The organism is Pseudomonas sp. 3MAES_34.3B, assembly GCF_058145875.1.
On the sequence record NZ_CM176960.1, the window covers coordinates 2,277,156 to 2,334,188 of the forward strand.

The following is a 57,033-nucleotide window of genomic DNA, read 5'->3' on the forward strand; positions in this document are numbered from 1 at the left end:
GAGGTAAACACTCTGCCTCGCGTACGGGTGTAACTCAGTTGAGCATCGAACAGGCTCCGTTCGGCATCCAGTACCTCGATATAGCTGGTGTAACCGTTGTCGTAGCGTAAGCGGGCGTATCGGGCGTAGGTGCTCAACGCTTCAACCTGACGAGCCTGGGATGCCATCTGCTCGCGGGATTTGCTGGAAGAGACAAGCGCGTTTTCCACATCGCTGAAAGAGGACTGAACCGCCTTCTGGTAGCTGAGCAGGGCTTGTTGCTGAACGGCTTCGGCTTGTTGGACCTGCCCGGCGATCCCGCCAGCCGTGAAGATCGGCAGGCTCGCGCCAACGCCATAGGACCACGTGGCAGCCGGCCCGGTGAACAGGTTGGAGAGCTGGCTACTCACCGAGCCCAGCACGCCGGTAAGGGAAATCGTTGGAAAGTACTGAGCCTTGGCCGCGCCGATCTGGGCATTCGCCGAGATCAGGTTCAATTCGGCCTGGCGCAGGTCCGGGCGCCGTTGCAGCAGGTCCGATGGTAAACCGGCAGGCACTGAAGGCAGCGTCAGTTGCGCTAGGTCCCGTCCTCGCAGCACGGGGCCTGGATTGCGCCCAAGCAGTAATGCCAGGGCGTTTTCCTGTTGTGCGACCAGAGGCTCGAGCTGGGCCACGGAAGCCTGGGTGCGCTCGTATTCGGACTGATTTTGCGCCAGTTCCATTTCTGAAATGGTCCCGGCGCCAAAGCGCAGTTTGAAAATTTCGTAGGAGTCGCGCCGCACGTTTGCGGTGGTACGGGCAATATCGAGTTCCCTATCGAGGTCGCGAAGGTTCACGTAACTGGAGGCCACCGACGACACCAGGCTAAGTATCACGCTACGGCGTCCTTCCTCCGATGCCAGCAAGTCAGCACGGGCGGATTCGTTCAAGCGCCTCAGGCGGCCCCAGATGTCGAGCTCCCAGTTCACGCTGAGAACGGCCTGGTAGTTTTTGTAAACCGGGTCTATGGAGGCGTCCAAGGGTACCGGGCCATTGCTTCTGGGGGCTCGGCTGCGCTGAGCCAGCCCGTCGAAGCCGGCCTGGGGAAACAGCAGCGAGCGAACCTCGCCATAGCGGCCCTGAAATTCTTCTACCCGTGCAGCAGCTATCTTGACGTCTTTGTTTTCCAGCAACGCGCTGCGAATCAGGTCGTTCAAGACAGGGTCCTGGAACTGCTCCCACCATTGCGTGTTGGATAAATCCTTTGCTTCGTATTCGGCATAACGGTAGCTCGCCGGGATTTCAATAGCCGGGTGCTGGTAGTCGGGGCCCACCGCACACCCGGGCAGGATCACACATAGCAGCAGGGCCGAAGGTTGGCGCATGTCACTCCTCCCTCGGCCGGTTCTCTACTGCCCCGTGAGGGAGCGGTGCAAAGCCGGTGCTCCGCTCCGACTGATCCGCCGTAGGCGCAACGTCTTTTTTCCCGAACATCCGCTCGGCCAGGTAGTAGAACATCGGGATGAAAAAGATCGCGATCGCCGTGGCGGCGAGCATCCCGCCGATAACCCCTGTGCCTATGGAGTGGCGGCTGTTCTCGGATGCCCCCACGGCGATGGCCAGCGGCACGCAGCCAAGGATGAACGCCAGGGACGTCATCACGATGGGCCGCAAGCGTTCCTTGGCCGCGACCATTGCAGCGTCATAGGCCGACATGCCGTTTTCCCTGTTGAGTACTGCAAACTCGAAGATCAAAATCGCGTTCTTCGCGGCCAGGGCTACCAGCATGGTCAAGCCGATCTGGAAGTAAACGTCATTGCTCAGGCCGCGGATAAGCACAGCGAGCAGCGCGCCAAACAATGCAAAGGGCACGGCGAGCAGCACGCCGACGGGGAGCGACCATTTTTCGTACTGCGCGGCCAGGATAAGGAACACCATCACCAGCCCAAAGAGAAAGACTTGGGAGGAAGCGCCTCCGCTCTTCTTCTCTTCGAACGCTTCGCCGCTCAACGCCAGTGAATAATCGTTGGTCATGATTTCAGCGCTGATTTCCTCCAGTGCCGCAAGCGCCTGGCCAGAACTGTAGCCAGGTGCGGGGTTGGCGGTGAGTTTCACGGCGGGGAAGTTATTGAAACGCGTAAGGAGGTCGGGGCCGGTAACGTAGCGGGTCGTCAGCAGCGCCTTGAGCGGCACCATCCCAAGGTTGGTGCTGCGCACGTAAATTTGCTGCAGGTCCTCAGCCTTGAGCCGATAGGCCGGCTCGGCCTGGAGAATAACCTGCCACAGCCGGCTGAACTTGTTGAACTGCGAAACATACAGGGACCCGAACATGGTCTGCATCGTGCTGTAGACCTCTTCCACCGGTACGCCAAGGCTTTCGGCTTTTTCCTTGTCTACATCGACCATCAGCTGGCGGGAGAAAACATTGAACGTTGAGGTTATCGCCCCAAGCTCCGGCCTTTCCTTGGCCTTCGCGATCAGCGTTTCCACCACTTCGGCCAGTTGATTGATGCCTGCGTCGCCCTTGCCTTGCACCCATACTTCCATGCCGCCCGTGGTACCCAAGCCAGGAATAGACGGGGGATTGACCGGCACGATCACGCCTTCTTGTACACTCGAGAACGCATGGCGCGCTTTTTCCATGACTGCGGGGGCGCTTTGCTGCGCAATAGTGTCCGAATCCTTGTAGCGCCCTTCGAAATCCTTGAATCCCACAAAAAACGCCGCCGCGTTGTTCTTGTTCTGGCCGTCGAGCAGGCTATAGCCATTGACGATGGCAACACCTTCGACAGCGGCGTCGTTCATGAAAAAGTCACTGGCAACCTTCCCGACCTGGCCAGTGCGATCAAGGCTTGCGGCATCAGGCATGATCACCGCGCCCAGCAGGTAGCCTTGGTCTTCGGGAGGCAGAAAAGCACTGGGTATGCGCTGGCCTATCAGCAGGATCAGCACAACCATCGCCGCAAACAGCAGAAGGGCCAGCACGAAACGCTTGATCATGAACGCCACGGCGCGGGAGTAGCCCTCGGTGAGGCGTTCGAAACTGCGTTCGAACCAACGAAAGAAAGTGTTCTTCTTGCCGTGCTGGGGCTTGAGCAACAGGGCAGCCAACGCCGGTGACAAGGTCAGGGCCACCAGCCCGGAGATGACCACCGAGATCGCGATGGTGATCGCGAACTGCTTGTAGAGCTGGCCGGTGATACCCCCCATGAATGCCACCGGGATGAACACCGCGCACAACACCAGCACAATCGCCACGACCGGGCCGGCCACCTCATCCATCGCGCGTTTGGCGGCGTCCTTTGGCGACATCTTGTGAACTTGCATGTTGCGCTCGACGTTCTCGACCACCACGATTGCGTCGTCCACTACGATGCCGATCGCCAGCACCATGCCAAACAGTGTCAGCATGTTCACCGAGAACCCTAACGCCGACATGCCTATAAACGTACCGACAATCGATACCGGCACCGCGATAACCGGAATCAGCGTGGCGCGCAGGCTCTGCAGGAACAGAAACACTACGATCACCACCAGCACCAACGCCTCGAAGAAGGTATGGATAACCTCGGAAATCGACGCGCGAGTGAACGCGGTCGTGTCCATCACCACCTTGTATTCGATGCCCTGGGGAAAGGTTGCCTTCATGTCCGCCAGGGTTTTCGTCACTGCAGCCGAGACGTCGAGGGCATTTGCACCTGGCTGCTGATACACCGCGATCAGCGTTGCCGGTTTGCCTTGATAGGTGCTGCGCAGCGAATAGTCTTTCTGCCCGAGCTCGGCACGGCCGACGTCCTTGAGCCGAACGAGGGCAACGCCATCGCTGCTGGCACGCAAGATAATGTTCTCGAATTCGGCAGGCTCGGTGAGCCGTCCTTTGGTAGTGACTGCGAATGACTGCTCGACGGCGGCGCCGGTGGGGGACTGCCCGACACGGCCGACCGCAAACTGCTGGTTCTGATTGGCCACTGCCTTTTGCACGTCAGCGGCGGTGATGCCCAACTGCGCCATGCGATCAGGCTTGAGCCAGATTCGCATCGCATAATCGGGCGTGCCGAAAATGCTGGCCTGATTGGCGCCAGGGATGCGCTTGATCGCGTCGAGAATGTAAAGGTTGGCGTAGTTTGCCACGTAGGTGCTGTCGTATCGGTCCCCGGCGGAATAGACCGCCAGCACCATCATGAACGCCGAGGATTTTTTCTGTACTTGAATGCCTTGGCTTTGGACAGCCGAGGGTAGTTGCGGCAAGGCCAGGTTCACGCGGTTCTGCACGTCCACCTGAGCCAGCGAAGGGTCGGTGCCTATCTCGAAGAACACATTGAGGGTCATGTTCCCTGTCGCCGAGCTCGACGAGTTCATGTAGATCATGTTGTCCGCGCCATTGACCTGCTGTTCGATCGGCGCTGCGACGTTATTGGCCACCACCTGCGCGTCGGCGCCTGGGTAGGTGGCGGCCACGGTAATCTGCGGCGGCGTGATGTCCGGGTATTGGGCAACCGGCAACTGGAGCATCGCCACCGCGCCCGCCAGCGTGATCACGATAGAAATAACCGAGGCAAATATCGGCCGCTCGATGCAGTAGTGGGAGATGCTCATTGGCGGCTTCCGCGGGCGACACCTGATGAATCGGCCTCCGCTGTCTGCGCAGGGGAAGTGGATGCAGCACCTGCGCCAGGTGCCTCGACGATATGGATCGGGCCTCCTGCGCTAACCCTCAGGGCACCGTCCACCACAATGCGTTCACCGGTTCGCAGGCCGTTACTGATAAACCAGTTATCACCCTGCCATTCGCCAACCTCCACAATCCGCTGCTCAGCCTTCCCCTGACCGTCAACGATCCACACAAAATGGCTTTTCGCGCCCTCCAGCACTGCCTTCTGCGGGACCAGAATGGCGTTCGGTCGGACGGCACCCTTGGCCAGCGCACGCACGAACTGGCCGGGCCGCAGCAGTCCCGCCGGATTGGCGAGCACCACCCTGACCATGAACGTGCCGGTTTCCTGGCTGAAGGAAGGCGCAAGGAAGTTAACCTTGCCTTTCTCAGGCGCCACCGTGCCGTCCGCGAGCACAACCTCTACGACAAAATCACTGCGGGCCGGGAATACCAGGCGTCCGGCTGCGATTTCATCGCGGTACTTGAGCGTTTCGTTTTCTGACAGGCTGAAATTGACGTAAATGGGGTCCATCTGTGAAACAGACGTCAGTAGCCCTGACTCCCCTGGCGTGACGTAACTGCCTTCCTGTTTTTTTGCATCGCTTGAGCGGCCACTGAGGGGGGAGGTGATGGTGGTGTAGCTGAGGTTGAGCTGTGCGCTTCGCACGGCGCCTTCGGCGGCAAGCACCGCGGCACGGGTCTCGCGTTCCGAGCCAACGGCATTGTCCAGGTCCATCTTGCTGACCGCGTTTTGCGCTGCCAGCGGACGTATGCGGGCAAGGGTAGCCTTGGCAACTTCATAGCGAGCCTGCTGCTGCGCCATTTGCCCTTGGGCCGAGGTCAAAGCGGCTTCGAAGGGCTTGCGGTCCATCTGGAACAGCGTCTGCCCAGCCTTTACAACGTCCCCCTCGGTGTATAGGCGACGGTCCAGAAAACCGGCAACGCGCGCGCGGATCTCCACCTCACGGGAACTCTGGGTCTGGGCAACGAATTCGAACGTTACCGGCGTATCGCGGGCGGTAACCGTCATCACGGTCACGTCGGGGGCGAGGCGGGTTGGGGGAGCGGGCTCCTTGCCACATCCGGCAAGAAGCGTCGATATTCCTATCAACAGGGCTAACGGCATGCCCGGATGAGCTCTGACAACGTTAGCCATCGAGTGAACCTCTACTGTCCGTAGATGTCATGCAGGACAGCGTAGTTACGATTCAGGCCAAGCACCTACCGTTAATCAGGTGTGTACAAATGCGGTGCCTTGTGCCGGGTCTATCACATTGTTCTGCCTATCTGGCAATCACCCCTTAAAGGGTTTCGGTACCGGCCCGAATAACAGACCCATGACTTGGTCCCTGCCCATGACGCGAACAAGCTCACGCATCAAGCAGTACATCAGAATCAAAATCAAAAGCAGAATTTGAATGGCCCAAAAATGCGGCCACACGATCTCTGAAAGCAGTTGATCGTTCGCTACGATCAAACCGCTAGCCGTTCGCCAGAAATCAAACAGACGCTCCAGGTAATGGAAACACGTCGCTAGCAGCGCATAGATCATCGTTTTCCACGCAACATTGTAAATCAGTGGTTTTTCCGGGTACCGGTTAATGAATGGCAGCAGATCGGCAACCAGCACCGCCTTGCCCAAAATCAGTGCCGACAGGGCTACTGACGCAGTCGTTTCCAGGGTAATGCCAGTGTTCTTGAGCATCAGCACACGAATGAAAGCGATGATATGCAGGGCGATAAAGAAAAAGACCGTAGGGGGAAGTATTGCTGCAATCTCTTCTTTGACTTTCGCGGATAATTGACTCATGACGTTCCCGTTGGTCCAGTTCCAAAATCATGATAACGCCCCCGTTACTGCTAACGAACAGAGGCCGAAGGCGGCGATTGTTGTGGCATTGCGAGGTGCAAACAGGCCGATTCGGTGGCTGGACGCCCCCAGCCTATCCGGCACGGCGCTGTATCGTCTGATCGGTTCAAGCTCATTGCCGGTGCCCTTCAGTTTTCGGATGGGAGAGGGCAACTGCCTTGGTTGAACTCGCTGATCATCGCCGCGATGTCTTGCACATTAGCCTGCTGCGCCGTGACCAGGTCATCGACCGATTCGCCGGCAGGCGATTGCACAATGCCTTGGCAGTTGAGCTCCGTGGTTGCGCCGTCAGCCAACCGCCTCGTGCGCAGGCGCCACTTCACGTCGAGCAACGCGTAACGGCCTGGCACCAGATCGAAACGTTGGACATCAACCCGCAGGGAGGTCTTGCTAGCCGGCGCGGGGTGTCGGTTAAGCTGGCCTACCAGCGCGCCTTGGAGCTCGTCGGCGAGGCTTGCACCCCACCAGTCGGTTTCCAGGATGGCCAGGCCATGAACACCCTGACGGACCACGATTTGGGTGCGATCGACCTGCGCGGGCACCGTCACACGTTCGATCAGCAGATTGCCGGTGGGCTGCACCGTCCGTAGAGGCCCCGACAGCAATGGCGTCAACGTGTGATAGTGCACCGGCGCGCTGCGACACCCTGCAAGGAGGAGGAGCGATGTGAACAACGCCACCAGGGAAGTGCGCATGCGGTCTCGCTCCATTGAACGTCAAGGCTGCTGATTTTCGAAAGGCGCGTTTTTCGCTCGGCCACGGATTGGCGACTCGGGGTGCCGGTTCAGGTATTCGGACAGTTCGCGTAGCGACCGGGAAGTGCGCCCCAATTCGTTGATTGCTTCGGTGAGCTGCTCACGCTGTGGTGAATCTTCGGAAAGCGCCGAGTTGGCGGTTTTCAACGTGTTACTGACGTCGGCCAAGGAGGTCTGCACCGCCGGCAAGGTTTTACCGCTGAACTGGTTGAGAACCCCGCTTAACCCGCTCAGGCTGCTATCGAGGTTGGCGGCGATGCGGTCCAGCGGCAGGCGAGCAATTTTCTCTACCACCGCCTGCACCTGCGCTTGCAACTGATCCAGGCTGCCCGCAATGGTGGGTAGCACCACAGGCCGGGCATTGATATCAAACGCTACTTTCTGGGCGTTCGGATAGAAATCCAGCGAGATGTAGAGTTGGCCGGTCAGCAGGTTGCCTGTACGTGCCTGGGCACGCAAGCCGTGCTCCACGAAGCTGCGGATGATATCAATGGACCCGCGTTCATCCGCGGGGTCATGGTTGAGCACCTGTAACATGCGGCTATGCGCCCGGCCCAGGCTTTGCGGGTAGATGGCGATGCCTACCATGATCGGAAACTTGTCGTTGCCTGGCTCGAAGTCGAGGTCTATTGAAACCACTTTACCAATCTGCAGCCCCTGGAACTCTACCGGCGCATTGATCTTCAGGCCTCGCAGTGCCTGGGTGAAGCGCAAACTCATGTATTGCGCCTTGCCCAGAGGCGGGGCCAAGGCGGTTTGCTCGTCTGCCAGCAGGTCGAAACGGGTCTGCTCCCCGGCCATGGGGCTTTGGCCGCCATAGTCCGGCGCGCGAAACGCAATGCCGCCTACCAACACGGAAGACAACGATTCGGTTTTCAGTGTGAAACCGTTGGCGCCCACCCCGATGTCGATGCCGCTGGCGTTCCAGAAGCGTGTGTTTTCAGTGACGTAGGCGTCGTTGGGCGCGTTGATGAATACGTCGATTTCCACGCCGTCACCGTCCTTGGCCAATGCATACGCCACCACCTGCCCTACAGGGATCTTGCGGTAGTACACCGGCGAGCCGATATCCAGCGAGCCCAGGTCTTTGGTACGCAACGTGAAACGCTTGCCGGGTTCGCCGTAGGTGAGCGGCGGCGGAACTTCAAGGCCTGTGAAATGTTTGACGCGGCGGTCGCCCGTGCCGACGTCGGCACCGATGAAATCACCAGAAAGCAACGTGTCGATGCCGGAAACGCCTCCGGCGCCAATACGTGGCCGGACCACCCAGAATCGTGAATCTTCCCGGGTGAAGTTCTCTGCGCGCTTGGCCAGCTTCACGGTGGCGATGACAGTCTTTTGGTCTTCGCTGAGCTCGACCTCCGACACGTGACCGATCACCACATTGCGGTATTTGACCTCGGTTTTTTCCGCCGTCAGGCCTTGCCCTGTCTTGAAGGTAAGGGTGATGACCGGCCCGGCTTGCAGGTGGTTGTGGACGAGCAGCGAAATACCTACCAGCAAGGCGATGATCGGTACGATCCACACCAGTGACACGCTCCAGCCCTTGGAGGTCTTGATCTCTCCGGGCGGGAGTGGGCCGGCGCCCTCACGCTTCATCGCTAGCCCCTCGGGCGTGGTATGCCTGCCAGATCAAGCGAGGGTCGAAGCTCATGGCTGCCAGCATGGTGAGTACCACCACCATGCCAAAGAATAAAATGCCTGCGCGCGGCTCGATAGTTCCCAAGGCCTGGAACTTGACCAGCGCCGCGACCAGAGCCACCACTACAACATCGAGCATGGACCAATAGCCCACCATTTCTACGAACCGGAACAATTTAGAGCGCTGGCGACACGCCCATTGGCTTCCTCGCTGAGCTGTTAAAAGAAGTAAGGTCAGCGCGCCGAACTTGATCCCTGGCACCCCAATACTTGCGATAAAGATGATCAGCGCAATATCCCAGGCGCCGGCCTCCCAGAACTCCAGCACTCCGCTGATGATGGTGCTGTCCGTGCCCTTGCCAAGCATGCTGGTGTTCATTACGGGCAGAAGATTGGCAGGAACGTAGAGCACTAGTGCGGCGATGAGATACGCCCAGGTGCGGTTCAACGAACGGGGTTTAAGACGGTGCAAGGGCGCGCCGCAGCGATTGCAACGGATAGGCTCGTTCCGCATGTCGCAGGCATGTCCACAACCATGGCACAGGCATAGTTGAAGGTCACTGGCTGTGGGCCGGGCGCTCACAAGGTTGCCCAAAGAACGCGCACGTCTTTTCCCGCGATCTTGATCATCAGCACGCTCAATGCGGCCAACGCCAGCAGGCCGATGCCAGGGATTACGTCCAGCAACCCCGCAAGCTTGACCACTGCAACCAAAGCACCAAGCAGGCAGACTTCCAGCATGCTCCAGGGCCTGAGTGATTCCAACGCGCGCATGCAGAGCTGGAATGCAGGTGACCGCCTGCCGGCGAGGGCAAAGGTTATAACCCATATCAACAACAGCACCTGGATCACCGGCGCCACAATGATCGCAATGGCGGCGATCAGCGCGATGAACGTGATCGGCCCGTCGCTAAGTGCCAGCACCGAATCCCACAACGTGGCGGCGTTGTGCAAACCTTTCAGATTGATGCTGATTATCGGGAAGAAATTGGCAAGCGCGAGCAATATGCCTGCGGTCAGGCATAGCGCGAGGCGTTGTTCCAGCGTGATGCGGACGGGCCGCTGAATGACCGCGCCACAACACTGGCATATGGCTTTCTGATGCTTTTTGAGCCGTGCGCTGCCATAGACCGAGTCGCAGTATTCGCAAATGATCAGCGGGTAAAAATCCGTCATGGGATTCACCTTGTGAGCAAAGGAACCTTGCCTGAGCTGCCTGTGAATATAGGAGTGCTGGCAAATTAGGCAAGGTGTTCTCGGTTCGGAACGTAAATCTGGGCAAATTTCTTAAACAGGTTAATTTCTTGCCAATTTCACGGCGTCAAGCTATTCGTGGGAAAGTGGTGGCACTTTGGTAAAGAGTCGGGTATGCCTTGAGCATGTCTCTGTAATCAATTAACCGTTACACTGACTGAGATCGCCCACTCCATGAATTGCCAATCTTAACTTGACTCTTTTTTTTATCGAAAGTAGTTGGCGTACCACTAACAACAAGGGAAGTAAGGGCGCGATACCAACGGAAGTTACAAACATTCCGCTGAAGCTGTTCAGGCCGTATGCAAGTTCATCCGCACGGTTTATCGCAGCCGGCCTTGACTTGCTGCCTGTGATTATGCTTTTTACCTATCTTATCTGCCCTCTACCATGTGTACTAAGAATGAAAACCGATGACATCGATGCCTTTGTCGCCGTGGTGCGTTGCCAGTCCATCAGCCAGGCCGCCGATTCCCTCGCGCTTACCCAGCCGGCGATCACCCGTCGGGTGCAAAACCTTGAACACGCCCTGGGCGTGGAGCTGTTCGACCGCAACACCAAGCCGCTGAAGCCCACCGCCATTGGCGTGCAGGTGTACCAGAAGTGCCTGGCCATCCTGCGTGAAATGGACGGCCTGCGCGACCTGGTCGCTCTGGATACACCCCCCAGCGGTGTACTGCGCCTGGGTGTGCCGCAAACCATCGGCGACATCGTGCTGCTCAATGCGCTCAAGCACCTGCGCGGGCAGTTCCCGGACCTGCGCGCACAAGTGGTCACCGGCTGGGGCGGGAACCTGGTGAGCAAGATCGAGCGCGGCGAGCTGGACGCTGCTGCCGCGCTGTTCCCGGCGGGCAAGGTATTTCCGGAAAACATCGTCGGCGAATCCATCGGCAAGCTGGAACTGGTAGGTGTGTGCGCCAAGGCGGACCTTCCGAAAAAGCCGATCAAGCTTGCCGATTGCTACGAGCGCGGCTGGGTGTTGAACCCCGACGGCTGCGGCTTCCGCGCCGGGCTGCAACGCACCCTGGCCGACCAGGGCCTTAGCCTGAAGGTGAACCTGGAAACCTTCGGCACCGAGCTGCAGCTGGGGCTTGTGGCCGATGGTATGGGCCTGGGCCTGGTACCGCGACCACTGCTCGAACGCAGCGCGCATTACGAAAACCTGGCGGTATTGCCGTTGAAGGACTTCAAGCCAGTAATGGATTTGTGGCTGATCTACCCGCGGTTCCTCGGTAACTTGCAAGCGGCGGTTAATGCCTTCGGGGAATGGGTGGCCCAGTCGTTGAAGCAGGAGCGGGATGCGGCGTAGGGGTTAACGCAGCTCCACAACTGTGGGCGGTGGGCACTGGAGTAGCCCGAGAAAATTCCGGTTTCCACCCGGCCCCACAGGGTGATCTGGGCCGCCATCCGTTATGGGGCCAGGCGATAGCTTGGGAATGGACTAGGGGTTCACGCCACCTTGACCGCCTCACCGTCCCGCTTCGCAATCAACTCCCGAGTCAACGGGATCAATCGCTTGCCGTACTCGATGGCGTCGTCCAACGGGTCGAACCCGCGAATCAGGAAGGTGGTAATCCCCAGGTCGTAGTAGTCCAGCAGCGCCTCGGCAACTTGCTCGGCAGTACCTACCAACGCGGTTGAATTTCCTTTCGCCCCTAGCAGCCCTGCGATGCCGGTCCACAGGCGTTTATCCAGGCGAGCCCCTTGCGCGGCGGCAGCCAGCAAGCGGCGGGAGCCTTCGTTGGCCGGCGCCTGGCGCACGAAACCCTTGGCTTCGGCCACGGCCTTGGCCTGCTTCAGAATACGCTCGGCCCGTGCCCAGGCTTTGTCTTCGGTTTCCGCCAAAATCGGCCTCAGCGACAAGCTGAAGCGCACCGTGCGGCCATGCTTCGCGGCTTCGGCGCGCACCTGCTGCACCACCTCCCGCACCTGCTCATAGGTTTCGCCCCACAGGGCATACACGTCCGCATGCTTGCCGGCCACCGCGATCGCCGCCGCTGAGGAGCCGCCGAAGTACAACGGGATGTGCGGCTGCTGTGGGGACTTCGCCTCGGAAAATGCCCCTTCGTAGCGGTAGTATTCGCCGTGATGGTCGAAGGGTTTTTCGCTGGTCCATTCCTGGCGCAGCACGCTCAGGTACTCATCCGTTCGAGCGTAGCGCGCATCCTTGTCGATAAAGCTGCCGTCCGCGCGCAATTCCTGGTCATCGCCGCCAGTGATGATATGCACCGCAGTACGTCCACCGTTGAACGTGTCCAACGTGATGAACTGCCGCGCCGCAACAGTAGGCTGAATAAACCCGGGGCGGTGAGCGACCAGGAACTTCAGCTTTTTTGTCACACTCGCTGCGTGCGCTGCGACAAAGGCGCTGTCCGGGCTGTTGGAATGGTAGGCAATCAGAGCCCGGTCAAAGCCCGCCGTTTCATGGGCCTTGGTAACCTTTTCTACATATTCCGGCTGGATGGCCGGGCCGCTGCGCGGATGAATTTCCGAAGCATGCTGGGTGCCAATATAGCCGATGAATTCAACGCTCATGTACCGCTCCTTCCTGGGTAGAGGCGCGTCAGGCGCCGGGCGAGAAGCGAACCTTAGGGGAGGGCAGTGGAGGGTGGGAAATACCCATTGGTGCTGAGGTTATTATAAAAAGAGCGCATGTATGTGCACGTCTAATATTCACGTTTACTGAGGGGTGGTTCGCAAACTTTTTCGATGCGGCATACTCGCGCTACTTTCCATGCTCTTCATGAATGCAACCGATGCCCGACACAAGCGCGCCCCAGACCCAAGCCATCGTTTTGGCCTATCACCTTGCCTGGAAACACCGCGACCTGGAGGCGATCCTTGCGCTGTACCATCCGGCCATTCAGTACAACGACTTCTTCCAGAACCGCACCTTGTCGTTGCAGGACCTGCGCGACTACGTTACCCAAACCCTCCCACGCCACCCCGACGAGTACCTGGAGCACATCGACCGTATTCGGGTGGATGGCGACACGGCGTTCATTCAGTACCAGACCGCGCTCCAGGGCGGCGGCCAGCGTGTGGTGTTCCACTCCAGCGAGGCCATCACCGTGCGCGATGGGCTGATCTGGCGCATCAACGAATACGCCTCCCTCGTGCGTGAAGCGCCGGCGGCGAGCCAAGCCAGCCGCGCACCGGCGATCAGCAAGCTGGGGCTTTCGGCGCGGCAGCTGAGCTACATGGCGCGGGACCTGGATGACTATTTCCAACGCCAGCAGCCGTTCCTCGACCCGGAGCTGGACCTGCACGCTGTGGCGACCGCTACCGGGTACAGCCGCAACCAGATGTCTTACCTGCTCAATCAGGTGCTGGGCCAGAGCTTTTACCGCTATGTGAACCAGGCTCGGCTGGCGTATTTGCTGCGGCGGTTGGCCGAGGAAGGTGAGGGCGCCGCAGTGGATGAGCTCGCCGCCAGTGCGGGTTTCAACTCCACCTCGGCCTTCTACAAGACCTTCCGCGCCCATACCGGCTGCACGCCCAAGGCCTGGCTCAAGGAAAATTGCACGCGTACCCGCAGATAAGACAGGCAGCGAAGCGGCTGTTTACACTCGTCGCCGAACCAATAAGTGAGGTGCGGGATGAACGGGTGGCGCGGGGTGAGTTTGTGGATGGACCAGTTGGAGGAGCCGCTGCAACCCAGGGCCGCCCTGGCTGAAGATCTGCAGGCGGATGTGGTGATCATCGGCGCCGGGTTCACGGGCCTGTGGACGGCGTATTACCTCAAGCGCCAGGCCCCCTCATTGAATATCGTTATCCTCGAAGCGCAGATCGCCGGGTTCGGCGCCTCGGGCCGTAACGGCGGCTGGCTGATGGGCAACCTGCTGGGCGAGGACCGCCTGTTAGGTGGCCTGCCGCCCGCAGCCCGTGCCGAAAGCTTCCAGCTACTGCACGGCATCCCGGACGAAGTGGCCAGGGTGTGCACGGATGAAGGCATCGACTGCAACCTGCGCAAGGGCGGCGTGCTGTACGCGGCGGCCCGCTATCCCGAGCAGGAGCGCCGCTTGCGCGAGGCATTGGACGACTACCGCAAGCAGGGCCTGGGCGAGGGTGACTACGCCTGGCTTACCCCTCAGGCCTTGCGCGAGCAGCTTAACGTCGCCAACGCGTACGGCGGCCTGTATTCCCCGCATTGCGCGACCATCCAGCCAGCGAAACTGGTGCGCGGCCTGGCGCGTGTGGTGGAAAGCCTGGGCGTGCGCATTTTCGAGCAAAGCCCGGTGCTGCATTGGCAGGCAGGGGAGGCGACCACCGCCAACGCACGGGTAAAGGCTGATTGGGTGGTGCCGGCGGTAGAGGGCTACTCCAGTGAGCTGCCGCCTCTGAGCAATCATTTGGTGGCGGCGCAAAGCCTGATCGTGGCGACCGAGCCTTTGACAGCAGACGTGTGGGCACAGATCGGCCTGAGCCATGGCCAGGCCTTCAGCGAAAACAGCCGGCAAGTCACTTACGGCCAGCGCACCCATGACAACCGCCTGGTGTTTGGCGCCCGCGGCGGATACCGCTTCGGTGGGCGGCTGCGACAGGATTTCAACCTCACGGCCAGCGAGCGCGCGTTGCGTCAGCAGCTGTTCGGCGACCTGTTCCCGGTGCTGCGCAACGTGCGCTTGACCCATGCCTGGGGCGGAAACCTGGGCGTTGCGCGGCGCTTCCAGCCGCACATGCTGGCCGACCGTCGCCAGCAGGTCGCGCTTGCCGGCGGATACGGCGGGGAGGGCGTGGGCGCCAGCAATTTGGGTGGGCGCACGCTGGCTGACCTGATTCTCGGCCGCGACACGCAGCTTACCCGCCAGCCTTGGGCCTTCCCGGACCGCACTATCGCGTCGTTGCCGCGCTGGGAGCCCGAGCCTCTACGCTGGCTGGGCTACAACGCGATCATTCGCAGCTTTGTACTGGAGGACCGCGTGCTTGCCAACCCGAACACCCCACCCTGGCGTCGCCACCTGGCCGAGCGGCTGGCCGGCGCGATGGAAGGCCTGATGCACACCAAGGAGCCCTTTGCATGACGATCGAACATTTGCGCAACACCGCTACCTTCGCGCTTGGCGAAGCCAGCCCTGTAGGCCTGCCATTGGGTGAGCCTGTGGCAAAGGTGGCGAGCCATGGCGTGGAGCGCAGCGACGGCGTGGAGGCGGGGGTATGGGAGTGCTCTCCTGGCCGCTGGCGTCGGCAGATTACCCAACAGGAGTTTTGCCACTTCATTCAGGGCCGCTGCACCTTCACGCCAGATGAAGGCGCGCCCATCGAGATCCAGGCCGGCGACGCGTTGATGTTCCCTGCGAACACAACGGGCATCTGGGACGTACAAGAGACCGTTCGCAAGAGTTACGTGCTGATTTTCTGACTGCCCCTTCCATAACGCTTAGAACAAAGGTTGAGGTATTTGCATGTTGAAGTTGATCGCCCCCTTGTTGCTCGTGAGCGCTGCCGCCCAGGCGGCTGACACGGTGAAGATTTACAACTGGAGCAGCTACATCGCGCCAAACACCTTGCAGGCTTTCACCGCCACCACGGGCCACCCCACCCAGTACGACCTCTACGACAGCAACGAAATGCTCGACGCCAAGCTGATGGCGGGCCATTCGGGTTATGACGTAGTGTTCCCGTCCAACCACTTCATGGCACACCAGATCACCGCCAATGCACTCAAGCCCTTGGACCGGAGCAAATTGCCGAACTGGAAGAACCTCAACCCCACACTGATGAAGGCACTGGAAGCCAACGACCCTGGCAACCGCTACGGCTTCCCGTACCTGTGGGGCAGCACCGGGATCGGTTACAACATCGACAAGGTGAAAGCGGTACTTGGCGATGTGCCGGTAGATTCCTGGGACCTGGTATTCAAACCGGAAAATATGCAAAAGCTGGCGCAGTGCGGCGTGGCCTTCCTGGACAACGGCCCCGAGATTCTGCCGATCGCGCTCAACTACCTCGGCCTGCCGCACCACAGCGAGAAAAAGGCCGACTACGACAAGGCCCAGGCCCTGCTGATGAAAGTGCGGCCCTATATCAGCTACTTCCACAGTTCCAAGTACACCGCCGACCTGGCCAATGGCGACGTGTGCATGGTGGTCGGCTTCTCCGGCGACGTGATGCAGGCTGCGTCCCGCGCCCAGGAGGCGGGCAACGGCCAGCACATCGCCTATGTGATCCCCAAGGAAGGCTCACCCATGTGGTTCGACATGGTGGCCATGCCCGCCGACGCGCCGGATGAAGCAGCCGGGTATGCATTCATGAACTACCTGTTGCAGCCCGAGGTGATGGCCGACATCAGCAACCATGTGCAGTACGCCAACGGCAACGCCGCCGCAGAGCCGCTGGTGAATTCGGACATCCGCAACAACCCCATGGTGTACCCGCCGCAAAGCGTGATGCAGAAGCTGTTCGTGCTGCAGTCCATGCCCATGCAAACCGACCGCCTGCGCACCCGGGTGTGGAGCGCGGTGAAGAACGGGGGGTAGGGGGAAGAATGCCGAGGGCAGGCAGATAAGCCTATGGGACTGGCCTTGCCTGTGAGACAGAGCCCAGTTCTTGGCCGGACTGCACCGGCCAGTGTGGGAGCTGGGCGGAGCCGCAGGCGCAGCTCGCGAATGGGCTAAGCCGTTATCAAGCCAGTCGAGCGGTTACCAATCCCGCACCCGGCTACCGGCCATGCACTCGCGCACATCGTCATCGATAAGGTTGCCGGGCTTGATGCAGGCTTGCATGGTTTGGCGGGTGCCGCGGTTGACGGCCGTATCTGTCTTTGCCTGGGTGTCCAGGTTGTGCTGGGCACCTTTTCCCAACAGGCCACCCGACCCGGCAAGAAACTCCATGACGGTGGTGTTGATACCTTTGCCAAGTGGCTGCAGAGCTTCGGCCGCTTGGGTGGCCAGCGGTTTGTCTTCAGCGCTGGCGGTAGTGCCCAAACAAATGATGAACGCCGCAGTTGCGATCCGCCCCAGGCCCGTCATTTCCGCGCCTTCAAGTGCGCCACATGGGCCCGGCTGGTCGCCCAGGTGGCGGGCAGGCGGTTGCGTTGCAATGCGCGGCTCACGGCCTCGACTTCCGCCTGGCTGAATACCGGCTCGCGGAAGCTTTTGATGTACCGCACAAATGCGCGCCCCCGGCATACGTTCGCAGGCATGGGCGTTTTGAACGTGGCGTTGCCATTGAATACGACCACCGAATGCACATGCTCCGCCGCAATGCCCAGGGTGGCTTCCAAGGCCTTCGCATGCTTGTAGTTCTGCCGCAGCGGGTTCTGGAATCGCCACGTCTTGCCGTACAGCTTCTGGGTCCACTGCGCCTGCCGCTCGCCGCCGAAAATCCAGCCGCGCATGTGTTTGGTTTCCACCACGAACACCCCATAGGGCGACACGAACACGTGATCGATCTGGGTAGTGCCGCCCGGTGTGCGCAAGGTCACGTTATGCAGGCGTTGGTAAACGGCCTCGGGCAAGCCGAGCCGCGCCTGTGATCGCACCAACAGCTCGCCGCGATAGCCGCGTGCCCACGGCGTTTTAAACAGTTTGATCAGAGATAAAGCTGCAACACCCCAGGCGACGGGCTTGAACATGAGCAACAAGGCAGGGGTAATCAAGACCACAGCGGCAGGCACCAGAGAAACGGATCCGGTTGATATCATATCGCCGGTTTTTCGGCAAATCCCGCAGCGCAGGCGTCTGTTGCGCCTGTCCCTGAAGTTTTCTTCCTGCAATCCAAACGAACACCTGCCGCTGCCGCCGGTCGACTTCAGGGTGCCCGGAACGCTTGAGAGGAAGTACCTATGACGTCATTCCCCCGCGCGACCACGCTCGCGGTGTCCATCACGCTGGCGGCGATCTACGGATGTTCCACCGCCGAGCAACAGCCGGTAACGCCTCAATGGACCTGGCAGGCGGTATCGGCCAGCCGAGAAATTCCGCCGGATCAAACCTATCCCGAGCTGTTCCTGGCAGTGCAGCAAAGCAACCTGTTCACCGACCAGAAGCATTTCGTGGACGCCTTGCCTCGCAAGGCTCCAGCGGATATTCGCGCGGCGTACCTGGCCCAGAAGGACCAGCCCGGTTTCGACGTCAAGGCCTTTGTAACCGCCAATTTCGAAGAATCCGGTACTGCAGATGTGCAGCCACCCAAGCCGGGCGCCGACCTGCCTACCCATATCAATGACTTGTGGCCTGTACTTACCCGCAACTACCAGCAGGTGCCGGCCTATAGCAGCCTGTTGCCTTTGCCGCGTTCGTTCGTGGTGCCGGGCGGGCGTTTCCGTGAGATGTATTACTGGGATTCCTACTTCACCATGCTGGGCCTGGCCGAAAGCGGCCGTACCGCCCAGGTGCGCGACATGGTGGACAACTTCGCCTACCTGATCGACACCTACGGGCACATCCCCAACGGCAACCGCACCTACTACCTCAGCCGTTCGCAGCCGCCGTTCTTTGCGTACATGGTGGACTTGCTGGCCCGGCTGGAAGGCGACAGCGCCTACCAGCGCTACTTGCCGCAACTGCAGAAGGAATACGCCTATTGGATGGAGGGCGCGCAAACCCTCAAACCGGGCGAGGCCACCGCCCACGTGGTGAAGCTGGCCGACGGCAGCGTGCTCAATCGCTACTGGGATGCCAGCGATGCACCACGGCAGGAATCCTGGGCCGAGGATCGCGCCACCGCCGCGCAAGCGCCCGACCGGCCGGCCGCCGAGGTGTACCGCGACTTGCGTGCGGGCGCCGAGAGTGGCTGGGATTATTCGTCCCGCTGGCTGGGTGACGGAAAGTCCATGGCCACCATTCGTACCACAGCCATCGTGCCGGTGGACCTCAACAGCCTGATGTTCCACTTGGAGCAGACCATCGCCAAGGCCTGCCAGCAGAGCAGCCAGCCCACCTGTACCGCGCGCTATACCCAATGGGCGCAGGCACGACAGAAGGCGGTGGAACAGCACCTGTGGAATCCGGCGGGCTTCTATGCCGACTACGACTGGCAAAAGCAGGCCCTGAGCGACCGCATCAGCGCCGCCAGCCTGTACCCGTTGTATGCCGGCCTTGCGACCCAGGCCCACGCCGAGCAAACCGCCGCCAGCGTTAACCAGCAGCTGCTGCGCCCCGGTGGCCTGGCCACCACTACCCGGAACAGCGGCCAGCAATGGGACGCCCCCAACGGCTGGGCACCCTTGCAGCTCATCGCCGTGCAAGGCCTGCGCGGCTATGGCCAGGATGCGCTGGCCGAGACCATCGGCCGCCGGTTCCTGGAACAAGTGCAGAACCTGTATGGCCGCGAGGCCAAGCTGGTCGAGAAATACGACATCGAAGGCGGGCAGGGCGGCGGCGGCGGCGAGTACGCCCTGCAGGATGGCTTCGGCTGGACCAATGGCGTGACGCTGGAGTTGTTGAAGCTGTATGGGAAGCCTGCGCAGTAGTGCTCGAGCCCCTGCCGGGCCCTAATTAACGATAGGGCCCGCCGCTGCGTTGTCGTAAACTCTGCCCCTTGACAGGGGCTGAGGAACGTACTGGCTATATGCGCATTCTGCTGATCTGCAAGGATATGGGCGGTTATATCCGCAAGCTGTCCGAACATCTCATCCGCCAAGGCCATGAGGTGTTGTTCGTCGACACCTCCCGTTCCAGCCCGCGTTTGAAGTTTCTTTCCGGCAAGCTCAGGTCGATCGTGCGGCATCACCTGGGCTTGTGGCTGGTCGCCCGCAGGATTGCGAAGTTTGGGCACGCAGACGTGATGCTCGTCGTTAACCCGGGCCAGATCGAGCCGAGCGTCATCGAGCGCGCAATGGCCAGCTCCCGGGTGAAGAAAGCCTACCTCTATGACAGCCTGGCGCGGTCACCGGTGAGCGAGGCCTGGCTGGGCCGCTATGACGAAGTGTTCACTTTCGAAGCCGAGGATGCGCAGCGGCACGGGCTTCGCAAGCTGCACAATTTCATGTACGAGCCGCAGGATTCCTGGCAAAGCGATAAGAAGCCGCGCTACAAGGCCTTTCTGGTGATGGCAGGGCTGGATCGCCTGCCCTTGCTGGACGCCCTCGCCAGCCGCCTGGAACAGGCCGGGTACCCGGACTACAAGTTCATGGTGCAGTACAAAAGGCCAGGCACGGTGAACAGCAAGATCACCTTCTTCCGGGAGCGGCTGTCGCTGGAGGACTCGGCACACTACATTCGTGACTCCGAAATCCTGGTTGACCTGATACGGCCGCGGCAACACGGCCTGAGTTTTCGCCTGTTCGAAGGCATGATGTACGGCAAGAAGGTGATTACCAACAACGCCTCCGTTCGGCAGTACGACTTCTTCGACCCGGCCAACATCCTTGTGATTGATGACGAGTCGCCGGAGATTCCTGCAGCCTTTCTCGAAGGTGAATACCGCCCCGTTGCCGATCACATCCGCCGCCGCTATACCCTGGACGGCTGGTGTGAAACGGTGTTTGGGGCTGGCACGGCGCTTGCGCCGTAGCAGCCCCGCCAGCCAGTTCCTTCACACCCCCGCCCGCACCGCATCCCCACCTGCAACGATCGGCGCCTTGGCCTGCGGCTCCTTGAGCAGGGCGAAGTAGGCCAGGGCCGAGCACGCCGCCACGACCGCGCTGATCACGAAGGCCGATGAGAACGAACCGCTTTGTTGCACGCTGAAGCCGGTCAGGATGGGCGCGATGGAGCCGGCCAGGTAACCACCGAAGTTCTGGATCGAACCGAACGAGGCCACGCGTTCGGAGGGCACGATGGTGTTCACGATCATCCAGGCGGTGGCGCTGGAGATGCTGATGAAGAACATGGTGAGGCACAGCAGCACCACGCAGGCCACCACGTTGGTGGTGAAGGCCACGATCAGCGTGAACAACGCACCGCCGACCAGCCCGAGAATCACCATCAGCTTGCGGCTGGCCAGCACTTTCATACCCTTGGCTACCAGCCGGTCGCAGGCCTTGCCCGCCACGATGGTGCCTACCGCGCCGCAGAGGTAGGCCAGGGACACCACCCAGGCGGTGCGGTAAAGGTCCAGGCCGTGCTCGCGCTCGAAGTAGCCGGGCAGCCAGGTGAGGTTGAGCCAGATCATGTAGATCACGCCCATGAAGCCCAGGAACGCGCCCCAGGTATTGCGCTCCTTGAACATCGCTGCCCAGCGCAGCCGCGGGGTGGCGCTGCGTTGCGCGGGGATGGGCTCGGCGCGGCCGGTCTCGGCCATGTACTGCGCCTTGCTCTTGTAGAACGCGAACCAGCAGGCGGCGAGCACCAGGCCAATTGCCCCGGTAAGGATGAACATGCCTCGCCAGCCCAGGTGCACCATGAACACCGTGAGCAGCGGGGGGGCCAGGCAGGGGCCGATGCAAGTGGACGACCATACCCAGCCCGTAGCGGTGCCGCGCTCCTGGGTATCGAACCATTCGGAAAGGGCCTTGGCGGCCGACGGGAACACCGGCGCCTCGCCGATACCCAGCAGCACCCGCAACGCCACCAGGTGGGTGAAACCGCTGAAAAGACCGAACGCGGCTTGTGCGATCGACCAGACGATCAGCGAGCCGCCCAACGCCAACTTGCTGCCCAGCTTGTCGATCAGCGCCCCCAGCGGCAGCTGCGAGAAAGCATAGGCAATAGAAAACGCGGACAGCATCACGCCCATTTCCACCGGGCTGATGGCCAGGTCTTTCTGGATGGAGGTGTTGGCGATGGACAGCGCACTGCGGTCCAGATAGTTGACTACGCCGATCAGGAACAGGAACCCGATGGTCAGGGCCTTGTAGCTCTTTATTGTTTTCATGCACGCCTCTGCTGAGCGGTGGCGCTCGGCAGCGCGAGCGTGACAGGCAGGCTAGCTGCCGATCGCAGCGGCGCCAAATGACAGCTTTCAATCATTCGATAACCTGTGGTTATCGAGCGCTCTATTGCGCCGCCCTTGGGGCTTCGGCACCGCTTAGCAGTTCTTCGATAAACGCCTGTGCCGACCAGCCAGGTAACTCGTTACGCCGTGTGATGATGCCGTAGTCGGCCAATACCAGCGGAAATGGCAGCTCCAATCGGGTCAGCCGGCCGGCTTGGATATCGGGCTCCACCATGGATTCTCCCAGCATGGCCACCATCGGCGAGGTCTGCAGCAGTTGCAGGGTGGTCTGCATGGAGATCGTTTCCACAGTGTTGGTTGGGGTTTGCATGCCAGCCTCGGCGAAGGCCCGCTCCAGCCGCGCGCGCATGGGCGTGCCGGTGGGATAAACGATCCAAGGCCAGGTTCCCAGCTCTGCCAGAGGCAGCTCGCGCGCACCGGCCAGCGGATGCTGGCTGCCGGTGACCAGGCACAACGGCTCGGGCGCCAACGGCTGGAAGTCGAACAATTGGCGGTGCCGGTCGAGGGTAAAACGGGCGATTACCAGATCGAGCTGCTTGTGTTCCAGCCGTTCGAGCAGGTTGGCGCTGGTGCCTTCGAGCACTTCGAGCGTGAGCAACGGCCAGCGCTGCTTGATGCCCACAATGGCGGCGGGCAGCGCCACGGCGGTAGGCGCAAAGATAGTTCCGACCTTGAGCAGGCCGTGCCCGCCGTGGCGCAGGTGATTCACCTGGCCGACGAAATGCTGCGCGTCGTTGAGCGCGATCTGCGCGTAACGTGCCACATGGCTCCCCAGGTCGGTGAGGCACATGGACCGTGGCAGGCGCTGGAACAGGGCAAAGCCCAGTTGATGCTCCACCTCGCGCAGCATCTTGCTTACGGCCGGCTGGCTGATGCTCATTTCCTGCGCAGCGGTGTGCATGTTCTGCGTGCGCGCCAGCGTGTCGATCAGCACCAGGTGCCGAAAGCGCAGCCAATTACACAGCTGGGTAAACCCGACATCGGCCATTCGATAACCTCCTGTTATTGAGGCTTGAGATTATCTCATTGGCGATTATCGGCAATGCGTTCTACGGTTTCTGACGCGGCTAACGCACGCCGCTGCGTTCAAGAATAAAAAAAGGACAGTGCCCATGACCCTTGCGATTTTTTCCGGCTCTTCTTTTGGGAGCCTGCTATGCGCATCCTGATCACCGGTGGTACCGGCTTCATTGGCAAGCAATTGGCCGAGCGCTTGCTCGCGCTGCATAGCCTGGCGTTGGATGGCCAGCCCCCGCAAGCGATCGAGCGGATCGTACTATTCGATGCCTTCCCCGGCGAAAGCGTGCCCGTTGACGGGCGCATCGAACTGGTCACCGGCGACATTGCCGACCCCAAGGTGTTGGCACGGGTAACCGACGGCGTGGACCTGGTATGGCACCTGGCAGCCGTGGTGAGTTCGGCGGCCGAAGCCGACTTCGACCTGGGCATGCAGGTGAACTTGCATGGCCTGATGAGCCTGCTGGAAACCCTGCGCCGGCAAGGCAACCAGCCTCGGCTGGTGTATGCAAGCGGGTTTGCGGTGTTCGGCGGCACGTTGCCTGAGGTGGTGAATGACGATACCGCCCTCACGCCCCAGTCCTCTTATGGCATGCAAAAGGCAGTAGGTGAACTGCTGGTGGCCGATTACGCCCGCAAAGGCTTTGTGGATGGCCGCGTACTGCGCCTGCCTACCGTGGCGGTGCGCCCCGGCAAGCCGAACAAGGCGGCGTCTACCTTCTTCAGTTCGATCATTCGCGAGCCGTTGGCAGGGTTGCCGGCAGTGTGCCCGGTGCGCCCGGACACCGCTGTGTACCTCACTTCGCCACGCCGGGTGGTGGAAGCGATGCTGCGCGCGATGACCCTGTCGCCGGGCACCCTTGGTAGCCAGCGTGTGATCCCGCTGCCCGGGGTGAGCACTACGGTGGCCGAGATGGTCGTGGCGCTCCAGCGCGTAGCCGGCGCGGAGGTTACGAAGCTGATTCGCTGGGAACCCGACGCGACCATCCAGCGCATCGTTGAAAGCTGGCCCACCAAGGTCGACGCGCCACGTGCCCGCGCCCTGGGCTTTACCGCAGACCCCGACTTCGACGCCATCGTGCGCGCGCACATGGAGGATTGCCCCACCTGAGACTGCGTTACCTGCCATCACAGCCCTTTCCAACAATAAAAAATGCGAGGCCGTGCGTCATGATCACTCCACACCCGGACATTTCCGACATCGAAAGGCAAACCATCAAACGCGTTACCCAGCGCTTGATTCCGTTCCTCGTGCTGCTGTTCGTGGTGGCGTTCCTGGACCGCAACAACGTCGGCTTCGCCGCGCTGCGCATGAACGATGACATCGGCATCAGCCAGACCATCTATGGCCTGGGCGCAGGCATTTTCTTCCTTGGCTATTTCATCTTTGAGGTGCCCAGCAACGTGTTGCTGCACCGCTTCGGCGCTCGCGTGTGGCTTGCGCGGATCATGGTCACCTGGGGCATCATCGCCGGGGCCATGGGCTTCCTGCAGACGGCCGGGCACTTCATTACCTTGCGGGTACTGCTGGGGATCGCCGAGGCGGGCTTCTTCCCGGGCGTGATCTACCTGCTGTCGCTGTGGTTCCCGGCGCGCTATCGCGCTCGCATGATTGCCACTTTCTATCTTGGCGTACCGATCGCCCAGGTGGTCGGCGCACCGCTGTCGGTGGGGCTTATTTCACTCGGTGACAGCATTGGTGTGGTGGGCTGGCGCCTGATGTACATCGCCGAGGCTGTGCCAGCGATCATTCTCGGGGTGGTGTGCTACTTCTACCTCACCGACCGCCCGGCGGACGCCAAATGGCTGACCAACGAGCAACGCGCCTGGTTGATGAATACCCTGGACCAGGAAGAGCGGGCCAAGCCGTTGGTAGTTGGCGTGCAGCCTACCAAAGGCCAGATGATTCGCAGCGCCCTGGCCAGCCGGCAGGTGTGGATGCTGGCGCTGGTGTACTTCGGCATTACCTCCGGCTCCAACGCCATGAACTTCTTCCTGCCCACCGTGCTGGCGTCGTTCCGTGCCTCGTTCGGGCTGGACATCGGCCTGATGCAAAATGGCTTTATCACGGCCATTCCTTACGCTGTGGCCGCGGTGGCGATGATCGCCTGGAGCCGTCGCTCCGATCGGCTGCAAGAGCGCCACTGGCACGCGGGCGGGGCCGCCATACTGGCTGCGGTGTCTATCGCGCTGGCGCTGCTGATCAACCAACCGTGGATCATCGTGATCGGCTTTGTACTGTTGGCCATCGGCGTGTACAGCGCGATCAACGTGTTCTGGGCAGTGCCGGGGCAAGTACTCACCGGTGTGGGCGCTGCGGCCGGTATCGGCCTGATCAACTCCATCGGCAACCTCAGCGGCTTCACCGGCCCGTACCTCACCGGCTTTTTGTTCAACGCTACTGGCAGCTACACGCCGGGGTTCCTCATCATTGCGGCGCTAGTGGGCGCCGGTGGCCTGGGCATGGTGCTGATGCCGCGAAACCCGGTGCCTTTGGCGGGCAACCCGGGTACCCCTGTTGATGTATTGGGAGGCAAGGCATGAGTGGTACAAACGTGGCCTTCATCGGCACGGGCATCATGGGCACGCCTATGGCCCGCAACCTGCTGAAGGCCGGTTTTGCGGTGCGGGCATGGAATCGCTCGAAGGAAAAGGCTGCACCGCTGGCGCAGGATGGCGCCCAGGTGTGCGACACAGCTATCCAGGCGACCGAAGGGGCAGGGGTGCTGGTATGCATGCTCAGCGACGGGCCCACGTGCGATGCGGTGGTATTCGGTGAGCATGGTGCCGCGCGAGCCCTGGCCCCAGGCGCGCTGGTGATCGTGATGAGTTCTATCCCCGTTGAAACTGCCGCAGCCCAAGCCCGCTGGTGCGCCGGGCACGGCCTGGCTTACCTGGACGCGCCGGTGTCTGGCGGCGAGCGCGGCGCACACGCCGGCACGCTGGCAATCATGGCCGGTGGCGAACCGGCTGCCTTCGCGCAGGGCCGCGAGGTGCTGGCGGCCATGGGCACGCCGGTGCACGTGGGGCCGGCCGGGACTGGCGAGCTGGCCAAACTGGTGAACCAATTGATCGTGGCCAGCACCATCGCCACCGTGAGCGAGGGCCTGCTGCTGGCCGAGCGTGGTGGCGCCGACCCCGCCAAGGTACACCAGGCCCTGTTGGGTGGGTTTGTGGATTCGCCCATTTGGCGCCAGCACGGGCAACGCATGCTCACCGAGGATTTCACCCCCGGTGGCATGGCCAAGTGGCAACTCAAGGATACCCATACCGCGCTGGCGTATGCACACAGCCTGGGCCTGCGGTTGCCGGTCGCCAGCCTGGTGGATGGCTTGTTTCAGGCCATGGTCGATGCCGGTGACGGCGGGCTTGACCACGCCGGGTTGATCCGCCAGTTGCGCCGCCACAACGAGCTTGCCCCTACTTCTGCCGGAGCCTCACATGACTGACACCACACCCCGCCGCCTGCGCAGCCAGGATTGGTTCGATGACCCGAGCCATGCCGACCTCACTGCGCTGTACGTCGAGCGTTATATGAACCAGGGCCTTACCCGGGCCGAGCTGCAATCCGGGCGCCCGATCATTGGCATAGCCCAGACCGGCAGCGACCTCACCCCGTGCAACCGCCATCACCTGGAGTTGGCCAAACGGGTACGTGACGGCATCCGCGACGCCGGCGGCATTCCCATGGAATTCCCGGTGCACCCGATCGCTGAACAGTCCCGCCGCCCCACCGCCGCACTGGACCGCAACCTGGCCTACCTCGGGTTGGTGGAAGTGCTGCACGGCTACCCCCTGGACGGCGTAGTACTAACGACTGGCTGCGACAAAACCACGCCTGCGTGCCTGATGGCCGCGGCCACCACCGACCTGCCGTCGATCGTGTTGTCTGGCGGGCCGATGCTCGATGGCTGGCACAAGGGCCAGCGGATCGGCTCGGGCACGGTGCTGTGGCACGCGCGCAATTTGCTGAGCGCTGGAGAGATCGACTACGAAGGCTTCATGACCCTCACCACGGCAGCGTCGCCATCGGTGGGCCACTGCAACACCATGGGCACGGCCCTGTCGATGAATGCCCTGGCCGAGGCGCTGGGCATGTCGCTACCGGGCTGCGCCAGCATTCCCGCGCCTTACCGTGAACGCGGGCAGATGGCCTACGCCACCGGTGTGCGCATCGTTGACCTGGTGCGCGAGGACATTCGCCCGTCGCAGATCATGACCCACGCTGCGTTCGAGAACGCCATTGCCGTGGCCTCGGCCCTTGGCGCCTCCACCAACTGCCCGCCGCATCTGATCGCCATCGCGCGCCATAGCGGGATCGACCTGTCACTCGAGGACTGGCAACGGGTGGGCGAAGACGTGCCGTTGCTAGTGAACTGCATGCCGGCAGGCGAATACCTGGGGGAAAGCTTCCACCGCGCCGGCGGCGTGCCAGCGGTGATGCACGAGCTGGACAAGGCAGGGCGCCTGCATCGCGATTGCCGCTCGGTCAGCGGGCGCAGCATGGGCGAGATCGTGAACGATGCCATGACCCAGGACCGCGACGTCATCCGCAGCTGTGAGGATCCGCTCAAGCACCGCGCCGGCTTTATCGTGCTCAGCGGCAACTTCTTCGATAGCGCGATCATGAAAATGTCGGTGGTGGGCGAAGCCTTTCGCAGTACCTACCTCAGCGACCCGGCCCAGCCCAATTGCTTCGAAGCGCGCGCCATCGTGTTCGAAGGCCCGGAGGATTACCAGGCCCGCATCAACGACCCCTCGCTGGACATCGATGAGCGTTGCATTCTTGTGATCCGCGGCTGCGGCACGGTGGGTTACCCCGGGAGCGCGGAAGTGGTGAACATGGCGCCGCCGTCGGCCTTGATCAAGGCGGGGATCGATTCGCTGCCTTGCATGGGCGACGGGCGCCAAAGTGGCACTTCGGCCAGCCCGTCGATCCTGAACATGTCACCGGAATCTGCCGTGGGCGGTGGTCTGTCGCTGCTGCGCACGGGGGACCGGTTACGGGTAGACCTCAACGCACGGAGCGTGAACCTGCTGGTGGATGAGGCCGAACTGGCCGCCCGCCGTCAGGAGCCTGTACCGGCGCTCGCCCCCGCGCAGACGCCCTGGCAGGAACTGTATCGGCAGCTGGTGGGCCAGCTGTCTACCGGCGGCTGCCTGGAGCCCGCCACGCTGTATTGGCGAGTGATCGCTGAAAACGGGCCACCGCGCCACTCTCATTGATTTGTTCACGGGTAGGTAATGACGTTATGTATGCGCTGCGACTGACTATCGAGAACACCCTGCCAACGGATTGGCAGCGGGCAACCCTGATTGGCCGTGTGTGGCTGCCGGCGGCGCAAGGGCCGGCGGTGGTTGTGGTGCGCGATGGCGAGGTGATTGACTGCACCGCGCAGTTCGCCACCCTCAGCCAGCTGTTGAACAGTGACTCGCCACTTCAGGCGGTACGCGATGCAAGCGGGCCCTCACTGGGGCGGATCGAGGCGTTGCTGGAAAATAGCGGGGAAGGGCAGGACACCCGCCAGCCCAGCCTGCTGGCGCCTATCGACCTGCAGGTGATCAAGGCTGCCGGGGTTACCTTCGCCGCCAGCATGATCGAGCGGGTGATCGAAGAGAAGGCCGGTGGCGACGCCCAGCGCGCAGAGGCCATTCGAAGCCTGGTGCAGGACGTGATCGGCGATAACCTGCGCGACCTGCGGCCCGGTTCAGCCGAGGCCATGCGCTTGAAAGCGCTGTTGATCGAGCAGCAGATGTGGTCCCAGTACCTGGAGGTGGGCATCGGGCCCGACGCCGAGATCTTCACCAAGGCCCCGGTGTTGTCGGCGGTTGGCACGGGCGCGGCCATTGGCGTGCACCCGGCGTCGCACTGGAACAATCCGGAGCCGGAAGTGGTGCTGGCCGTGGACAGCCAGGGGCGTATTCACGGCGCGGCATTGGGTAATGACGTGAACCTGCGCGATGTGGAAGGCCGTAGCGCGCTGCTGCTGGGCAAAGCCAAGGACAATAACGCGTCCTGCGCCCTGGGGCCGTTCATTCGACTGTTCGACGAACATTTTACCCTGGACGACGTGCGCCGCTGCGACGTGACCTTGCGGGTGGAGGGCCAGGAGGGTTACGTGCTGGAAGGCACCAGCGCCATGAGCCAGATCAGCCGAGACCCGGCCGACCTGGTGCAGCAAACGTTGAATGCCAATCACCAGTACCCGGACGGTTTCGTGTTGTTCCTCGGCACGCTGTTCGCCCCCACCGACGACCGCGACCAGCCAGGCCAAGGGTTCACTCACAAGGCCGGCGACCTGGTGAGCATCGCCTCGCCGACACTGGGCGGGCTGCACAACCGCGTCACCGGCAGCGATCAGGCATCGCCGTGGGTGTTCGGGGTAGGGGCTTTGATGCGCAACCTGGCGGGGAGGGGGGTGCTGGGTTGATCGTCGGGTGGTGCCTGTTCGCGAGCTCCGCCTGCGGCTACGCCCGTCTTGTATGGTAGTACTTGAAGGGAGGAGGAGGGACAACGCCCGATTCTGACTGTTAGCCGCAGTACAGACCGTGGGAGATATCGCCCCTCCTCCTTTCACCCAAGCGCCGATAGAGAATGCTTTGGCTCGACCAACGATAGGAACAAGCTTGCGCCTCTGGGTGGCCCTTCAAGTGCTTCAGACCATATCCCGGAGATAAGCTCATGGCAATGCGCGCTTGCGTCTTACAACCGATCGTGGGCGTCGATGTCGCCAAGGCCGAACTGGTGATCTATCACGCTGCCGAAGAACAGCTCGTCACCATCCCCAATACCAAGGCCGCCATCAAGAAATGGCTCAAGGCGTTGCCAGCCAATGTGGCAGTCGCCATTGAAGCCACCAACATTTACCACCTTGAATTCTGCGACCTGGCACACGAATCGGGCTGCACTATTTACATGGTCGGCGGGTATGAACTCAGCCATTACCGTAAAGGGGTGGGTGTCCGTGCCAAAACCGACCCGCTGGACGCTCGGCTGTTGGCGCGCTACCTCAAGAACGAGGGCGATGACCTGCATCCCTGGGTGCCACCTACGCCGCTTTACCGCAGGCTGCTCAGCCTGTTTCGCCGGCGCGCCGCGTTGGTTGCCGCGCGAGTCGCCCTGGTACAGAGCTGGTCGAACGAGCCCCTGCTGAAAGCCGCGTTCGCAAGCCATGTGAAAGCGATGTTGAAGCTCGAAGCGCTGGTTGAGAAAACCATCAAGGACCTCCTCACGGAGGTCGGCTTGCTTGGTCAAATAAAACGCTGCATGAAAGTGGAAGGCATCGGGTTTCTGACTGCCGCCCGCCTGATGGCCAGCTTTCAGCGAGGCCACTTCAGAAGTTCTGATGCGTTCATCGCGTTTCTGGGAATCGACCTGCGTGTTTCGAGCTCCGGCCAGAAGGATGGCCGCCGCTCGTTAAGCAAGCGCGGCGACTCGGAAGTCCGCCGGTTGCTGCATAACGCGGCCATGGCAGCGAGCCGCACTGGCGCCTGGAAGGCCTGGTACGAAGCACGCAAGGCTCGAGGCTTCAGCACAACCGCAGCATTGGTGATGTTGGCGCGCAAGCTTGCCCGGGTAGTGTTCGCTTTGCTCAAGGACCAGAGTGAGTACCAGGCCAAAGCGGTGTAAAGGGTGAGGTAAGCCGCAAAGGGAATGAGCTCGGCGGTGCGCCAATTCACAGGCTTCGCCGGACGGCCGGCCCCCAGCTCCCACAGGGGCCGCGCTTGCCTTGCTGATAGGCCTGCCTTTGCCTTGGCGGGCGCAAGTGTGACCATGCGCGCGATATCGAAGTCGCCAGCGCGGGTGGAGCCTTGCGCCTGGATGGCAGGGACTTGCCGTTTGAAGCCCGGTTCATTCGAAGACAAGAGCTGCAAAAAACCTAGGCATCAACCATAGAATCTCCTACACCTACAGGTGAGTGAGCTTACCCCCAGAAGTTATTACAGATGCGCTGCGTCGCCGCGCTGGCGGCGCGGGGGTCGAACACGTCAGGGTTGAAGTTGGGGCCTACCCACTCCCGGAAATGCCGGGCTTCTTCACCGTTGGGGTCCTGCTTGAGCACGCCGAGGATGTGCTGGTAGGTGCCTACGCCCCCGCAGTCCTCGGGTGGGCAGGCGCGTTCGCCGTCCATGACCATGCACCAGCTGCCGCTGCCTTCGTCCGGCGCCTGAGCCTCTACGGCGATCACATGCTGCCAGCTGTCTCCGAAGTCGTAGGTGTAACGCAGGCGGTCTCCCACCTTCAGGATGCGCTTGAGCTTGAACTTGCGATCATCGAGCACCCGCGGATCGGGGAACTCCCGGTCTGGTAGGCCGTAGCGTTTTTCGTTCAAGTCGAATTCGTACAAATGGCTGCTGTGCCAACCCATCGCCGCCTGAATGAAGTGGTGTAGCCGGCGCAGTGTGGTGTCGCCGTTTACCACGATGCGCCGCCACACCGGCGGGTTCAGCTGCAAGGGTTCCAGCTGAATGTAGAGTACGAAACACGTCGAAGCATCGGCCATGGGCAGGTCCTGGGACAGAGGGCGGCCCATAGGGTCGGCGCTTCAGGCATGTTTTTCAACGGGTTCCAGCAAAGAAGCGGCGCTTCAAACGCCCTTTTTAGTGTCGCAACGGTACAGCACGCTCAGGTCCTCTCGCTTGGCGTTGAGCTCCGCAGCCTTTTCAGCACATTGCTCCACGCGTTTGTCTTCCCGCACGAAGGTTTCGGCGACCCATACGAATTGAGGTGGCATGCAGGTGGTATGGGCTTCACTGGTGCAAAACACCGCATTGAGGAACAGGGCGGGCAGGGGCATCGCAAACTCCAGGCAAGGTAGGCGCCTTGTTTAGCGCTTGATTAAACGGACCGGCGCCCGGGCCCTTGGTTCAGGATGTAGCGGTTTTGTTGCACGATATGTGAACCCGCTCTAAGCTCGGCGCGGGTGTTGGCACGCGAGGGCGCGCGCCGCAGGTTAAAGCGTGAGCACCGGTCGGGCCGCTGGTGCGGAGGCTTGTCGCCCATGCAAAACCCGAACACTCCCCTGCACACTCGCAGCCGGCCCCTTGCTGCGCTGGCGGCCCGCCTGGGTACCGATACTGGCGCTGCGGTTCTGCTTATTGCCATCGCGATATTAGCGCTCGGCTGGGCCAACAGCCCGTTCTCCGCCAGCTATCAGGCGCTTTGGGCGTGGGAATTGCGACCTTGGCCGGGGGTGGCCTTCACATTGCACGCGGCGATCAACGAAGGCCTGATGGCGTTGTTTTTCCTTTTGGTGGGCGTGGAGATTCGCCGCGAAGCCAGCCTTGGGGTGTTGGCCGACCTGCGAGTGGCCGCGCTGCCGTTGGGGGCGGCGCTGGGAGGCGTGGCCGTACCCGCGCTGATCTACTACGGCATCAATCACGCCGGGGCTGCGCAGGGCTGGGCCATTCCCACCGCGACCGACATCGCGTTTGCCGTGGGCGTTCTGGCGTTGCTGGGCCCGTCCGTACCGGCAGGCGTGAGGGTCATCCTGCTGGCGCTGGCAGTGATCGACGACCTTGTAGCCATCCTCATCATCGCGATCGTCTACTCGGCAGGCCTAGGCCTGGCGGGTCTGTTGCTGGCGGGGGCAGGGGTAGCGTCGGTGCTGTTGATGCAGCGGCTGGGGGTGCGCGGCTGGCTGGCGTACGCGCTCGCAGGCGTAGTGATCTGGGCCGGGCTGCACAAGGCGGGCATTCACCCCACCCTGGCGGGGGTGATCCTGGGTTTGCTTACACCACCCCGGCCTCGGGCCGGGCAAAGCGCGGAGATGGCCGCCGGCGCCCGGGTTCAGCGTGTGCTGCATACGCCGGTGAACCTCGGTGTGATGCCGCTGTTCGCGCTGGCCAACGCTGGCGTAGCCCTTGGCGGCGTCACCTTTGGCGATCCGCTGGTGACGCATGTGGGCCTTGGGGTCACGCTGGGCTTGTGGCTGGGTAAACCCCTGGGGGTATGGCTGGCGTGCCGGCTGCTGGTGGCGCTGCGCGTCTGCGTGCTGCCGGAAGGCGTGACCTGGAGCGGGATTACCCTGGTAGCGCTGCTGGCAGGGATCGGCTTTACCATGGCTATATTCATGGCCGGGCTTTCCTTCACCTCGCCCGCCTGGCTGGCGGCGGCAAAGCTGGGGGTGCTGCTGGGCTCGACACTCGCCGCCGTGGGCGGGCTGCTGTGGGGTCGTTTCAGGGTTAACACCCCTACGGAACAACTTGCCGTGTCATCATGCCCAACGGGGGAGCGCTGAGCTCTGCTGCAAGCTACCCTGCAGGTGCCGGGATTCCCGGCTGGCAAGGGCACTTTGATCGTTCGGAGGCTATCCTGAACACACCGGGCAGGCAGTTTGAAGGGGCCCACAGGGAAAAGTCGCGATGAGCACAAGGACGCGTTCCAGTTTCTACCCCACCGCGTTGGTAACGCTGGTGATCGGGTTGCTGTTGTCTGCAACCGGGGCATGGCTGATGGGCCAGGCCAACCAGGCGCGGATCGACCAGGCGGTTGACGACATCGTTCACGACACTACCGAGGCGATCTTCAACCGCGTGCAGATGTACCAGTACGGGCTGCGCGGCGTACGCGGTGCGGTTCTTACAGCTGGGACGGAAAACCTGACCCTGTCGTTGTTCCGGCGTTACAGCGAATCCCGTGACATCGGCACTGAGTTCCCGGGCGCGCGCGGGTTCGGGTTTGTCCGGCGAGTGCCGCCTTCGGCCGAGGCCGCGTTCGTTGCCCGTGCGCGTGCCGACAACCGGCCGGATTTCACCATCAGCAACCTGGGCCCCCACGAAGGCGACCGCTGGGTAATCGAGTACATCGAGCCCGACCGAGGCAATCGCAGCGCCCTGGGTTTCGATATCGCATCAGAACCCAACCGTCGACGCGCCGCTCAAGAGGCGCTCGATACCGGGGAAGTTCGCCTTACCCAGCCTATTACGCTGATGCAGGAGCAATCGAAGCCGCAGCAATCCTTCCTGATACTGATGCCGATCTATCGAGTGCCCAAAACCCCGGCCACGGTGGACGAGCGGCGGGCGGAGCTGGTGGGCTTCAGCTACGCCCCGCTGCTGATGACAGAAGTGCTGCAGGGGCTTCGCATCGACCCTCAATTGTTGAACGTGCAGCTGTCGGACGTCTCGGCCAATGGCGTGCCGGTCATCTTCTTCAACAATCATCAGGGAGCCGAAGTGGCATCGGCGCTGCACCCGCAGCGTTTTGAACGGGACATGTTCGGTCGCCGCTGGTCTTTCGAGTTCAGCGTCACTCCCGCCTTCGTTGCCCGTCAGGGCGTGATCCCGGCGGCCTATCTCTGGCTGGGGGGCATTCTCGCCAGCCTGGTGCTGGCCGGGCTGGCGGGTGCCATCGCCGTAAGCCGGGCGCAGCGTCGTGAAATCCTGTATGCCCGCATGGAACTGGGTGCGATTGTCGAGAGCGCCTCGGATGCCATCATCGGCAAAACCCTGGAGGGCATTATCAGCAGCTGGAACCGGGGCGCCGAGCACCTGTTCGGGTTCACGGCCGAAGAGGCGATCGGCCGGCCGATCACCCGGCTGATCGTGCCGGCGGACCGCGTCGACGAAGAGAACAACATGCTCGCGCGGATTGCCCATGGCGATCCGGTGACCCATTACGAGACCGTGCGCTTTCACAAGAACGGCCAGCAGTTGCAGGTTTCCATTACTCCTTCGCCGGTACACGGGCCCGGGGGGCAGGTGGTAGGGGCTTCAGTCACGGCCCGGGACATCACCCTGCAAAAGGCCCAGACCGCCCGTATTCAGGTGCAGAACGAAGCGCTCAAAGAGCAGGTGCATGACAGCCAGGCCACTACCCAGGCGATCCTCGACACCGTGGTGGACCCGGTAGTGAGCATTGACGAAGGGGGTAAGGTGCTGTCGTTCAACCCTGCCAGCACCCGGGTATTCGGTTATGAAGCCGAAGAGATCATCGGCCAACATGTCACGCGCCTGATCCCTGAAAGCGATTGGTCAGCCTACGAGCGTTTCGTAGAGCGCACCCTGGAAAAAGCCGTGCCTTCTTCCCGTAGCCAGGAAATCCGCGGCTTGCGCAAGGACGGCAGCGTGTTCCCCGCCAGGGTGTCAGTGGGCCTCAAGCACAGTGCCGAAGCCCGGGTATTTGTATGCGTGGTGACTGACATCACCAGCGAGCAGAAGCAGCGCAACGACCTGCTTGCTGCCCGCGACCACCTGCTGCTGGCTGCCGATGCCGCTGAACTGGGCATCTGGACATTCAACCTGCAGGACCGCTCGCTGAGCTGGAACGACCGCATGTACGAGCTTTACGGGTTAGTACCTGCCCGTGGCGAGCGTACGCTGCACTATGAAGACTGGCTGCGTTGCCTGTACCCCGAAGACCTCCCTCGCTGCGACGACGCCATCCGTGCCCTGCTGGAGCGCGGAGAGCCCTATGCGCTGGTATTCCGAGCCCGCTTGCCCGATGGCCAGTTGCGCTATATCCAGGCCAGCGCTCGCGCGGAGCGGGACCCCAGCGGCAAACCCCTGCACGTGACCGGCATCAACCGCGACATCACCTTGCAACAGGAAATCGAGGCCACGTTGCGCCAGGCCAAAGCTAGCGCGGATGAAGCCAGTGCGGCCAAGTCGGCGTTCCTGGCCAACATGAGCCACGAGATCCGCACGCCGCTCAATGCCGTGCTGGGCATGTTGCAGCTGGTGCAGCGCACCGCGCTGGACGCCCAGCAGCGCGATTACGTCGCCAAGGCACGGCAAGCCGCCCGCTCGCTGCTCGAACTGCTGAACGACATCCTCGACTATTCGAAGATCGAGGCCGGCAAGCTCAAGCTGGATAACCATACGTTCGAGCTGGACGGCCTTCTGACCGAGCTGGCAGTGATCATCGCCGGCAACCAGGGCACGCGCGACGTGGAGGCCGTGTTCGATATCGACCCGGCGGTGCCTTCGATGCTGGTAGGCGACGCGCTGCGGCTCAAGCAGGTGCTGGTCAACCTGGTGGGCAACGCGCTGAAGTTCACCCTCGACGGTGAAGTGGTCATCCGGCTTACGGTGGTGGACCGCGAAGATGGCCACGTCACCCTGCGTTTCAGCGTGAGCGATAGCGGGATCGGCATCAGCGCGGAACAGCAGGAACGTATCTTCGAGGGGTTCAGCCAGGCCGAAACGTCCACCTCGCGCCGCTTTGGCGGAACCGGCCTGGGCCTTGTCATCAGTAACCGTCTGGTTTCGCTGATGGGTGGCGAGCTCAAGCTGGAGAGCGAAGTGGACATTGGCAGCCGCTTCTGGTTCGACGTGCCGCTCAAGGTTCAGGATGGCGGCGACGTGCCGCTGCCCGTCCCAGGGCGACGGTTGCCGCTGCGGTTGCTGGTGGTCGATGACAACCCCACCAGCGCGGACGTGCTTTCCCGCACCGTGGAGGCGTTGGGCTGGACCGCCCAGCATGCCTTGTCGGGGCACGAGGCACTGGAACGTATTCGCCGTGTGGCTGGAACCGCCGCGCCATACAACCTTATCCTGATGGACTGGCGCATGCCGGAGCTCGACGGCGTTGCCACTGCGAGGCTTATTCATGACGGGCTGCCCGAAGGCCAGGTGCCGCACATGGTGATGGTGACCGCCTATGCCGACCAGCTTTCGCTGGTAGCGCCAGAACAACACCGCGGCTTGTTTGCCGCCACCTTGAGCAAGCCGGTGACGCCCCGGCAATTGCGAGATTGTGTACTGGGCGTGGTTGAAGGGCGCCCGTTGGCGCCGGCATTGCCACCGCCCGAGCGCCAGCCCAAGCGCCTGGCGGGGCTGCACATACTGGTGGTGGAAGACAACGCGGTGAACCGACAGGTTGCCAGTGGCCTCTTGCACCTGGAAGGCGCGAATGTGACCTTGGCTGTCAATGGCTTTGAAGCCATCGCGGCGCTCGACGACGCCCCCCATACGTATGACGCCGTGCTCATGGATGTACAGATGCCAGAAATGGATGGGCTGGAAGCAACCCGGCGGATTCGCCAGGACTCGCGTTTCAAAGCCTTGCCAATCATCGCAATGACCGCCAACGCCGCGACCGAGGACAAGCAAGCGTGCCTTGCCGCCGGCATGGACGATCACATCACCAAGCCCGTCGACCTCGCCGGGCTGGTGAGCAGCCTGAGCCAATGGGTAGACGGCACGCGCCCTCTGCCCGTGCTTGCACCGGTTCAGGAGGAGGGTGGCCTGCTCGAGGCCTGGACGACCGTCACCGGCCGCTTTGGTGGGGATCTCGACCTGCTGCGCAACGTGCTGGAAATCTTTGCCACGGATACCCGTGAACTGCTCAAGCGCCTGGATGAGCTTGCCCGTAGCGGCGATCGCGCTGCCGCCAGAGCAATCTTCCATGCGATAAAAGGAAGCGCGGCCAATATCGGCGCCAAGGCGCTGTCCCAACGTGCCGGCAAACTGGAAGCAAGCCTGGAACGCGGCGAGGCGCAAACGGTGGAAGGCGTGGCTACCGGTGCCTTTGCCCAGGAGCTGGTCATGCTGCTGGAGGCCAGCGAAGCGCAGATGCAAGCTCGGCTCAAGTAAAGCGCCCGCGGCGGGCGGTACCGCCACTCGTCTTTTGAAGGGCACCAACGGCTTCGCTGGGCTTCCAACCTTGGTACCCCTGATAAAGAGAGCGAGTACCATGGCAATCGAAGGCAAAGACCCGCAACGTCAGGAGCAGGGCGTGGCGCCCGAGCGTATCGAACCTGACCTCACACCTGCACCTGGGACCCCCCGCCCGGGTGCCAGCGGTGGAAAAAGCGACGAAGCCGAGTTCGGTTTCAACCCGGATTCGCCAGACCTGAAAGACCCGCAGATGGATCCGCCGCACCCTGCCAAGGCCTCTTCCGGCTCGGCGGGCAACACCGAAAAACGCGCCAAGGGCGACAGTTATCCTCCCTATGGCGGCCCCAAGGGCTGATCAATGGGAGCCTGAGGCTGGGAGCAGCCTTGCCAGGGCGCTGCGGCGGTTTACTGCGCAAGCAAGGCTCTGGCCACCGGCTCCAGGCTGGTGCTCACACTGATCTGGGGGTCTTTAGCGCTGATCGCCTGGATACCCCCGCTTCCCTCATCCAGCGGTTGCCATAGGCGCCAGGCTTGCCTGGGGTCCAGTGGCGGCACGGCGACCATCATGCGGCTGATCACCTGATTTGCCTTGGCCACGGCAACGGCGATGGTAGCCCCGGCTACTGGCTGGTCGCTGACATTGATAACCGTACCCGTCACGCTGGTAATGTGCCCGGTGTCCACCAGGCGTACATTACGCACCTCCAGTTCTGCAGCGAGCGCCGGGGCCGTGCAAACGATGCCTATACATGTTGCCAGTGCCCAATAGCGCATGATCCAACTCCCCTCGGTATGCATTTCGACGAGCGATGCTACGCAGGGCCGCCGTATATCCGCACGGCGTCGGCGAGCTGGGGGGACCAGCGGTCAATTGCAGGGGTTTGTCCGTCAAGCACCCGGCATAAGCGGCCGTCAACATCTGTTCAGGTGGCCTGGGGCTCATCCTTGGCGGTGAGGGTAGTTTCTTCCTGCAACAGCTCTACCTGTTCACCCTTGCCCATGCTCTTGTACTGCTTGCGGATCGTTTTCAATTGGCGAGCATCCAGGTCATCCAGATTAAGCACCGCCATACGGGCCTCCTTGGTGGCCCTGAGCAATTCATCGATCTTGATGTGCAGCACGTCGTTGTCACGGTTTTGCGTGTTCTGGATCACGAACACCATAAGGAAGGTGATGATAGTGGTAGAGGTGTTGATGATCAGCTGCCAAGTGTCGTTGTAATGGAACCAGGGGCCCGTTGCTGCCCATAGCACTATCAGCACAAGTGCCGTGGCGAAAGCTTTGGGGCTGCCGGCGCGCTTGGAGAGCGCCTGGGAAAAACTGGAGAAATTCATCGCGGTTACCTCGTTGTTTTACAAGATAAAAGACCACGCCAGTAAGCGAACGGCAGCACGCTTGAATGACATTTCATTCAGCCGGGGCTGTTCGCTTGCGCCCCTTGCCAGCGGGTGCACGGCGGTTTCCGCCAGGTTTGCGCTTCTTTTTCCATGCCGGTGCCTTCGCCTGGCCCTGTATGGTGACGTTCAGGCCCTTGCATCGCTCCACCAGCTTGCTCATCCATGCCGACTGCCGCGCGAGGAACTCTTCCAGCGGCATTTCCCCGCTTTGCACCATGTCCAACGCCTGTTCCCAGATGGCCGTGGTACCGGGATCGGTGATCGCCCGGGGTACGGCATCCACCAGGCTGCAACCGGCAGGCGTGGCCGCAAGCGCCTTGCCAGCTTTGGTGAGGTAGCCCCGATCGAGCAACCCCTGAATGATGCCGGCACGCGTGGCCTCGGTACCGATGCCAGTGGTTTCCTTGAGCTTTTGCTTGAGCTTCGGGTCTTCCACCAGCCGGGCGACGTTTTTCATGGCACTGATGAGGTCGCCTTCGGTGAAGGGCTTGGGCGGCTGGGTCCAGTTGTGCTTGAGCTGTACCTCGCGCACCGGGCACTGATTGCCCTGGGCGAGCAGCGGCAGCGGTTGCGCAGGCTCACGCCCCGGCTGCGCGGCGAGCGCTTCCGGCAAGGCGCGCTTCCAGCCCGGTTCGATCACCTGCTTGCCGGTGGCGAGCAGCGCTTCGCCAACGCACTCGAAGGTAGCACGGGTGCGGTCGTAGCTATGGTCGGGCAGAAATTGCGCCAGGTACCGCGCGCGGATCAATGTGTACACCTGGCGGTGCCGGGGCGGTAGTTTTTCCAGGTTGGGCGCCACGGTGGTGGGAATGATGCCGTGGTGGGCAGAGACCTTGGCATCGTTCCAGGCCCTTGAACGCCGGGCTGGGCTGATATGGTCGAACAGCGGCGCAAGGGCTGGGTCTGCCCGCTTCAACCCGGCCAGTACCGCAGGCGCTTCGGCATGCTGGCTGATGGGCAGGTAGCCGCAATCGCTGCGGGGGTAAGTAACGGCCTTGTAGGTTTCGTACAGGGCCTGGGCGATGTCGAGGGTTTCCTGGGCGCCCAGCCCGAACTTGCGCGAGCACAATTGCTGCAGCGTACCCAGGTCAAAGGGCAGCGGCGCCCATTCCTTCATACGCTCGGTGCGCACGTCCGTAACGCGGGCGCTGGGGGCGCCGGCCATTTTCCCCCTGGCCGCCTCGGCAATCGGCTGTTGCAGACAGCGGCCTTCTTCGTCGCACGCCGACTTCGGCGCCTGCCATTGTGCGGTGAAAACCTGCGCCGCGGCCTCGAGCTTCACGTCGATACCCCACCAGGCCACCGGCTGGAACGCGGCGATGCTGCGGTCGCGGTCAACCACCAGGCGCAGGGTAGGGGTTTGCACCCGGCCAACAGGCAGTACACCCTGGTAGCCCGAACGCTGCCCCAGCAGCGTGAACAGGCGACTGAGGTTCATCCCGATCAGCCAATCGGCGCGGGACCGGCCGAGCGCGCAGTGATACAGGCTGAAGGTGGAGGCGCCCGGGCGCAACGCTGCCAGGGCCTTGCGGATGGAGGCATCGTCGAGCGCTGACAGCCATAGCCGCTGGACCGGGCCCCGGTACCGGCAATGGTCGAGCAGCTCGCGAGCGATCATTTCTCCTTCGCGGTCTGCGTCGGTGGCGATCACCACTTCAGTGGCCTGGCCCAGCAACCGCTTCACCGCCTTGAACTGCGAGGCGGTCTTGGGCTTGACCTGCATGCGCCACTGCTCCGGCACGATCGGAAGGTGCTCCAGGCGCCATTGCTTGTAGCGGGGATCGTAGGCATCGGGCGGGGCGGTTTCGAGCAGGTGCCCGATGCACCAGGTTACGGTAACCCCGGCGCCTGTCAGGAAGCCCTCACCCTTGCCCCGGGCGCCGAGCGCCTTGGCGATATCCCGCGCCTGGGAAGGTTTTTCACACAGAAACAGCCGCATCATGTTCACCCATTGCCACACCCGGCAAGGATGGCGGGGGCAGCGGTGCGATGCAAGCGAATAAGTGTATATCTGTACAGTGGTTCAGCGGCGCTTGAGCTCGATCGGTACGGCGCCAGGCTCCATACTTGCGCGCATCAGGGTCACCGGAATGGACTTGGCCGCCGGTACCTTGCTCTTCTCCGCGTAATGCCATAGAGGTACCAACGGGTTGCATTCGGGGTAGTACCCGCCGCAGCAGCCGGCCGGGATGTCATACGCAAGAACTTGTAACGGCCCCACCGTGCGCGGCACGCCGGTTTCCACCGCAGTGGTCACTTTCACCCAGGCCCCGGGGGCGAAGCCCAGGCGCGTGATGTCGTTGGTGTTCATCAACAGCACCTTGCGGGTGCCCTTCACCCCACGGAAGCGGTCGTCGTAACCGTATATGGTCGTGTTGAACTGGTCATTGCTGCGCAGCGTCATCAGTTGCAACACGTCGCGACGGCCCTCACCGGCGTTCACGTCGTCGTTAGCGTCCAGGGTGGGCATCGTCGTGAATTGCGCCTTGCCGCTTTCGGTTTTCCATTGCCGTTGGGCGGCGGGGAGGGGGCGATGGAAGCCGCCGGGCTCGGCCATGCGCACCTCCAGGTCGTGGAAGGTTTCCGGGTAGACCGCCGCGATGGCCTCGCGAACCTTGCGGTAGTCGCGCCGCCAGGCGGCCCAGTCCAGTTTCGGATTCGGGGGGAGGGTAGCCTGGGCGATGCCCGCAATAATGGCCGGCTCGGACAACAGGTCCTCGCTGGCCGGTTCGCTCTGGCCGCGCCAGCCGTGAATGCACCCCGTGCTGTCTTCCGTAGCCCATTGCTGTTCCACGCCGTCCTGGCGATCGATTTCGATACGGCCCAGGCAAGGCAGCAGCCACTGGCTCGCACCCGGCAGCAGGTGGCTGCGGTTCAGTTTGGTAGCCACCTGTACGTTAAGCTCCAGGCGCTGCCACGCGGGTTCCATCCGGGAGGTGTCTGGCACGGCGCGGACGAAGTTGCCACCCAGGCCGATAAAGCCTCTTACGCGGCCGTCGAGCATGCCCTCGCAGGCGTCCACGGTGCAGAAGCCTTTCTCTTCCGGCACCTTGATGCCCAGCACCTGCTCGATCAGCTCGCCAGGTACTTTCTTCGGGTCTTCGGTAATCCCCACTGTGCGTTGGCCCTGTACGTTGGAGTGCCCGCGCACCGGGCAGATCCCCGCGCCCTGCTTGCCAATGTTGCCGCGCAACAGCAGCAGGTTCACCAGCATCTGGACGTTGGCCACGCCATGGCGGTGTTGCGTGAGCCCCATGCCATACACGCCCATTACCCGCTCACTCCGGGCATACACTTTGGCGGCCGCTTCCATTGCGCCGCGGCCGAGGCCGGCGCGGCGTTCGAGCGCTTCCCAGGAATAGCTTTCGATCTGGGCAATCAAGGCATCAAAGCCTATGGTGTGCTCGGCGATGAATGCGCGGTCTATCACACCGGGCTGGCCCGCCGCCAAAGCCTCTGCGTCCAACGCCAGCAGGGCCTTGATGATGCCTGCCATGGCGGCCAGGTCCCCGCCGATCGCAACCTGATGGTATTGGGTGCTAATAAGCGTGGACTCAGGCCCCAGCATTTCCACCGGGTTTTGTGGATTCACAAAGCGCTCGAGGCCCCGTTCGCGCAGCGGGTTGAAAGTGATGATCTGCGCGCCGCGCTTACGCGCCTCCTGGAGCGGGTGGAGCATGCGCGGGCTGTTGCTGCCTACGTTTTGCCCGAAGAAGAAAAAGCAGTCAGTGTGCTCGAAGTCCGCCAGGGTAACGGTGCCTACTGGCACGCCGATGCTCTCTTGCAAGCCCACGGAAGTGCTCTCGTGGCACATGTTGCTGCTGTCGGGCAGGTGGTTATTGCCATACGCCCGCGCGAGCAGCTGATACATGAACGAGGCCTCCAGCGACGCCCGCCCGGAGGCATAGAACACTACGCTTTCCCTAGGCAACCGCTTCAGGGCCTCACCGATTGCGGCAAAGGCGTCCTCCCATGGCACAGGCCGGTAGGTGTCGGTGGTGGCGTCGTAGCGAAGCGGGTGGGTGATCCGCCCCTGCTGCTCGAGGTCGTGATCCGGCCAGGTTCGCAGCTCGGTCAGGGTGTGTTTGCTGAAAAAATCCACGTCAGCACGCAAGGAGGTCAACTCCCATGCAGTGGCCTTCGCGCCGTTCTCGCAGAATTCCAACGGGTGAGGTTTGCCGGGCTTGGCCCAGGCGCAGCTGACACAGGCGAAGCCATCGGGCTTGTTCTGTTTGAGCAGCGCCGCCGGGCCCTTGCCCAGCGCCTTCTCGCGCAACAGGATGGCGGCCACCGACTGCGCCGAGCCCCAGCCACCCGCAGCATGGGTATAGGGTTTGAAGCGGGCATGAGGGGGCAGGTGCATGATGGCGGCCTTCGCGAAGTCATATTCTGTTACGACTTTACGAAGCGGCCAAAGGTTCGGCCAGGCAGCCCGGTAGCCTGGCCCGCGATGAGCGGCCAGGCTTGGGCCCTGGCGGGATCAGGGGGCAGGGTTGGGGTGGCGGGTGTGAATCGCCTCGATGCCTGCACGAACCTCGTCGGTCAGCTTCACCTCGATGCTGGCCAGGTTGCTGCGCAACTGCTCCAGGGTGGTAGCCCCGATGATGTTGCTGGTCACGAACGGTTGTTCGGTCACGTACTGCAACGCCATCTGGGCCGGATCCAGGCCGTGCTGGCGAGCCAGCGCAACGTAGGCTTCGGCGGCGGCTTCGGCTTGTGGGTTGTTGTAGCGCTGGAACCGTTCGAACAGGGTCAAGCGGCCCGCCTCTGGCCGCGCGCCGCCCAGGTATTTGCCCGACAACACACCGAATGCCAGTGGCGAGTACGCCAGCAGGCCGATCTGCTCGCGCAGGGCGATCTCTGCCAGGCCCACTTCGAAGCTACGGTTGAGCAGGTTATAGGGGTTCTGGATCGATACCGCGCGCGGCCAGCCGCGGGTTTCGGCCAGGTGCAGGAAGCGCTGGGTGCCCCAAGGCGTTTCGTTGGACAGGCCGATATGGCGAACCTTGCCCGCTTTCACCGCTTCGTCGAGTACCTCGAGGGTTTCTTCGATGGGGGTGAACACGTCGGTTTCGTCGTGCTGGTAGCCAAGCACACCGAAGAAGTTGGTCTTGCGATCGGGCCAATGCAGTTGGTAGAGGTCCAGGTAATCGGTGTTCAGGCGCTTGAGTGAGGCGTCGAGGGCCGCGGTGATGTTCCTGCGGTCCAGCCGGGGGTTGCCGTCGCGGATGTGGTCCATGCGGCCCGGGCCGGCCACCTTGCTGGCCAGTATCCAGTCGGCACGGTCCCCGTGTTCGCGGAAATAGTTGCCGATGATCTGCTCGGTACGGGTATAGGTTTCGCCGCGCGGCGGTACCGGGTACATCTCGGCCGTGTCCATGAAGGTGACGCCGGCATCCTTGGCCAGGCGGATCTGCTCGAACGCCTCGGCCTGGGTGTTCTGCTCGCCCCAGGTCATGGTGCCCAGCGCAATGGCGCTGACCTTGAGCCCGGTTTTACCCAATACGCGATAGTGCATGAAAGCTCCTGTGTGCAAGCGGGCCCCGATGGCCCCGGAATATTGAACGGGTGGTGCGTCACCTTTGGCGCATTCGCCGAACCGGTGAGACAGATTGCCGCACGACAGTTCGTCGTAATGCCTAGCAGGCTAACTATTTGGCTACTTCTGGTTCGGTTATCATACAACCGCTGCGGCAGCCGCGTGGCGGTCCACATCGCCCGTGCCGAGCCAATCCCGACGTATCCACATTCAGAGAGGTCTACCCAAACCATGGGGCGCCAAGTATTGCTCTACTTGACACATTTCTTCAAACGCCTGCAGGACATTTTCTTGTCCCCGGCCCAGGATGAGGCCGAGAGCGGCAGCTCGCCGCTGGCCGTGCTGACGATCGTAGTATTGTGCATGTACATCGCCGGTGGCCTGGGCTTCTTCGTGAAAACCCACTACTGGGACCACCTCACCGAGGCGCAGAAGGCCGTGGTGATCGAGTCGATGGCTTCGACCGAACAGACGCTGTAACCCTAGCGGCCCATGCCGCCCGGCTGTACCACCCGCATTGCGGGCTTCTCACAAGAACAAATTCAAACAGGTGGTTGGCGCTCGACGATATCGGTCTTCACAGGCTGGTGCGCATCGGGACGGACGGTCTTTGTCTGCAATTCGGCGCGAAGCTGAGGCAGGCATTGCGGAAATTCGTGGTTGATGAAGGTGATCAGCCGCTCGCGCATATGGCAGCGCGCGTCCCAGTTGCGGGAAGAGTCCAGCGAGCTGAGCAGTATCCGCAGCTGCATGGACTTTTCACTGGTATCGGTCACCTGTAGCACGCACACCCGGCCATCCCACAGGTGGGGGATTTCCGCGCAGATGCGTTTTACCTCCTCGCGCAGCACCTCCAGCGGGAGCGAGTAATCGACCCACAGGAATACCGAGCCGATGAGGCTGGACGCGCTGCGGGTCCAGTTCTGGAAGGGTTTTTCGATGAAGTAGGTGAGCGGCACCACCAGCCTGCGCTCGTCCCAGATCTTCACCACCACGTAGCTGCCGGTGATTTCTTCGATTCGCCCCCATTCGCCTTCCACGATCACCACGTCGTCGAGGCGGATGGGCTGGGAAATGGCGATCTGCAGGCCGGCAATCAGGTTGCCCAATACAGGCTTGGCGGCAAAACCCGCCGCCAACCCTGCCAACCCTGCCGAGGCCAGCAAGCTGGTACCGACTTGCCGCACCGCCGGGAAGCTCATCAGGATCAGGCCACTGCCGAACAGGATGACCACCACATTCAAGCAACGCACCAACACCCGCACCTGGGTTTGAATGCGCCGTGCGGTGAGGTTGTCTTCGATGTCCAGCGGGTTGCGGATGGCGATGGTATCCGCGACTGCCGCCACACAACGCAGGCCCAGCCAAGTGAAGGCGATCACCACCAGCAGCCCGTTCACGTGGCGCACGGTGTTGATCATCGGCAGATCGTCGGGCGCCGAGGTCCATACCGACTGCAACGCCAGCAATGGCATCAGCCATAGCGAGGGCGGCCGCGCCTTGGAGATCAACTGCTGGGCCAGCAACATGCGGCGGGCGATACGCTTGAGCACAGTGAGCCCAAGCCAGCGCACCACCAGCGTGAACAGTACGGCGGCCAGCGCCGCGATCAGCGTACTCAGCCAAGGCAGGGGGATGCGGTCCAGCCAGGATTCGGGAATCAGGTCCATCGGTACGCCTCGGGTAGCTTCAAACGATACCGACCCGAGGCAGGCCGGCGCGGTTCCCCCCCGAGGTGTCTATTCAGCGGTTGCCAGCAGTGTGGGGCCCATCAGTACGCCTGGAGGGTGCTTGGGCCACTACGCTTGCGTTACGCCTCAAGCCCCGGCAGTTCATGACGCATAAGCACCCCTGCAACACGATCAGCGCCCAGGCCTGGCTGTGCACGCCCCATACCACCCATAGCAAGTTGCTGAGCAGGAACAGCCAGAACCCGGCCATGCGCCGTCGGGACTGTTGCGAGCCCACCAGCCAGGCGGCGACAACGGTGGCCAGCATCGCCGGCCACTGAATCCAGTCGACGTACAGCATCGCTCACTCCTGATCGTCGTCCTCGATCAGCGGAACGGTAGCGTCGTCCATCTCCGAGCCGGGGTCTTCATTGAAAGGATCGTTGAGCACTTTGGCGTTGGCGGGCTTGGCGGGGTCGTTGACGAAGGGTACGCCACTGGGACCTTGCTGCTCGGTGCCTTGGGTTTGCGGGTTCATGGTCAGCTCCTTTGCGGTGGGGGGTAAATGACACACCTGCACAAGGGAGGCGATCCTCAGGCCAAAGGTTCCCGCCATTGCACCAGGTTGCCCTCCGGGTCGTAACCTTCACACGCGCGAAAACCCGGGCCCACCCACTCGGCCTCTTCGCTTTCGACCCCGCCGCCCAGCATCGGGCTCAGGGTATGTACCAGTGCCAGCGAGGCCACGGGAAAGATCAGCTTGACCGGCACATCGGTACGCCGCAGGGGCGGCGAGGCAATGATCAGGTTGTCTGCCACGATCTGCGGCAGCGCGTGCAACACCAGCATGTAGTGGGGGGATTCGAGCACGATGCGCCCTTCGGCGCGAACCTTGACCGGCAGCCCGGCGACCTGCGAGTAGAACGCCGCCATGCGCTCCAGGTCTTTGGCGAACAACAAGGCGCCGGGTTTGGGCAGTTCGGACATTACACGTCTCCACAACAAGGTGCGTCACCCTAAGAGAGCCCGCACGCGCTGTCCAGTCTACCGCGCTGTACGAACTGTAGCGCGGCTGCGAGACTAGGTGCTTTTTCGAGGAAGACTGCACTCATGCAGAACCGCTTGGCTGTGCTGGTGGTCTCTATCTTCGGTGCTGTGGCCTGCGCCATGGCGGGCGACACCGTGGTCGCCTGGCCGCCGGGATGGCAGGTGGAGCCGATCCCCGCCGAGGCGGGCAGCGACGTGATACGCCAACGCGCGGTGATGCTCGATACCCGTGGCGATCCTGCCATGGTGGTAGAGCTTAGCCAAAGCCCGGTAGAGGCAGGGCATGTGGTGAACGTGGCAGGGGTGGTGCTGGAAATGCGCAAGGCGGTACAAAAGAACTTTTCTCAGGGCGGCTATCAAAGTGCTTGCACGCGAGTCAAAGCCAGTAGCCTGAATGAAGTGCCGGCGGCCGAAACAACCTGCACCATCACCCTCAATGGCGGGCATGTGATCACCCAGACACTGGTGGCGGCAGCCGGGGCGCGCAAGGCGTGGGCGCTGTCGTACGCAGGAACGCCCGCTGGATACCAGGCCAACGAAGGCGCGGTGCTGGAAATCCGCAACTCGTTGGTGCTGGACGCAGAACAATGACCGGGCCGGCACAGGAGCACGCCATGGCGCGATTCGAACACTTTGGGCCAAACCTGGTCGGCCGCGATTATGCGGTGGGGGACATTCACGGGCACTTTAGCCGCCTAGAGGCAACCCTGGACCGTGCGCGGTTCGACGCATCGCGGGACCGGCTGTTCAGCGTGGGCGACCTGGTAGACCGGGGCCCGGAAAGCCCGCGGGCGCTGGAGTGGCTGGAGCAGCCGTGGTTCCATGCGGTGCAGGGCAACCATGAAGTGCTCACCCGCCAGTTCGTGGACGGCGACCCGCAGCTCAACCCCCGGGATTACCTCAACAGTGGGGGCGCCTGGTTCATGCAAAGCCCGGTGGAAACCCAGCGGCGGTTCGCCGACCGCTTCGCCAGGTTACCTGTGGCGCTGGAAGTGGAAACTGCCCAGGGGCTGGTTGGGCTGGTGCACGCCCATTGCCCGTTTTCCAGCTGGACCACTTTGCGTGAATACCTGACCGGCGCCTTGCCCTATGCCATCGAACTCGAGGAGGCCTTTCAATGGTCCCGCGCCCGGCTCAAGCAACGGGACGAAAGCGAGGTGCGCGACGTGCGCGCGGTGGTGGTAGGCCATACGCCGTTGCGCCGGCCGAGGCGCCTGGGCAACGTGTGGCATATTGATACGGCGGGCTGGAGCGAGGGCTATTTCAGCCTGCTCGAGTTGGGGCAGTTGCGCGTGGTGCAGGCGTAGCGCGCCTTCTTGTGCAGGAGTGGGCGCGAGCCCGCGAACGTGGTCATCGGAATCGGGGCCGTGATTGTTTTCTACACCGGCTGCGTGCAGGCCGGGTACACCTGGTTGCGCCCCTGCGCCTTGGCGCGGTACAGCGCCGCATCTGCCGCCTCGACCAGTGCCTGAGGCCGCGGGGGCAATTCACGGTCGAACCACACGTACGCGCCGGCGCTGACCGTTACCGTGCCGTACGGGCTGCCCGTATGAGGGATATTCAAGCCGCTCACGGCTTCGACCATGCGTTCGGCCACGCGTACCGCACCGGCCAGGTCGCACTCAGGCAGTAGCACCAGCAGCTCCTCGCCGCCATAACGCACTACCAGGTCGCCGGCACGCCCCACGCTCGCCACCACAGCCTGGCCCACGTCGCGAATGCAAGCGTCCCCGGCCGGGTGGCCATAGATGTCGTTGTAAGCCTTGAAGTGATCGATATCCAGCATGATCACGCCCAGCGGGCGGCCATTGCGCCGCGCACGGCCGATTTCCATGGGCAATGCCTGATCCAGCTGCCGGCGGTTGGCAAGGCCCGTGAGGCTGTCTTGCATGGCCATGAGCTGCAGCGCAGCATGGGCATCGCGCAATTCCGCCTCGGTTTGCGCGGTTTGCCGGATTTGCCGGATCAACATCGCACCGAAAATGCCAGTCGCTGACAGCAGCAGCGTTATCACTATCGCCGTACGCAGCATGTTTTCCCGCCAGCTTGCGAGCAGGAACGTCTTGGATTCGGCGGCCAGCACCACCAGCGGGTACTGGCTGACCGCCCGGTAGCCATACAAGCGCTCTACGCCGTCAACCACAGAAGGCAGCATGCGGGTGCCAGCGGTGGCGTTGGGCAATAGCTGGGAAAACACAACGCCCTTGGCGATGCTGGTATTGATCAGTTGCTCATCGTACGGCCTGCGTACCAGCACTGTCCCGTCTGCCAGCACGAGGCTGATCACCCCGTTGGGGTCCAGGCTGTAGCTTTCGTAGAAGCGCTTGAAATAATCGACCTTGATGGTGGCAAGGGCCACCCCCGCGAAGCGCCCGTCACTGTCGTTGATACGGCGCGACAATGTAATGATCAGGTCCCCGCTGGAGCGGCTGCGGATCACCGGGCCCAGATGCGCGTGGAGGTCGTTATGGGTGCGGTGGTAAATAAAGTAATCGCGGTCAGCGTTATTGGCGTTGGGCGGGTTGGCTTCGTTGGAACTGACCACCCAGCGGCCGTCGCGGTCGTAAATGAACAGGCCGTGCAATTGCTCCAGCGAACCGGTAAGCCGCTTCATCAGCCGGTGCAGGCGCAGCCGTTGGAGTTCGCCCTCGGTACCGTCCACCTGGGCCCGCTCTACCATGCCGATCAGCACGGTATCGGCTTCCTCGAAAGTATGGCCCGCGTGTTCGGCCAGTGAACGGGCCATGTTGGAGGCGTTGGTTTGCGCCGTGAGCAGTGCCTGGTGCCGGGAGGTCCAGCTTTGCCAGATGTCCAGCCCCACCAGGGACGACACCACGATCACGATCAGCATGAGCGCTACCGTGACCGGGCTCCTCTGGGCGAGGGGGAGAGGGGGGCGGCTATCAGGCATGCGCGCTCGCTGTACAGGTGCGGACTATGGGCTGGTCGCCCGACGAAGCCGGTGCGCTGCAAGCGAAGCCGGGGGGCGGGACCGCTACTGCTGCGAGCGTAGCGGGTGACCGTCGGGGCGAATGATGACCGTCGCGCCGCCTGGCTGCAACAACAGGGCGTGTTTTCCCATGCAACGTTCGCCGTGCGCGGCACTCTGAACAGAATCCATTGCAACGGAAGGTAGCCCTATGACCACTCCTGATCCGGATTACGTGCGCTGGCTGGTGGAGCGCTCCATGCTCAACGCCGCCAAGCAGCGGGCCAAGCTGTATTCAGGGCAAGCACGGCTATGGCAGAGGCCCTTCGCCCAGGCCCGGCCACGGGACGCCTCCGCCATCGCTTCGGTGTGGTTCACGGCTTATCCTGCGTCCATCGTGACCCGTGAAGGGGGCTCGGTGCTGCAGGCGCTGGGTGATGAAACCTTGTGGCATGCCTTGTCCGAGATCGGCATCCAGGGCATTCACAACGGCCCACTGAAATTGTCCGGCGGCCTGCGCGGGCGCACCCAAACCCCCACCATCGACGGCAACTTCGATCGCATCAGTTTCGATATCGACCCGGCCTTGGGGACCGAGGCAGAGCTCGTGGCCCTTGCTCGCCTGGCGGCAGCGCACAACGCGGTGGTGATCGAGGATGCCATCCCGTCCCACACCGGCAAGGGCGCGGACTATCGCCTGGCCGAAATGGCCTACGAGGAATACCCGGGCCTGTTCCACATGGTAGAAATTCGCGAAGAAGACTGGGGCCTGCTGCCTGAAGTACCGCCGGGGCGCGATGCGGTGAACCTGCCGCCGGCGCTGGTGGATACCCTGCGCGACAAGCACTACATCGTCGGCCAGTTGCAACGGGTGATCTTCTTCGAGCCGGGTGTGAAAGAAACCGACTGGAGCGCCACGCCGGTGGTCACGGGCGTGGACGGCAAGGCGCGGCGCTGGGTGTACCTGCATTATTTCAAGGAAGGGCAGCCTTCATTGAACTGGCTGGACCCAAGCTTTGCAGCGCAGCAGATGATCATCGGCGACGCCTTGCATGCCATTGACGTAGTGGGCGCGCGCATTCTGCGGCTCGATGCCAACGGCTTCCTGGGTGTGGAACGCCGACCGGAAGGTAATGCCTGGTCCGAAAGCCACCCACTGTCGGTCAACGGCAACCAGTTGCTGGGCGGCGCGATACGCAAGGCGGGCGGTTTCAGCTTCCAGGAGTTGAACCTGACCATCGATGACATCGCGGCCATGTCCCATGGCGGTGCCGATCTGTCCTATGACTTCATCACCCGCCCGGCTTATCAGCACGCTCTGTTGACCGGGCGCACCGAATTCCTGCGGCTGATGCTCAAGGAAATGCACCGCTTCGGCATCGACCCGGCCTCGCTGATCCATGCCTTGCAGAACCACGATGAACTCACGCTGGAGCTGGTGCACTTCTGGACCCTGCACGCCCATGACCAGTTCATGTACCAGGGCCAGACCTTCCCGGGGAACATCCTGCGCGAGCATATCCGTGAAGAGATGTACGAGCGCCTCGCGGGCGAACATGCGCCGTATAACCTTAAGTTCGTCACCAATGGAGTGTCTTGCACCACCGCCAGCATCATCACCGCCGCGCTGGGGATCCGCGACCTGGACACCCTCACCGCCGAAGACGTTAAGCGCATTCAGCACATTCACCTGTTGCTGGTGATGTACAACGCCATGCAGCCGGGGGTGTTTGCGTTGTCCGGTTGGGACCTGGCCGGTGCATTGCCGGTGCCGCCGGACCAAGTGGCGCATTTGATGGGGGATGGCGACACCCGCTGGATTCACCGCGGCGCCTATGACCTGGTGGATCTGGACCCTGGCGCCGAGGTCTCCGTGGGCGGCATGCCCAAGGCCCGTGCCTTGTACGGCAGTTTGGTAGAGCAGCTACAGCGCCCGGATTCGTTTGCTTCGCAGCTGAAGAAAATCCTCGCGGTACGCCGTGCCTATGACATTGCCGCCAGCAAGCAGATCATGGTGCCGGACACCGAGCATCCGTCGCTGCTGATCATGGTTCATGAGTTGCCCGCAGGCAAAGGTACCCAGATCACCGCACTGAACTTCGGCAACGAAGCACTCGTGGAAACCCTCCACCTACCTGGCATCGCGCCTGGCCCTGTGGTGGACATTATCAACGAGCGGGTGGAAGGGGACTTGAGCGAACACGGAGACTTCACCATCAGCCTCGATCCATACGAAGGCCTGGCGTTGCGCGTGGTGAGTGCGTCGTTGCCGTTGTAGTACCCGTTGTGGGAGGTAGGGGCCGGCCTTCTGACGAAGCCGACCACGGGGTTTAGTGGTGCTCCTGTTCGCGAGCTTTGGCATGCGCCCATAAAGTTGGACGAGTAAATCAGGCTGCTGCGGCCTGGGTCCTGTACGCCACAGGGCTCAGGCCGTCGAGCTTCATCTTGATGCGGTAATGATTGTAATAGTGAATGTATTCCTCAATCGCCGTCCATAGCTGATCGATGCTGGTAAAGCGCTCCCGGTAGAAGAACTCCGTCTTGAGCGTGCCGAAAAAACTTTCCATGGCCGCGTTGTCCAAGCAGTTACCTTTGCGCGACATGCTCTGTTCCAGACCCGCTGCCTGTAGCCGGTCGCGGTACTCCTGATAGCGGTAGTGCCAGCCCTGATCCGAGTGCAGCAGCGGCGTGGCACCGTCCGGCAAGCGCTTCAGAGCCTGCTCCAACATTTGCCCCACCAGCGCATACTGTGGGCGTTCGGCGAGCTGATAGGCCACGATCTCGCCGTTGTACAAGTCCAGCACGGGCGACAGGTACAGCTTTTCACTGCCCACCTTGAACTCGGTCACGTCGGTCACCCACTTCTGATTCGGCGTCTCGGCCTTGAAATTCCGGGCCAGCAGGTTGGGCGCGGCTACCCCTATCAGGCCGTTGTACGACTTGTACCGCTTGGGTCGTACCTTGCATTGAAGCCCCATCTCGCCCATCAGCCGACGCACTTTCTTGCTGTTGACCAGCTGCCCGTCGTGACGCAGGGTCGCGGTCACGCGGCGGTAGCCGTATCGGCCCTTGTGCTGATCCTGAATGCTCTGGATCGCAGCTTTCAGCGGGGCGCTCATGTCCCCGGCAGCAATCGCCTTGAGTTGGTAGTAGTAGGTGCTGCGCGCCAGCCCGGCCGCCTTGAGCAGCGCATCAAGGTCAAAGTCCGACCGCAGCGCGGTGACTATCCGGGCTTTTTCTTCCCGGCTGCCGCCTGCCTTTCCTTTTCCTCCCTTAACGCCTTCAACTTTTTTAGGTAAGCGTTCTCCACCCGAGCCTGGTACAGCCTGGCCAGCAACTGGTCATGGGTCAGGTCTTCATCCTTGATCGACTCGGATGGAAGGGGCGTCTGGGGTTTTGGAAATTTCGGCTTGGACATGACAACAGGCAATTCCTGGGGCCCCGGGCGCGGGGCTTCGATGGCGCTACTGTAGTACTCACGCTCCCATCTGCCCACCTGGCTGGAACAGCCGAGGTTGAACAGGGCCGCGACCTCTCGAAGCGATAGGTGATCGCGACACTTCGTTTGCAGTACCATCAGCTTGAATTCGGTGGTGTACGACTGGCGCGCACGCGGCGTGACACCCTGTTCGCCATGTTGCCTATAGGCCGCAATCCAGCGGCGCAGCAGCGTGGGATCAACGCCGAAGTCGGCGCCAACGCGGCGAAAACCGTAGGCCCCAGAGAGGAAGGCGCCGATCGCTGAAAGCTTGAACTGCGTACTGTACTTGCTCATGAATACACCCCAGAGGTTGGATGGATGTCCAACTTCTAGGGCGCGCCTCACTTCGCCCGCTTCCCACGGACCGACTGCGCGGCTGTGGGAGATGGGCGAAGCCGAAGGCGGAGCTCGCGAATCGGGCTATCGGATCTGCTCTTTGGCCAGCTTCACCACGTTCTCGACGGTAAAGCCGAACTGCGCCTGCAGCTTGCTGATGGGGGCGGAGGCGCCGAAGGTGTTCATCACTACTTTGGCGCCGGTGTTGCCCACATACCGGTCCCAACCCAAGGGGCCAGCTTGCTCGATGGCCACCCGGGCGGTGATCGCTGGGGGCAGCACGCTGTCCTTGTAGGCAGTGTCCTGTTCCTCGAACAATTCCCAGCACGGCATCGAAACCACGCGGCTGTCGATACCTTCAGCCTTGAGCGTGTCGTGAGCTTCCACCGCCACGCTCAGCTCGCTACCGGTGGCCAGCAGGATCACCTTCGGGGACTCACTGTCGGCCAGCACGTAGGCGCCTTTCTCTACATTATCCGCGCTGGCATAGCGCTCCCGATCCAAGGTAGGCAGCGGTTGCCGGCTGAGGATGATGCAGGAAGGGCGATCGGTTTGCTTCAACGCGACTTTCCATGCCTGGGCGGTTTCGTTGGCATCGCCCGGGCGCAGCGTGAGCACGCCAGGGGTGGCACGCAATTGCGCCAGTTGTTCGATCGGCTGGTGGGTGGGCCCGTCTTCGCCCACGCCGATGGAGTCGTGGGTGAACACGAACACCACTGGCAGCTCCATGATAGAGGCCAGGCGGATCGGCGGCTTCATGTAGTCGCTGAACACCAGGAACGTGGAAGTGTATGGCCGCAGGTAACACAAGGCCATGCCGTTGGCGATGGCGCCCATGGCGTGCTCGCGCACCCCGAAGTGCAGGTTTCGCCCGTTGTAGCTGGCAGCCTGGAAACTCCCGGCGCCTTCGAACGTGAGGTTGGTCTTGGTGGAGGGTGACAGGTCGGCCGAGCCGCCGAGCAGCCATGGGATTCGCTCGGCGTAGGCATTGAGCACCTTACCGCCGGCCTGCCGGCTGGCAACGCCTTTGGCATCGGTCGGGAAGGGTTCGATAGACGCATCCCAGCCTTCAGGCATCTGGCCGGCCCGCATGCGTACCAGGTCGTTGGCTAGCGCAGGCGCTTGGTTTTCCAACGCGGCGAGCGCTGCTTCCCAGGCGTAATACGCCTCCTGATTACGTTCGCGCAGGGTTGCCTGCAGCCAGCCCTTGGCATCCTCGGGCACGCTGAACTGAGCGTCCGGGTCCCAGCCGTAGGCTTTCTTGGCGAGGCGGATTTCTTCCTCGCCCAAAGGCTCGCCATGGGCAGCCGCAGAGTTGTGCTTGTTGGGCGCGCCATAGCCGATCACGCTGTCCACCACGATGAGCAGAGGCGCGTTGCTGCCGCCTTCGAACTGCTCCAGCGCTTGGGAAAGGGCGGCAGTGTCGTTCGCATCAGTCACGTGCAGGGTGTTCCAGCCGTAGCCCTGGAAGCGGGTGATCACGTTCTCGCTGAACGCCAGTTCCGTATGGCCTTCAATGCTGATGGTGTTGTTGTCGTAGATCCAGCACAGGTTGCCCAGCTTCAGGTGGCCTGCGAGGGACGCGGCTTCACCGCTGATACCCTCCATCATGTCGCCGTCACCGCAAATGGCGAACACGCGGTAGTCAAACAGTGTGCCGGCAGGGCGATTGAAGCGTTCGCCAAGCCAGTGGCTGGCCATGGCCATGCCCACGCTGTTGGCGCAGCCCTGGCCAAGGGGGCCTGTGGTGGTTTCCACGCCGGTGGTCATGCGGTATTCGGGGTGGCCCGGGGTTTTGGAGGACATCTGCCGGAACTGCTTGATGTCGTCCAGGCTTACTGCCGGTTCGCCGGTGGGCTTGCCATCGGCATCGATTTCTACCACCCCTGCCAGGTGCAGGATCGAGTACAGCAGCATTGAGGCATGGCCGGCGGACAGCACGAAGCGATCACGATTGGGCCAGTCGGGGTGGTCGGGGTGGTAACGCAGGAAGCGGCTCCATAACGTATAGGCCACCGGCGCAAGGGCCATGGGGGTGCCAGGGTGGCCGGAGTTGGCTTTTTGCACGGCATCCATGCTCAACGTACGGATAGTGTCGGTGCACAGGCGATCGCGTGCATCGCGGTCGGCGGCAGGCAGGGAGGAGGGTGCTTGCATGGTTGGGGTCCTTGGTCGACAGTGAGTCGATTAGCGGACCGGCGCGCGGCCGGCTCCGTAACCGTGCTGGTTATGAAGCTGACCGCCGTAGCGCTGATGAGTTGCCTTGGGTGATGCGGTGTTCATGTTGCTAACCCGTAGCAGCGAGCCTTGGCCGCGACCGGGCCGTCAGGGCCGCAAGTTGGGATGGCCCGGTCACGCCATGCCTGGCAACTCATGAGGGCGCAGGTCGAACACCAGCACCTCGGCGTTATCGCCGTCGGTCAAGGTCAAGGTGCGTTCGTTGCGTACCCGCACGCCGTCGCCTTCCACCAGTTTCTGCCCATTGAGGGTGATGCTGCCTTGAGCCACGTGAACATAGGCGTAGCGGTCTTCGGCCAGGGTCAGCTCGGCGCGTTCTTCGCCGTTGAACAAGCCGGCATACACCCGTGCATCCTGGCGAACCGACAACGAACCGTCCGTGCCTTCCGGCGAGATGATCAACCGCAGGCGGCCGCGCTTCTCTTCGTTCGTGAAGTGCTGTTGCTGATAGCGCGGTTGGGCGCCTTGCACCGAGGGCACGATCCAGATTTGCAGGAAGTGCACCGGGGCGTCGGCCGAGTGATTGAACTCGCTGTGGGTCACGCCACGGCCTGCGCTCATCAGTTGTACGTCGCCAGGGCGGATAACCGAGCCGGTGCCCAGGCTGTCCTGGTGCTCCAGCGCGCCTTCGAGCACATAAGAGAAGATTTCCATGTCCCGGTGCGGGTGCTGACCGAAGCCCTTGGCGGGCGCCACGCGGTCATCGTTGATCACCAGCAGGTCGGAGAACCCTTGCTCGCGCGGGTCGCGATAGGACGCGAACGAGAAGGTATGGAAGGATTTGAGCCAACCGTGATTGGCCAGGCCGCGTTCATTGGATTTGCGCAGAGCAAGCATGTCGTGC

48 protein-coding genes (1 of these 48 cut by a window edge) are annotated in these 57,033 nt (G+C 62.3%); 20 read left to right on the top strand and 28 right to left on the bottom strand.

The window, feature by feature from the left end:
- The 8 genes from AC3Z8Y_RS10180 to AC3Z8Y_RS10215 all read right to left on the bottom strand — a co-directional run.
- Positions 1–1,343, bottom strand: the 5' portion of a protein-coding gene (locus AC3Z8Y_RS10180; RefSeq protein ID WP_490089575.1) for an efflux transporter outer membrane subunit. Its footprint begins 100 nt before the window's first position; only the first 1,343 of its 1,443 coding nucleotides appear in the window; it begins with the start codon at positions 1,341–1,343; its stop codon lies off the left edge, out of view.
- A 1-nt stretch (position 1,344) separates the two neighbouring features.
- A complete protein-coding gene (locus AC3Z8Y_RS10185; RefSeq protein ID WP_490089576.1) occupies positions 1,345–4,554 on the bottom strand; it encodes an efflux RND transporter permease subunit in 3,210 nt (1,069 codons plus the stop codon).
- Complete coding sequence (locus AC3Z8Y_RS10190) at positions 4,551–5,642, bottom strand: efflux RND transporter periplasmic adaptor subunit (protein WP_490089577.1); 1,092 nt, start codon at positions 5,640–5,642, stop codon at positions 4,551–4,553. Before AC3Z8Y_RS10190 ends, AC3Z8Y_RS10185 begins: the two co-directional genes overlap by 4 nt.
- A 264-nt stretch (positions 5,643–5,906) precedes the next feature.
- Positions 5,907–6,422, bottom strand: a complete 516-nt coding sequence (locus AC3Z8Y_RS10195; RefSeq protein ID WP_490089578.1) for a hypothetical protein — start codon at positions 6,420–6,422, stop codon at positions 5,907–5,909.
- Positions 6,423–6,610: 188 nt separating this feature from the next.
- Positions 6,611–7,177 (bottom strand): PqiC family protein, encoded by a 567-nt coding sequence (locus AC3Z8Y_RS10200; RefSeq protein WP_490089579.1) that lies wholly within the window; start codon positions 7,175–7,177, stop codon positions 6,611–6,613.
- Positions 7,178–7,198: 21 nt separating this feature from the next.
- The gene (locus AC3Z8Y_RS10205) at positions 7,199–8,836 is read right to left on the bottom strand and encodes a PqiB family protein (RefSeq protein ID WP_490089580.1); all 1,638 of its coding nucleotides are present in this window, start codon (positions 8,834–8,836) and stop codon (positions 7,199–7,201) included.
- Positions 8,826–9,461, bottom strand: a complete 636-nt coding sequence (locus AC3Z8Y_RS10210) for a paraquat-inducible protein A (protein WP_490089971.1) — start codon at positions 9,459–9,461, stop codon at positions 8,826–8,828. Before AC3Z8Y_RS10210 ends, AC3Z8Y_RS10205 begins: the two co-directional genes overlap by 11 nt.
- Complete coding sequence (locus AC3Z8Y_RS10215; RefSeq protein ID WP_490089581.1) at positions 9,458–10,054, bottom strand: paraquat-inducible protein A; 597 nt, start codon at positions 10,052–10,054, stop codon at positions 9,458–9,460. The genes AC3Z8Y_RS10210 and AC3Z8Y_RS10215 overlap by 4 nt, the downstream gene beginning before the upstream one ends.
- Positions 10,055–10,535: 481 nt before the next feature.
- Between AC3Z8Y_RS10215 and AC3Z8Y_RS10220 the strand changes: the two genes are divergently transcribed.
- Positions 10,536–11,441, top strand: a complete 906-nt coding sequence (locus AC3Z8Y_RS10220) for a LysR family transcriptional regulator (protein WP_490089582.1) — start codon at positions 10,536–10,538, stop codon at positions 11,439–11,441.
- A 140-nt stretch (positions 11,442–11,581) separates the two neighbouring features.
- Here AC3Z8Y_RS10220 and AC3Z8Y_RS10225 read toward each other — a convergent pair whose 3' ends face one another.
- On the bottom strand, positions 11,582–12,667 hold the full coding sequence (locus AC3Z8Y_RS10225) for an LLM class flavin-dependent oxidoreductase (RefSeq protein WP_490089583.1): 1,086 nt from the start codon (positions 12,665–12,667) through the stop codon (positions 11,582–11,584).
- 221 nt (positions 12,668–12,888) lie between these two features.
- Here AC3Z8Y_RS10225 and AC3Z8Y_RS10230 point away from each other — a divergent pair, with 221 nt between their 5' ends.
- Genes AC3Z8Y_RS10230 through AC3Z8Y_RS10245 form a run of 4 tightly spaced genes read left to right on the top strand, consistent with a single transcriptional unit; the run spans position 12,889 to position 16,611 of the window.
- Complete coding sequence (locus AC3Z8Y_RS10230) at positions 12,889–13,674, top strand: AraC family transcriptional regulator (RefSeq protein WP_490089584.1); 786 nt, start codon at positions 12,889–12,891, stop codon at positions 13,672–13,674.
- A gap of 57 nt (positions 13,675–13,731) precedes the next feature.
- Positions 13,732–15,156, top strand: a complete 1,425-nt coding sequence (locus AC3Z8Y_RS10235) for an NAD(P)/FAD-dependent oxidoreductase (RefSeq protein ID WP_490089585.1) — start codon at positions 13,732–13,734, stop codon at positions 15,154–15,156.
- Complete coding sequence (locus AC3Z8Y_RS10240; protein WP_490089586.1) at positions 15,153–15,494, top strand: cupin domain-containing protein; 342 nt, start codon at positions 15,153–15,155, stop codon at positions 15,492–15,494. Before AC3Z8Y_RS10235 ends, AC3Z8Y_RS10240 begins: the two co-directional genes overlap by 4 nt.
- A gap of 43 nt (positions 15,495–15,537) precedes the next feature.
- A complete protein-coding gene (locus AC3Z8Y_RS10245; protein ID WP_490089587.1) occupies positions 15,538–16,611 on the top strand; it encodes a polyamine ABC transporter substrate-binding protein in 1,074 nt (357 codons plus the stop codon).
- 162 nt (positions 16,612–16,773) lie between these two features.
- Here the strand turns inward: AC3Z8Y_RS10245 and AC3Z8Y_RS10250 are convergent, their stop codons facing one another.
- Positions 16,774–17,103: a hypothetical protein gene (locus AC3Z8Y_RS10250; protein ID WP_490089588.1), complete on the bottom strand. Its 330-nt coding sequence runs from the start codon at positions 17,101–17,103 to the stop codon at positions 16,774–16,776.
- Positions 17,100–17,738, bottom strand: coding sequence for a nuclease-related domain-containing protein (locus AC3Z8Y_RS10255; protein ID WP_490089589.1), 639 nt, complete (start codon positions 17,736–17,738; stop codon positions 17,100–17,102). Before AC3Z8Y_RS10255 ends, AC3Z8Y_RS10250 begins: the two co-directional genes overlap by 4 nt.
- A 180-nt stretch (positions 17,739–17,918) precedes the next feature.
- Here AC3Z8Y_RS10255 and treA point away from each other — a divergent pair, with 180 nt between their 5' ends.
- Together treA and AC3Z8Y_RS10265 are read left to right on the top strand one after the other, a co-directional pair.
- Complete coding sequence (gene treA, locus AC3Z8Y_RS10260; RefSeq protein WP_490089590.1) at positions 17,919–19,547, top strand: alpha,alpha-trehalase TreA; 1,629 nt, start codon at positions 17,919–17,921, stop codon at positions 19,545–19,547.
- Positions 19,548–19,645: 98 nt separating this feature from the next.
- Positions 19,646–20,590, top strand: a complete 945-nt coding sequence (locus AC3Z8Y_RS10265) for a WaaS/CpsH family glycosyltransferase (RefSeq protein ID WP_490089591.1) — start codon at positions 19,646–19,648, stop codon at positions 20,588–20,590.
- 21 nt (positions 20,591–20,611) lie between these two features.
- On the opposite strand, the gene AC3Z8Y_RS10270 is transcribed toward AC3Z8Y_RS10265, so the two are convergent.
- On the bottom strand, positions 20,612–21,892 hold the full coding sequence (locus AC3Z8Y_RS10270; RefSeq protein WP_490089592.1) for an MFS transporter: 1,281 nt from the start codon (positions 21,890–21,892) through the stop codon (positions 20,612–20,614).
- Between the two features lie 121 nt (positions 21,893–22,013).
- Positions 22,014–22,961: a LysR family transcriptional regulator gene (locus tag AC3Z8Y_RS10275; protein ID WP_490089593.1), complete on the bottom strand. Its 948-nt coding sequence runs from the start codon at positions 22,959–22,961 to the stop codon at positions 22,014–22,016.
- A 168-nt stretch (positions 22,962–23,129) separates the two neighbouring features.
- On the opposite strand from AC3Z8Y_RS10275, the gene denD reads away from it, so the two are divergent.
- The 6 genes from denD (at position 23,130) to AC3Z8Y_RS10305 (ending at position 30,620) form a co-directional block, all read left to right on the top strand.
- Complete coding sequence (gene denD, locus AC3Z8Y_RS10280) at positions 23,130–24,101, top strand: D-erythronate dehydrogenase (RefSeq protein ID WP_490089594.1); 972 nt, start codon at positions 23,130–23,132, stop codon at positions 24,099–24,101.
- A 59-nt stretch (positions 24,102–24,160) separates the two neighbouring features.
- On the top strand, positions 24,161–25,534 hold the full coding sequence (locus AC3Z8Y_RS10285) for an MFS transporter (protein ID WP_490089595.1): 1,374 nt from the start codon (positions 24,161–24,163) through the stop codon (positions 25,532–25,534).
- On the top strand, positions 25,531–26,439 hold the full coding sequence (locus AC3Z8Y_RS10290; RefSeq protein ID WP_490089596.1) for an NAD(P)-dependent oxidoreductase: 909 nt from the start codon (positions 25,531–25,533) through the stop codon (positions 26,437–26,439). Before AC3Z8Y_RS10285 ends, AC3Z8Y_RS10290 begins: the two co-directional genes overlap by 4 nt.
- Positions 26,432–28,216, top strand: a complete 1,785-nt coding sequence (locus AC3Z8Y_RS10295; RefSeq protein ID WP_490089597.1) for an IlvD/Edd family dehydratase — start codon at positions 26,432–26,434, stop codon at positions 28,214–28,216. Before AC3Z8Y_RS10290 ends, AC3Z8Y_RS10295 begins: the two co-directional genes overlap by 8 nt.
- Positions 28,217–28,242: 26 nt before the next feature.
- On the top strand, positions 28,243–29,421 hold the full coding sequence (locus AC3Z8Y_RS10300; RefSeq protein WP_490089598.1) for a fumarylacetoacetate hydrolase family protein: 1,179 nt from the start codon (positions 28,243–28,245) through the stop codon (positions 29,419–29,421).
- Positions 29,422–29,672: 251 nt separating this feature from the next.
- The gene (locus AC3Z8Y_RS10305) at positions 29,673–30,620 is read left to right on the top strand and encodes an IS110 family transposase (RefSeq protein ID WP_490086267.1); all 948 of its coding nucleotides are present in this window, start codon (positions 29,673–29,675) and stop codon (positions 30,618–30,620) included.
- Positions 30,621–30,915: 295 nt separating this feature from the next.
- On the opposite strand, the gene AC3Z8Y_RS10310 is transcribed toward AC3Z8Y_RS10305, so the two are convergent.
- A complete protein-coding gene (locus tag AC3Z8Y_RS10310) occupies positions 30,916–31,494 on the bottom strand; it encodes a plasmid pRiA4b ORF-3 family protein (protein WP_490089599.1) in 579 nt (192 codons plus the stop codon).
- 84 nt (positions 31,495–31,578) lie between these two features.
- Positions 31,579–31,788 (bottom strand): hypothetical protein, encoded by a 210-nt coding sequence (locus tag AC3Z8Y_RS10315; RefSeq protein WP_181111848.1) that lies wholly within the window; start codon positions 31,786–31,788, stop codon positions 31,579–31,581.
- 204 nt (positions 31,789–31,992) lie between these two features.
- Here AC3Z8Y_RS10315 and nhaA point away from each other — a divergent pair, with 204 nt between their 5' ends.
- From nhaA to AC3Z8Y_RS10330, 3 genes are all read left to right on the top strand, one after another.
- Positions 31,993–33,231 (top strand): Na+/H+ antiporter NhaA, encoded by a 1,239-nt coding sequence (nhaA, locus tag AC3Z8Y_RS10320; RefSeq protein ID WP_490089600.1) that lies wholly within the window; start codon positions 31,993–31,995, stop codon positions 33,229–33,231.
- Between the two features lie 124 nt (positions 33,232–33,355).
- Complete coding sequence (locus tag AC3Z8Y_RS10325; RefSeq protein WP_490089601.1) at positions 33,356–37,528, top strand: PAS domain-containing hybrid sensor histidine kinase/response regulator; 4,173 nt, start codon at positions 33,356–33,358, stop codon at positions 37,526–37,528.
- 100 nt (positions 37,529–37,628) lie between these two features.
- On the top strand, positions 37,629–37,907 hold the full coding sequence (locus tag AC3Z8Y_RS10330; RefSeq protein WP_490089602.1) for a DUF6021 family protein: 279 nt from the start codon (positions 37,629–37,631) through the stop codon (positions 37,905–37,907).
- 50 nt (positions 37,908–37,957) lie between these two features.
- Here AC3Z8Y_RS10330 and AC3Z8Y_RS10335 read toward each other — a convergent pair whose 3' ends face one another.
- The 5 genes from AC3Z8Y_RS10335 to AC3Z8Y_RS10355 form a co-directional block, all read right to left on the bottom strand.
- The gene (locus AC3Z8Y_RS10335; protein ID WP_490089603.1) at positions 37,958–38,326 is read right to left on the bottom strand and encodes an FxLYD domain-containing protein; all 369 of its coding nucleotides are present in this window, start codon (positions 38,324–38,326) and stop codon (positions 37,958–37,960) included.
- 149 nt (positions 38,327–38,475) lie between these two features.
- Positions 38,476–38,886: a low affinity iron permease family protein gene (locus tag AC3Z8Y_RS10340; protein ID WP_490089604.1), complete on the bottom strand. Its 411-nt coding sequence runs from the start codon at positions 38,884–38,886 to the stop codon at positions 38,476–38,478.
- Between the two features lie 73 nt (positions 38,887–38,959).
- Positions 38,960–40,888: a DNA topoisomerase III gene (locus tag AC3Z8Y_RS10345; protein WP_490089972.1), complete on the bottom strand. Its 1,929-nt coding sequence runs from the start codon at positions 40,886–40,888 to the stop codon at positions 38,960–38,962.
- Positions 40,889–40,972: 84 nt separating this feature from the next.
- Entirely contained in the window at positions 40,973–43,312 is a 2,340-nt protein-coding gene (locus AC3Z8Y_RS10350) for an FdhF/YdeP family oxidoreductase (RefSeq protein WP_490089605.1), read from the bottom strand.
- Between the two features lie 117 nt (positions 43,313–43,429).
- Positions 43,430–44,467: an NADP(H)-dependent aldo-keto reductase gene (locus tag AC3Z8Y_RS10355; RefSeq protein ID WP_490089606.1), complete on the bottom strand. Its 1,038-nt coding sequence runs from the start codon at positions 44,465–44,467 to the stop codon at positions 43,430–43,432.
- Between the two features lie 312 nt (positions 44,468–44,779).
- Between AC3Z8Y_RS10355 and AC3Z8Y_RS10360 the strand changes: the two genes are divergently transcribed.
- Entirely contained in the window at positions 44,780–44,968 is a 189-nt protein-coding gene (locus AC3Z8Y_RS10360; RefSeq protein WP_490089607.1) for a hypothetical protein, read from the top strand.
- Between the two features lie 62 nt (positions 44,969–45,030).
- Here the strand turns inward: AC3Z8Y_RS10360 and AC3Z8Y_RS10365 are convergent, their stop codons facing one another.
- The 4 genes from AC3Z8Y_RS10365 to AC3Z8Y_RS10380 all read right to left on the bottom strand — a co-directional run bounded on the left by AC3Z8Y_RS10365 (position 45,031) and on the right by AC3Z8Y_RS10380 (position 47,145).
- On the bottom strand, positions 45,031–46,158 hold the full coding sequence (locus tag AC3Z8Y_RS10365) for a mechanosensitive ion channel family protein (RefSeq protein WP_181111857.1): 1,128 nt from the start codon (positions 46,156–46,158) through the stop codon (positions 45,031–45,033).
- A gap of 73 nt (positions 46,159–46,231) precedes the next feature.
- Complete coding sequence (locus tag AC3Z8Y_RS10370) at positions 46,232–46,519, bottom strand: hypothetical protein (RefSeq protein WP_490089608.1); 288 nt, start codon at positions 46,517–46,519, stop codon at positions 46,232–46,234.
- Positions 46,520–46,522: 3 nt separating this feature from the next.
- The gene (locus tag AC3Z8Y_RS10375) at positions 46,523–46,696 is read right to left on the bottom strand and encodes a hypothetical protein (protein WP_225773904.1); all 174 of its coding nucleotides are present in this window, start codon (positions 46,694–46,696) and stop codon (positions 46,523–46,525) included.
- A 56-nt stretch (positions 46,697–46,752) separates the two neighbouring features.
- Complete coding sequence (locus tag AC3Z8Y_RS10380; protein WP_490089609.1) at positions 46,753–47,145, bottom strand: VOC family protein; 393 nt, start codon at positions 47,143–47,145, stop codon at positions 46,753–46,755.
- Between the two features lie 123 nt (positions 47,146–47,268).
- Between AC3Z8Y_RS10380 and AC3Z8Y_RS10385 the strand changes: the two genes are divergently transcribed.
- Together AC3Z8Y_RS10385 and AC3Z8Y_RS10390 are read left to right on the top strand one after the other, a co-directional pair.
- Positions 47,269–47,796 carry a DUF4946 domain-containing protein gene (locus tag AC3Z8Y_RS10385; protein ID WP_490089610.1) on the top strand — a complete coding sequence of 176 codons (528 nt, stop codon included), beginning with the start codon at positions 47,269–47,271 and terminating at the stop codon, positions 47,794–47,796.
- Positions 47,797–47,819: 23 nt separating this feature from the next.
- On the top strand, positions 47,820–48,512 hold the full coding sequence (locus AC3Z8Y_RS10390) for a metallophosphoesterase (protein WP_490089611.1): 693 nt from the start codon (positions 47,820–47,822) through the stop codon (positions 48,510–48,512).
- Positions 48,513–48,583: 71 nt separating this feature from the next.
- On the opposite strand, the gene AC3Z8Y_RS10395 is transcribed toward AC3Z8Y_RS10390, so the two are convergent.
- A complete protein-coding gene (locus AC3Z8Y_RS10395) occupies positions 48,584–50,056 on the bottom strand; it encodes a sensor domain-containing diguanylate cyclase (protein ID WP_490089612.1) in 1,473 nt (490 codons plus the stop codon).
- A 289-nt stretch (positions 50,057–50,345) separates the two neighbouring features.
- On the opposite strand from AC3Z8Y_RS10395, the gene treS reads away from it, so the two are divergent.
- Entirely contained in the window at positions 50,346–52,412 is a 2,067-nt protein-coding gene (gene treS, locus AC3Z8Y_RS10400; protein WP_490089613.1) for a maltose alpha-D-glucosyltransferase, read from the top strand.
- A 109-nt stretch (positions 52,413–52,521) separates the two neighbouring features.
- On the opposite strand, the gene AC3Z8Y_RS10405 is transcribed toward treS, so the two are convergent.
- The 3 genes from AC3Z8Y_RS10405 to AC3Z8Y_RS10415 all read right to left on the bottom strand — a co-directional run bounded on the left by AC3Z8Y_RS10405 (position 52,522) and on the right by AC3Z8Y_RS10415 (position 57,026).
- A protein-coding gene (locus AC3Z8Y_RS10405; protein WP_490089614.1) for an IS3 family transposase occupies positions 52,522–53,909 on the bottom strand; the annotation gives its coding sequence in 2 pieces (ribosomal slippage) (positions 52,522–53,393 and positions 53,393–53,909; 1,389 coding nt in all).
- Positions 53,910–54,035: 126 nt separating this feature from the next.
- A complete protein-coding gene (gene tkt, locus AC3Z8Y_RS10410; RefSeq protein ID WP_490089615.1) occupies positions 54,036–56,108 on the bottom strand; it encodes a transketolase in 2,073 nt (690 codons plus the stop codon).
- 195 nt (positions 56,109–56,303) lie between these two features.
- Positions 56,304–57,026, bottom strand: coding sequence for a pirin family protein (locus AC3Z8Y_RS10415; protein WP_490089616.1), 723 nt, complete (start codon positions 57,024–57,026; stop codon positions 56,304–56,306).
- Positions 57,027–57,033 lie beyond the last annotated feature (7 nt).

What these genes read in the sequence shown, in the direction of transcription:
- AC3Z8Y_RS10185 (WP_490089576.1), bottom strand. Translation starts at nt 4,554, where the DNA reads ATGAGCATCTCCCACTACTGCATCGAGCGGCCGATATTTGCCTCGGTT.
- AC3Z8Y_RS10335 (WP_490089603.1), bottom strand. Translation starts at nt 38,326, where the DNA reads ATGCGCTATTGGGCACTGGCAACATGTATAGGCATCGTTTGCACGGCC.
- AC3Z8Y_RS10305 (WP_490086267.1), top strand. Translation starts at nt 29,673, where the DNA reads ATGGCAATGCGCGCTTGCGTCTTACAACCGATCGTGGGCGTCGATGTC.
- AC3Z8Y_RS10240 (WP_490089586.1), top strand. Translation starts at nt 15,153, where the DNA reads ATGACGATCGAACATTTGCGCAACACCGCTACCTTCGCGCTTGGCGAA.
- AC3Z8Y_RS10345 (WP_490089972.1), bottom strand. Translation starts at nt 40,888, where the DNA reads ATGCGGCTGTTTCTGTGTGAAAAACCTTCCCAGGCGCGGGATATCGCC.
- AC3Z8Y_RS10265 (WP_490089591.1), top strand. Translation starts at nt 19,646, where the DNA reads ATGCGCATTCTGCTGATCTGCAAGGATATGGGCGGTTATATCCGCAAG.
- AC3Z8Y_RS10200 (WP_490089579.1), bottom strand. Translation starts at nt 7,177, where the DNA reads ATGCGCACTTCCCTGGTGGCGTTGTTCACATCGCTCCTCCTCCTTGCA.
- AC3Z8Y_RS10350 (WP_490089605.1), bottom strand. Translation starts at nt 43,312, where the DNA reads ATGCACCTGCCCCCTCATGCCCGCTTCAAACCCTATACCCATGCTGCG.
- AC3Z8Y_RS10415 (WP_490089616.1), bottom strand. Translation starts at nt 57,026, where the DNA reads ATGCTTGCTCTGCGCAAATCCAATGAACGCGGCCTGGCCAATCACGGT.
- AC3Z8Y_RS10295 (WP_490089597.1), top strand. Translation starts at nt 26,432, where the DNA reads ATGACTGACACCACACCCCGCCGCCTGCGCAGCCAGGATTGGTTCGAT.
- AC3Z8Y_RS10365 (WP_181111857.1), bottom strand. Translation starts at nt 46,158, where the DNA reads ATGGACCTGATTCCCGAATCCTGGCTGGACCGCATCCCCCTGCCTTGG.
- AC3Z8Y_RS10330 (WP_490089602.1), top strand. Translation starts at nt 37,629, where the DNA reads ATGGCAATCGAAGGCAAAGACCCGCAACGTCAGGAGCAGGGCGTGGCG.
- AC3Z8Y_RS10235 (WP_490089585.1), top strand. Translation starts at nt 13,732, where the DNA reads ATGAACGGGTGGCGCGGGGTGAGTTTGTGGATGGACCAGTTGGAGGAG.
- AC3Z8Y_RS10385 (WP_490089610.1), top strand. Translation starts at nt 47,269, where the DNA reads ATGCAGAACCGCTTGGCTGTGCTGGTGGTCTCTATCTTCGGTGCTGTG.
- AC3Z8Y_RS10270 (WP_490089592.1), bottom strand. Translation starts at nt 21,892, where the DNA reads ATGAAAACAATAAAGAGCTACAAGGCCCTGACCATCGGGTTCCTGTTC.
- denD (WP_490089594.1), top strand. Translation starts at nt 23,130, where the DNA reads ATGCGCATCCTGATCACCGGTGGTACCGGCTTCATTGGCAAGCAATTG.
- AC3Z8Y_RS10390 (WP_490089611.1), top strand. Translation starts at nt 47,820, where the DNA reads ATGGCGCGATTCGAACACTTTGGGCCAAACCTGGTCGGCCGCGATTAT.
- AC3Z8Y_RS10220 (WP_490089582.1), top strand. Translation starts at nt 10,536, where the DNA reads ATGAAAACCGATGACATCGATGCCTTTGTCGCCGTGGTGCGTTGCCAG.
- AC3Z8Y_RS10250 (WP_490089588.1), bottom strand. Translation starts at nt 17,103, where the DNA reads ATGACGGGCCTGGGGCGGATCGCAACTGCGGCGTTCATCATTTGTTTG.
- AC3Z8Y_RS10380 (WP_490089609.1), bottom strand. Translation starts at nt 47,145, where the DNA reads ATGTCCGAACTGCCCAAACCCGGCGCCTTGTTGTTCGCCAAAGACCTG.
- AC3Z8Y_RS10310 (WP_490089599.1), bottom strand. Translation starts at nt 31,494, where the DNA reads ATGGCCGATGCTTCGACGTGTTTCGTACTCTACATTCAGCTGGAACCC.
- AC3Z8Y_RS10285 (WP_490089595.1), top strand. Translation starts at nt 24,161, where the DNA reads ATGATCACTCCACACCCGGACATTTCCGACATCGAAAGGCAAACCATC.
- nhaA (WP_490089600.1), top strand. Translation starts at nt 31,993, where the DNA reads ATGCAAAACCCGAACACTCCCCTGCACACTCGCAGCCGGCCCCTTGCT.
- AC3Z8Y_RS10245 (WP_490089587.1), top strand. Translation starts at nt 15,538, where the DNA reads ATGTTGAAGTTGATCGCCCCCTTGTTGCTCGTGAGCGCTGCCGCCCAG.
- AC3Z8Y_RS10275 (WP_490089593.1), bottom strand. Translation starts at nt 22,961, where the DNA reads ATGGCCGATGTCGGGTTTACCCAGCTGTGTAATTGGCTGCGCTTTCGG.
- AC3Z8Y_RS10395 (WP_490089612.1), bottom strand. Translation starts at nt 50,056, where the DNA reads ATGCTGATCGTGATCGTGGTGTCGTCCCTGGTGGGGCTGGACATCTGG.
- AC3Z8Y_RS10195 (WP_490089578.1), bottom strand. Translation starts at nt 6,422, where the DNA reads ATGAGTCAATTATCCGCGAAAGTCAAAGAAGAGATTGCAGCAATACTT.
- AC3Z8Y_RS10315 (WP_181111848.1), bottom strand. Translation starts at nt 31,788, where the DNA reads ATGCCCCTGCCCGCCCTGTTCCTCAATGCGGTGTTTTGCACCAGTGAA.
- AC3Z8Y_RS10340 (WP_490089604.1), bottom strand. Translation starts at nt 38,886, where the DNA reads ATGAATTTCTCCAGTTTTTCCCAGGCGCTCTCCAAGCGCGCCGGCAGC.
- treA (WP_490089590.1), top strand. Translation starts at nt 17,919, where the DNA reads ATGACGTCATTCCCCCGCGCGACCACGCTCGCGGTGTCCATCACGCTG.
- AC3Z8Y_RS10190 (WP_490089577.1), bottom strand. Translation starts at nt 5,642, where the DNA reads ATGACGGTTACCGCCCGCGATACGCCGGTAACGTTCGAATTCGTTGCC.
- treS (WP_490089613.1), top strand. Translation starts at nt 50,346, where the DNA reads ATGACCACTCCTGATCCGGATTACGTGCGCTGGCTGGTGGAGCGCTCC.
- AC3Z8Y_RS10230 (WP_490089584.1), top strand. Translation starts at nt 12,889, where the DNA reads ATGCCCGACACAAGCGCGCCCCAGACCCAAGCCATCGTTTTGGCCTAT.
- AC3Z8Y_RS10300 (WP_490089598.1), top strand. Translation starts at nt 28,243, where the DNA reads ATGTATGCGCTGCGACTGACTATCGAGAACACCCTGCCAACGGATTGG.
- AC3Z8Y_RS10355 (WP_490089606.1), bottom strand. Translation starts at nt 44,467, where the DNA reads ATGCACTATCGCGTATTGGGTAAAACCGGGCTCAAGGTCAGCGCCATT.
- tkt (WP_490089615.1), bottom strand. Translation starts at nt 56,108, where the DNA reads ATGCAAGCACCCTCCTCCCTGCCTGCCGCCGACCGCGATGCACGCGAT.
- AC3Z8Y_RS10205 (WP_490089580.1), bottom strand. Translation starts at nt 8,836, where the DNA reads ATGAAGCGTGAGGGCGCCGGCCCACTCCCGCCCGGAGAGATCAAGACC.
- AC3Z8Y_RS10325 (WP_490089601.1), top strand. Translation starts at nt 33,356, where the DNA reads ATGAGCACAAGGACGCGTTCCAGTTTCTACCCCACCGCGTTGGTAACG.
- AC3Z8Y_RS10215 (WP_490089581.1), bottom strand. Translation starts at nt 10,054, where the DNA reads ATGACGGATTTTTACCCGCTGATCATTTGCGAATACTGCGACTCGGTC.
- AC3Z8Y_RS10290 (WP_490089596.1), top strand. Translation starts at nt 25,531, where the DNA reads ATGAGTGGTACAAACGTGGCCTTCATCGGCACGGGCATCATGGGCACG.
- AC3Z8Y_RS10375 (WP_225773904.1), bottom strand. Translation starts at nt 46,696, where the DNA reads ATGAACCCGCAAACCCAAGGCACCGAGCAGCAAGGTCCCAGTGGCGTA.
- AC3Z8Y_RS10225 (WP_490089583.1), bottom strand. Translation starts at nt 12,667, where the DNA reads ATGAGCGTTGAATTCATCGGCTATATTGGCACCCAGCATGCTTCGGAA.
- AC3Z8Y_RS10370 (WP_490089608.1), bottom strand. Translation starts at nt 46,519, where the DNA reads ATGCTGTACGTCGACTGGATTCAGTGGCCGGCGATGCTGGCCACCGTT.